This is a genomic window from Fulvimarina manganoxydans (genome assembly GCF_900176465.1).
In the GTDB taxonomy this organism is placed as follows: domain Bacteria; phylum Pseudomonadota; class Alphaproteobacteria; order Rhizobiales; family Rhizobiaceae; genus Fulvimarina; species Fulvimarina manganoxydans.
On record NZ_FWXR01000005.1, the window covers coordinates 113,267 to 170,937 of the forward strand.

The window sequence follows — 57,671 nt, forward strand, 5'->3', positions numbered from 1 at the left end:
GCCGGTTCTGTTTGCTCTTGACCGCCTTTTGGGCGGCTGTGGGACGCATCGTCCTCGGTTCGAACAGACGCCTTGCCGGCGGGCGGCCTGCGGCCATCCGCTCGGCGGCCGCCATCGCGCTGCCACCAATCCTTCGATTTCCACGGCGGAAGGCTCTTGGCCCCGCCTGGAGTCTCGGTTTTTGGTTTCGGGCTGCCCTTGGGCCCACCTTCGGCGTCTCTGCTCAGTTCCGGTGTATGACGAAGGGCCTCCCTTCCATCTTGGTCTTGCAAAAGGTCTCTCCGGCGCGCGAAACCCGGAACGGTCTCAGCGGCGCCTCACGGTTCTTGGTTGGCACCGAGTGTATCAAGAGAAGGGCGCGACACAAGAGCGGAAGCGGCCGGTTCATGGGCGCACGTTGGCTTTGGCAAGCCAGCACCTCACCCCCGGCGAGACCAGGACCAATCGAAAAGGCATCATTCGAAGACGATCGATCATCGCCAAGGCGATGCCCACATAATCAGCAAATGTTTGGAGAATGATCGTCAGATATCGCATTTTCGCACCCGCTTGTTCGATATCGAATCATCGCGGCGTGGCCATGCGAGGTCGGAGCAACGTGGACACGCTTGCTCCCGAGAAGGAAGGGTGAGTAGACAAATTGTCATCGGCGATGCTTAACCCCAATGACAGGCCCGTAACTAAGGCCGCGGAGAGAAGCGATGGCCCTCAGCGAAGAAGGCGATCAGATCGCAAGGGCGCGTTTGCTTGCCGTTGTCCTCGGCTCTTCGGCTGCAAGCGGATCATTCGCCATGTTCATGCGGATTCGCTGAAGCAGTCTCTCGACTTCGCCACGCTCGGCTTCGGAAAGCCCGTGCGTTGCACGCTCATAAACGTCGAGCGAGATCGGACGGGCATCCGCGAGGACCTTCTCGGCCTTTTCTGTGTTATGGATGACCTTGGCGCGGCGGTCGCTCGGATCGGTCGTGCGCTTGATCAAGCCACGCACTTCCAGGCGATCGAGATAGGCCGAGAGCGTCATCGGCTCGACGCCCATCCGCTCGGCCAGAACGGCCTGGCGCGAGCCCTGATAGCGAATTACGTGAGACAGAACCCTGATCTCGCCAGGCGTCAGTTCCAGTCCGGCCTCGAGCACGGCCTTCTCCAACATCTGTCGGAACAGTCGGGATACGTCCGTGATGAGAAAACCTAGTGAATTTCCGGGTTCCAGGTGGGGCATTGGACTCACATCCCTCAGGTTGCATTGCTGCACTGCGAAGCAAAACATCTCATCGGGGATTATCAACTTTCCTTGATCTTGGGAAGCGTATTTCCAACGCTTAGGTTCAAAAACACGATTCTCATCTCGAGCAGTTAACGTAAGAGGCACTTAGATGCGTTCATTTTTCTCATCCACGCCGTCGAACCGTCATCCGGAGTCCGGCTTATGCGATAATTCCGCACAGGCATTGATCGCTCTCGCGGGAAGCATGTCGCCATCAGCGTTTCGTGACCGCTTCCACGCCGCCATGGCACGTCATCGTTCGGAGATCGCGGCCATCCTGGCATCTAGCGAAACGCCGACTTTCGAGAACACGATCGCGGCGCTCGAAGCGGCAGGCCGCGATCTTGCCGAGACCACACGCCTCTTCGGCGTCGTGGCCGGCACGTCGACAACCAAGGACATCCAGGCGCTGGAGCGGGAAATCATGCCGGAGCTCTCGCGCCATGGCTCTGCGATCGCGTTGAACCCGCAGCTCTTTGCCCGTGTCGAAGCGGTCTATGACGGCGAGATGGCCTCGCCTGCCCTATCGCCGGAGGATCGCCGCCTTCTCGAGCGCACCTATCGCGGCCTCCTGCGCTCGGGCGCCCAACTCTCAGAAGCTGATCGCACGCGATTTGCTGATATCGGCGCCGAGCTTTCCGAACTCGGCACGGGCTTTTCGCAGAACATTCTGGCCGATGAGGCCGATTGGAGCCTCGACCTCGGGCCGGACGATCTGGGCGGCCTTCCCGGCTGGCTCGTCTCCTCGCTCGCCGCTGCGGCGCAAGACCGCGGAAAATCAGGTCATGTCCTGACCCTGTCGCGCTCGCTCGTCGTTCCCTTCCTCACCTATAGCGATCGGGCCGATCTGCGGGAAAAGGCGTTCGAGGCCTGGACGAAGCGCGGCGAGAATGACGGACCGAGCGACAATCGCGCCATCATGGCGAAGATCTTGAAACTGCGACAGGAAAAGGCGGCGCTTCTCGGCTTTGCGAGCTATGCTGCCTATAAGCTCGACGATCAGATGGCCAAGGAGCCGAAGAATGTCCGCGACCTCTTGATGCGGGTCTGGGAACCGGCGCGCGAACGAGCCAAGGCCGATGCGGCGGCTCTCGCCGATCTTGCGCGCGAGGCGGGCCAGAACGCTGACATCCTTGCCTCGGATTGGCGCTACTACGCCCAGAAGCGGCGCCTGCGCGATCTCGACGTCGACGAAAGCGCTCTCAAGCCCTATTTTGCGCTCGAGCGGATGATCGAGGCGGCCTTCGATGTCGCGGGGCGTCTCTTCGGCCTCAGCTTCAAGGAGGTGAGCGGCGTTGCCGCCTGGCATCCCGACGTTCGCTGCTTCGAAGTCTATGACCGGGACGGCGCGCTGAAGGGCATTTTTCTCGGCGACTATTTCGCCCGCTCCTCCAAGCGCTCGGGCGCCTGGATGAGCGCGCTTCGCTCTCAGCACAAGATGGGCGAGGGTCAGACCCCGATCATCTACAATGTCTGCAATTTCTCAAAGCCGCCCGCCGGCACGCCGGCCCTTCTCTCCCTCGACGACGCCCGCACGCTGTTCCACGAATTCGGCCACGCCCTGCACGGGCTCCTGTCCGACGTCACCTGGCCGTCCCTCTCCGGCACAGCGGTCGCGCGCGATTTCGTCGAACTCCCCTCCCAGCTCTACGAGCACTGGCTGATGGTGCCGGACATCCTGGAAGCCCACGCCCGGCATGTGGAGACAGGCGATCCGCTACCCAAGGCGCTTGTCGACAAGGTGATCGCCGCCCAGATGATCGATGCCGGCTTCGACACGGTCGAATACACCGCCTCGGCGATCGTCGATCTCGATCTTCACGAGCGGGCCGAGATCGAGCCGAAGCCCTTGGAGATCGAGCGCGAGACGTTGGAGCGGATCGGCATGCCGGACGCGATCGTCATGCGTCATCGCAGCCCGCATTTCGCCCACATCTTCTCGGGCGAAGGCTATTCGGCCGGCTATTACAGCTATATGTGGTCCGAAGTACTGGACGCCGACGCCTTCGAGGCGTTTCGCGAAGCGGGCGACCCCTTCGAGCCGGCAATCGCCGCCAAACTCCATGATCACATCTATTCGGCAGGCGACAGCGAGGACCCGGCCGTCCTTTATGAACGTTTCCGGGGTCGCGCGCCCAATCCGGAGGCGCTCATGCGCAAGCGGGGCTTTGCCGCCGGCTGACCTGGACAAAGCCATCATGCGACCGAGCCGGCTATGAATGCCGGCCAAACGCCTGCCCGGCAAGGCCCGGGCGGGCGACATGAAACTTTAAAATCCTTGTAAACTGTCGGCCATGGTCGAGGCGCAAACAGGAGATCCGCTTTCACATGAGGATCGTCCTTTCATGCGCATCGTCTCCCGCCTCGATCGTCGCCGCTTCCTGCAGTCGGCCGGCGCCACCGGCATCGTCGCCGCCTCCGGCCTCGCCATGCCCCGCCTCAGCCGCGCGGCGAGCCGGCCGAGCTTCACCCATGGCGTTCAGTCCGGCGATGTGGACGCAACCTCGGGCATGGCCTGGGTGCGCGCCGATCGCCCGGCCCGGATCGATTTCGAATGGGCAACGACCGAGAGCTTTACCGATCCGACCCGCCTTGCCGGCATTGATGCCACACCAGCCAGCGACCTCGCGGTCAAGCGTCTCCTGACCGACCTGCCGTCCGACCAGACGATCTTCTGGCGCGCCATGGCGACGGACCTCACCGATTCCAACGCCGGCTCGGACTGGATCGTCGGGCGCTTCCGCACCGCGCCAACGCAAAAGCGCGACATCTCCTTCGCCTGGTCGGGCGACACCGTCGGCCAGGGCTGGGGCATCGACGAAGACCGCGGCGGCATGAAGGCCTATGCCGCCATGAACAATCACGACGTCGATTTCTTCATCCATTCCGGCGACACGATCTATGCCGATGGCCCCTTGAAGGAGACCGTCGAGCTCGAAGACGGCACGGTCTGGAAGAACATCGTCACGCCCGAAAAATCCAAGGTCGCCGAGACGCTGGACGAGTTTCGCGGCCAGTGGAAATACAATCTCCTCGACAAGAACGTGCAGGCCTTCAACGCTGCCGCGCCCACCTTCTTCCAGTGGGACGATCATGAGGTTGTCAACAACTGGTCGTCCTCCAAGGACCTGTCCGAGGACGAGCGCTACAGCGTCAAGGACGTCATGCTGCTCGCCTCGCGGTCGGGCGTCGCCTTCCACGAGATGACGCCGATCCGCTATGTTCCCGAAGAGCCGGGCCGGATCTATCGAACCATCCATTACGGACCGCTCCTCGACATCTTCTTCCTCGATCTGAGGTCCTATCGCGGCCCCAACAGCGACAATCTCCAGACCGAGCCCACGCATGCCAGCGACATGATGGGCGCCCGCCAGATCGCATGGCTGAAGGACGCGCTTTCGAAGTCGAACGCCACCTGGAAGGTGATCGCCTCCGACATGCCGATCGGCCTTCTCGTGAAGGACGGCGATCGCTGGGAAGCCGTCGCCAATGGCGACAATGGCGACGCGAAAGGCCGCGAGATGGAGTTTGCCGAGGTGCTGCGCTTCATCAAGCAGGAGGGCATTCTCAACACGGTGTGGCTGACGGCCGACGTTCACTACACCGCCGCCCATCACTATTCGCCCGATCGCGCCGCCTTCCAGGATTTCGAACCCTTCTGGGAATTCGTCTCCGGCCCGATCCATGCCGGGACCTTCGGCCCGGGCGAGCTCGACATGACCTTCGGCCCGGAGGTTCGCTTCGTGAAGGCTCCGGAAGATGGCAAGGCGAACCTTCCGCCCTCGGCCGGCCTGCAATTCTTCGGCCTCGTGGAGATCGATGGCGCGAGCGAAGCGATGACCGTGCGCCTGATGGATGCCGACGATCAGGAACTCTGGTCGACGACCCTGGAGCCTCAGACCAGGGCGTAAGCTCAAAAGGCCGCCGCGATCCCTCGCGGCGGCCTCCATTTTACCAAAAATCCGGCCGGATCTCGCTCAGTCGGCCGCCGATGCGCAAGGGCGAGACCTTCTCCGCCAGCCCTGTACGGTCTGAGATTTCGACGGCCAGACCGCAGACGCTTGCCGGCCCTTGCGCCGCCTCGAAGCGCCCCTTGGGCACCTTGGTCAGGAACCGGTTCAGCGGCTCCTCCTTCTCCATGCCGAGCGAGGAATCATAGTCGCCGCACATGCCGGCATCGGACTGGAAAGCCGTGCCATGGGCGAGAATCTGATGGTCGGCTGTCGGCACATGGGTGTGGGTGCCGACGACGACACTCGCCCGCCCATCGAGGAAATGGGCCATGGACTGTTTCTCGCTCGTCGCCTCGGCGTGGAAATCCACGATGATGGCGTCGGCCTGTTCGTTGAGCGGGCAGGATTCGATGAGATCGCTCGCCGCGGCGAAAGGATCGTCCAGATCGGGCGTCATGAAAACCCGGCCCATGATGTTGGCGACGAGAACGCGCGCGCCGTTGCGCGCCTCGTAAAGGCCGGAACCGCGCCCTGGCGTGCCCTTCGGATAGTTCAGAGGACGCAGAAAGGCCGGCTCGTTGGGGGCGAAATGCAAAGCCTCCCGCTGATCCCAGACATGGTTGCCTGTCGTCACCACATCGGCGCCGGCTTCGAGGGTCGCCCGGAAGATATCCTCGGTGATGCCGAAACCGCCGGCGGCGTTCTCCCCGTTCACGACGACGAAATCGAGCCGGTAATCTGCGATCAGATCCGGCAAAGCCTCGAATACGGCATGGCGGCCCGTGCGGCCCACCATGTCGCCCAGAAACAGAAATCGCATTAGCCGCGTGCGTCTTTCGCCGTCTGCAGTTTCTCAAGGCCCAAGCGCACTGCCGGACGCGCGCCGATGGTCTCGGCCCAGCGGCGCAGGGACGGAAACTCGCCGTCCTCGGCAAGCTCTTTCAGGCCGATGCGCGCCCAGCTGTAATGCATCATGTCGGCGATCGTATAGTCGCCCGCCAGATAGGCATTGTTCGCCAGATGCCCGTCGAGCACCCCCAAGACTCTACGCGACTCCTTCCGATAGCGCTCGATCGCATAGTCGATCTTTTCCGGCGCCGCCGAATTGAAGTGATGATATTGACCAATCATCGGTCCCGTATGGCCGACCTGGAAAAAGACCCAGGAAAAGCATTGCGAGCGATGGCGCGTCGATTGCGGCAGGAATTTCCCGGTCAGTTCAGCGAGATAGATGAGGATCGCGCCCGACTCGAAGACGGGCTGCGAATAGCCGCCCATCGAGCGGTCGACCAACGCCGGGATCTTCTCGTTCGCATTGATCGCCTTGAAGCGGTCCGAATGCTGCTCGCCATTGCCGATATCCACGAGATGCATCTCGTAAGAGAGCTTGCACTCTTCGAGCATGATCACGGGCTTTTCACCGTTCGGCGTCGTCCAAGTATAGAGTTCGATCATAAGTGCTCCCTAAAAATGCCACCCGAGAGGCCTTGATCGATCCCGATGACGACGGGCCATGCCGATGAAACCAGGCCGAAGAACCGGAGACCGTCGGCAAGAACGGGTTCGATCAAGAAGGATAAGCCATGACGACACATCAAGCCACCAGGGCCAGCGCGCTTTTCGAGCGAAACACGGCGCTCGGCCATGCGATCAAGCTCGCCGCCCTTTTCCTCCTGACTCTTCTGACCGCCTGCGCCGGCGGCGCGCCGGGTTCGGTCGATATTTCCTCGACGCGACCGATCGGCACCGATCGTGGCTATGCTCTCTCCAGCGTCAATGCTTTCCGTGCCGCCAAAGGCCTTGGACCACTGACCTATTCCAGCCGGCTCGATCAGGCGGCCGAGCGCCAGGCGAGGGCCATGGCGGCGCGTGGATCGATGAGCCATTCGGTCGAAGGCGCCTTGTCGAAGCGCGTCGCCGTCTATGGCTATGACTGGGGCGCGGTCGCCGAGAACATCGCCTATGGCTATGCCGACACGCCCGCCGCCATGACAGGCTGGAAAGGCTCCTCCGGCCACGCCAAGAACATCTTGAACCCGCGCGTCACCGAGATGGGCTTTGCCGCCGCCACAGGCTCGGACGGCGTTCCCTATTGGGCGATGATCTTCGGGACAGAGGTGAAGCGGCGCCTGCGCTAGAACATCATACGGCGAAACAAACACTGAGTGCGAAATCGCGATTCCAATTCATCGCATTTCGCTCTAATCGCAGAGGCTTCAGACCTTCGCGCCGCTCGGCTCGGCTCCGCCACACATCCGCAACCCGTCCACGAACACGTCGACGAGCTTTAGGACACCACTCTGCCAGCCGGGCTGATTGCGCATATGGCACATGCCGATCAGCGCCCAGAGAACCTCTTCGGCCGAAATATCGGGCCGCATCGCCCCGCTCTCGACCGCCGCCGTGATCAGCCCGCCAACCGCCCGCGTCAGGCGCTCGAAGCTTTCGGCATAGAGCTCCGTTCGGCCATCGGCGGCGATCGCGAGGGCCGCGAGCATGCCCTTCTTGGTGGCGACCAAGCCGACATTGGCATGCAGCCAGAGCCGCACGGCTTCCACCGGTTCGTGAGATTCGGCCAGATGATCGGCGAGATCGGCCAGCTCGGCCACCTCGCGGCGGTAGACCGCCTCAAACAACGCGTCGCGCTTGGGAAAGTGGCGATAAAGTGTGCCGATCCCGACACCAGCCTTGCGCGCGACGGCCTCGAGGCTCGCCTCGCCGCCGCCCGTCCGGAAGACGTCCGCCGCCGCTTCGATGAGCCGTTCCCGGTTGCGGATCGAATCGGCCCGCATCTTCCGGCCTGGCCTCGATACGCGGCCCTCCTCGCCTTCTGTTTCCCGCCTATTCTTCATTCGATCTTTTCTAATCTCACCGCTTGAAAACGGAGGACCCCTCCGCATATCCTGTCGCAGGCGGCGACATCCATTCACGAAATGCCTGTCCCGCCCGGCCAATAGTGTGCCTCGATCAAAGACCGATTTTGAACAAGCCCGCCGACCGACCGCTCGTCGAGCCCTCGACCCCACGGCTTGTCCCTGCTCATATCATCGAACGGGTGAACGCATGGATTTTTCCATCAGCCTGACCATCAACGGCGTCGAGCGCCGGATCACATTCGACGATCCGCGTGTCACGCTCCTCGACCTCTTTCGCGAACGCCTCCATCTGACCGGCACCAAGAAGGGCTGCGATCGCGGCCAATGCGGCGCCTGCACCATTCTCGTCGACGGTCGCCGCATCAATTCCTGCCTCGCCCTCGCTTTGTCCCATGACGGCGCATCGATCACCACCATCGAGGGTCTGGCGAAGGACGACCAACTGCATCCTGTCCAGGCCGCCTTCATCGAGAATGACGGCTTCCAATGCGGCTTCTGCACGCCGGGCCAGATCATGAGCGCCGTCGGCCTCATCGCGGAAGGCCATGCCGGAACGGACCCCGAGCGCGTGCGCGAAGGGATGAGCGGCAATCTCTGCCGATGCGGCGCCTATGCCGGCATCACCAAGGCCGTCATCGAGGCTCAGAAGAGCGCGGGCGAAGCCCGAACGGGAGAGGCGGCATGAACCGGTTCGACTATATCCGCCCGACCTCGCTCGACGAGGCCATTGCCGCCGCAAGCCAACCCGGCTCGGCCTTTCTCGCCGCCGGCACCAATCTCCTCGATCTGATGAAGGGCAATATCACGCGGCCCGACCGGATCGTCGACATCACGAAGCTCCCGGACCTCGACCGGATCGAGACCCTGGAGGATGGCTCGACGCGGATCGGCGCCCTCGTCAAGAATGCCGATCTAGCCTATCATGAAGACTTCGCCGCCCGCTTCCCGGCCGTCGCCGAGGCGCTGCTCTCCGGAGCCTCGGCGCAGCTGCGCAACGCGGCGAGTGTCGGCGGCAATCTCCTCCAGCGCACTCGCTGCCGCTATTTCTACGACACGGCGAGCGCCTGCAACAAACGCGAGCCGGGGTCCGGCTGCGATTCCCTCGAAGGCGAAAATGCCGGCCAGGCCGTCCTCGGCTGGAGCCCGTCCTGCATCGCCACCCACCCGTCCGATTTCTGCGTTCCCCTCGCGGCACTCGGCGCCATCGTCGAGATCAAGGGGCCGGACGGGTCGCGGGACGTGGCGCTGACGGACTTCCACCGCCTGCCCGGCGACCGGCCGGACATCGAGACTGTGCTTGCCCCCGGCGAATTGGTCGTCGCGATCCGCCTGCCGGCGGAAGCAGCCGGCTTTGCCGCTCATTCGCGCTATCTGAAACTGCGCGAGCGCACCTCCTACGCCTTCGCGCTCGTCTCGGCCGCCGCTATGCTTCGCCTCGAAGACGGTGTGATCGCAGAAGCCCGCATTGCTATCGGCAGCGTCGCCGCCAAGCCTTGGCGGGCTAAATCGGCCGAAGCCGTTCTGAAAGGCATGAAAGCCGAGCCCGCCTTCTTTGAAAAGGCCGCGCGTGAAGCCTTCGCCGAGGCCAAGCCCTCAGGCGACAATGCCGACAAGATCGAGCTTGGACGACGTATCGTCGCCCGTGCGCTCACCCTTGCGAGCGCCGGCACGCCGACAGAGATGCCGGCCCTGCCCGCTTCCCCCTTCGCGCCCTTACCTGGCGCATCAGCCAACGGTGTCGCCCATGTCTGATATCCCGACCCTTTCCGCCGGTTCGCATCAGCGCCACGGCTCCAATATCGGCCAGCCGCTCACCCGGCGCGACGGCCTCCTCAAGGTGACCGGCGGCGCGCGCTATGCCGCCGATAACAATCCCGACGGCCTTCTCCATGCCGTCCTCGCCGTCGCCTCGATCGCGCGCGGCCGCGTCACCCATCTGGATGTGGAAGCCGCCAAGGCCCATCCGGGCGTCGTCGACGTGATGGTGCCGGGCAATCGCCCGGCGCTGGCGAGCGATCCGGACGAGAAGTCCAACCCCTTCATGTTCCGCCTGGACCTCCTGCAGAACGATCGGGTCCGCTATGCCGGCCAGCCGATCGCGGTGGTCATCGCAGAAACCTTCGAAGCGGCCACCGAGGGTGCCCGCCTGCTTGCCCCGACCTATGAGACGGAGCAGGCCCGCACCGGCCTCGAAGGCGAACCCTTCGCGCCCGAAAAGGTCGGCGCCGGCAATGCGGCCCGCGCCCAATCCGGCGATGTCGAGGCCGAGCTCGCCGGCTCCGCCAGGACACTCGAAGCGGTCTATGAGACCCCTGCCCAATATCACAATGCCATGGAGCCCCACGCCGTCGTCGCCCATTGGCAGGGCGATCGGCTGGTCATCGACACGCCCAGCCAAGGCCTCGCCATGGCGGTGATGCGTGTTGCCGGCCTCTTCGGCCTCACGCCCGACAAGATCCTCGTCCGCAGCCCCTTTCTCGGCGGCGGCTTCGGCTCCAAGGGCTTTCTGTCCAGCGCGCAGATCCTCGGCATCCTGGCGGCCAAGCTCGTCGACCGGCCGGTCAAGCTCGCCCTCACCCGGCCGCAGATGTTCGGTCCCGTCGGTCATCGTGCGCCGACCCGCCAGACCCTGCGTATCGGTCTTGGGCAAGACGGCAAGCTGACCGCCATCGACCATGCGACCCTCACCGCCTCGTCGACCTTCGACGACTTCTTCGAGCCGGCCTCGGACATCTCCCACACCCTCTATGCCGCGCCGGCGATCCGCACCTCCCACGAGGCGGTGCGCGTCGACACCGGCACGCCGCTCTTCATGCGGGCGCCGGGCGAGGCGACAGGCTCGATCGCGCTCGAAAGCGCCATCGACGAGGCGGCTGAAACGGCCGGCCTCGACCCGTTGGAATTTCGTCTGAAGAACTATGCCGAGGCCGAGCCGATCTCCGGCCTGCCTTTTTCGTCCAAAGCCTTGCGGGAATGCTATGAGCAAGGGGCGGCGCGCTTCGGTTGGGCGGATCGGCCGCGCGAACCCCGCACGATGCGCGACGAGAATGGCCTTCTCGTCGGCTGGGGCATGGGCACGGCAACCTTCCCGGCCCTGATGTTCGAGGCAGAGGCGCGGGCGGTGATCCGTGCGGACGGCTCAGGAGTCATGGAGACCGGCGCCCATGACATGGGCCAGGGCGCCTGGACGGCGCTCGCCCAGATCGCCGCCGACGCGATCGGTCTCGATCTGACCCGCGTCACCTTCAATGCCGGCTCCTCGGACCTTCCCAATGCGGGTATTGCCGGCGGTTCGGGCCATACGGCGACCGCCGGCATGGCGCTCCACAAGGCCGGCGAAGCGGTGATCGCCAAGCTCGCTGATCTTGCGACCGAGGACGAAGCCTCGCCGCTCTTTGGGGCCGACAATGTCGGTGTGATCGCACGCGACGGAAAGCTCCTGCGCCGCGACGACGAAAGCCGCGGCGAAGCCTTCGGCGACATCCTGAAGCGCGCCGGGCTTTCCAACATCGAGGCGCGCGGCAAGGCCGGCGGCGACAACGCGGCGCGGGAGCATTATGCCATGCATGCCCATGGCGCGGTCTTCGCCGAGGTAAAGATCGATCCCGATCTCTGCCAGATCCGCACGACACGCCTCGTCGGCGCCTTCGCCGCTGGCCGGATCATCAATCCGCGCCTCGTCGAAAGCCAGCTTTTCGGCGGCATGATCTGGGGCGTCTCCTTCGCCCTTCACGAAGAGGGCATCCAGGACAAGCGCTCGGGCCGCATCGTCAATGGCGATTTCGGCGAGTATCACGTGCCGGTCAATGCCGACGTGCCCTCCCTAGAGGCGATCCTCGTCCATGAGGAGGATCAGCTCGTCAATTTGCTGGGCATCAAGGGCGTCGGCGAGATCGGCATCACCGGCACCGGCGGGGCGATCGCCAACGCGATCTGGCATGCGACGGGCAAGCGCCTGCGCCGCTTCCCGATCCGCCCCGCCGATCTGTTGGGCTAGAGCATGATGCGGAAAAGTTGCATGACTTTTCCGATTACATCATGCGGCAAAACAAAGGTTTAGAGCGAAATGGCGATCCCAATTGATCGCATTTCGCTCTAGAGCGCCGGGCGAAAAAGTGGATACCGATTTTGCGAGAACCCGGCGCGTTATCAGAGAGTTATGGCGCGTCGGACGATGCTGATCAGAGTCCGCGACACTGTGCTCGATCATAGACCGCGACGTGATCGTAAAGCCGGCACCCGCGACGCTTCGTCATTCTCGGCCACCGTGCCGAGAATCCAGAAACGCCTGCAAGAGAAGCGGCTTCATTGGCGCACTGGATGCTCGGGACAGGCCCGAGCATGACGAACGAGATGAAGCGAACGCCTGGCACTCGCCCTTCGCCGTCCGAGGAAACTGTCATGCGCTCTGGATCCGGATTTGTCGCCCGACGCTCTCATCCTACTGCGTCAGATGGAAACGGCTGACGATTGGTCGAAGCTTTCATACCGGTCGTCATCCTCGGCCCGTCAGGGCCTCAGGACCCATGCCTCGAACGCTGCTCACATCCACAGACGATTGCGGTTTGCTTCGCTTGGTGCGTTTCGTCGGCCTGAGTGCCGCTCGGACGATCATGGCATGGTCCCCGCACTCTTCGAGTGCGAGGATGACGAAGCGTCGGGGGAGTCCGTCTCACCGTCGAACTCTGCAGACCCGACAATGGTTTATGAAATGACCCGATAGGACTGAGCTCAATCGCGACCGACAGGCCGGTGATCAAGCGCCCCGTTTCGGCAGGGCCGCCCGATCACCCGCTCGCCGCTTCCCGCACCTTGGCGCGTGTGGGCGTGGGCTTGGCCGTCAGGAACTGCTCGTCCAACGCATAGCCGGCGCCGCGCACCGTGCGGATGGGATCACGCTCGCGCGCCCGATTGATGGCCTTGCGAAGCCGGCCGATATGCACATCCACCGTTCGCTCGTCCACATAGATGTCCCGGCCCCAGACGCCATCGAGAAGCTGCTCGCGCGAGAAGACCCGGCCGGGGGATTCCATGAAGAATTCCAGGAGACGAAATTCCGTTGGCCCAAGCTTGATCTCCCGGCCCGAACGGCGAACCCTGTGCGTCTCGCGATCGAGTTCGATATCGCCGGCCGAAAGCTGGGTCGACAGCTTTTCGGGCCGCGCCCGCCGGAGCATGGCGCGAATACGAGCCATCAGTTCCGGCATCGAGAAGGGCTTGACCACATAGTCGTCTGCCCCGACCGAGAGGCCGCGCACGCGCTCGGCCTCTTCGCCTCGTGCCGTCAGCATCAGAATCGGAAGCCGCTCGGTCTCGGGCCTCTGGCGCAGGCGTCGACAGATCTCGACGCCTGACAGGCCTGGCAGCATCCAGTCAAGGAGGAGAAGATCAGGCATCTCCTCCTTCAATCGGATATCGGCCTCGTCACCATTCTCGATAACGTCGACCTGATAGCCTTCAGCTTCGAGGTTGTAGCGCAGGAGCACGCCCAGCGCTTCCTCGTCCTCGACGACGACGATGCGCGTTTTCATCATCCCGCCTGTCCGCTCGCTGCGTTTTCGACCGTCGACTGCGTCACGCTGGCGGTCGTGTCACCCTTGGGACGCTCCTCAGCAATCTCGCTGCCGGTGCGGATATAATAGACCGTCTCGGCGATGTTCGTCGCATGATCGCCGATGCGTTCGAGGTTCTTGGCCGAGAACAGAAGATGCGTGCAAGCGGTGATGTTGCGCGGATCTTCCATCATGTAGGTCAGAAGCTCGCGGAAGATCGAGGTGTAGACCGCGTCGATCTCCTCGTCGCCCTCGCGGATCGCCGCCGCACGCTGGGGATCGCGCATGGCATAGGCGTCGAGGACGTCCTTCACCTGCTCGACCGAGAGCTCCGAGAGATGCTCGATGCCGCGCACGAGCTGGGCCGGCTGGATATGGTCGTGAACCGCGATCACCCGCTTGGCGATGTTCTTGGCGAGATCGCCGATCCGCTCCAACTCGTTGGAGATGCGGATCGCGCCGACGATCTCACGCAGATCGATCGCCATGGGCTGGCGCTTGGCGATCGTCATGATAGCCCGCTCGTCGATCTCGCGCTGCTGGGCGTCGAGGATCGCGTCGTCGGCGACCACGGACTGGGCGAGCGCCGCATCGCTGCGGGTCAGGGCCGTCACGGCCTGCTCGACCATCCGTTCGGCCAGACCACCCATTTCAGAGATCCGACGGACGATGAATTTGAGTTCGTCCTCATAGGAGGAAACGATATGCTCGGCCATCTGAGGCCTCCCGTCTCTTGCGTCCGACCGCGCTCGACGCTGGTCTGCCGCGACGCCCGTTAAAGGTCTTTTCTCAAGGCTTCGATGCGTCGACCGGAGCCTCTCTCATGCGTTGGAGCGGGAGACGCCGATCGTTTTAGCACGTCCCCGCGTCCCAATGTCGCCCGCCTAGCGCAGGACGCGGCTGGGCGGGCCCTCACGCTCCACCGATCCCAACGCGGCGCGCAATCGGCTCAGCCGAAGCGGCCCGTAATGTAGTCCTGGGTGCGCTTGTCGTCGGGATTGGAGAACATCTTCTCCGTCGGTCCGACTTCGGCGAGGTCGCCCAGATGGAACATCGCCGTGACCTGGCTCACGCGCGCGGCCTGCTGCATGGAGTGGGTCACGATGACGATCGTGAAATTCTCCCTGAGCTCATCGATCAGTTCCTCGACCGTCGCCGTCGCGATCGGGTCGAGCGCCGAACAGGGCTCGTCCATCAGGATGACCTCCGGCGACACGGCGATGGCACGTGCGATGCACAGGCGCTGCTGCTGGCCACCCGAAAGACCGGTGCCCGGCTCGTCGAGCCGGTCCTTGACCTCTTTCAGAAGGCCCGCCCGCTCCAGGCTGCGGTGAACGATCTCGTCGAGCTCGTTCTTGTTGCGCGCAAGACCATGGATCTTCGGCCCATAGGCGACGTTCTCGAAGATCGACTTCGGAAACGGATTCGGCTTCTGGAACACCATGCCCACACGGGCGCGCAGCTCGACCACGTCGATCGACGGGTCGTAGATGTCCTCGTTGTCGAGGGTGATCTTGCCGCCGACCTTACAGCCGTCAATCGTGTCGTTCATGCGGTTGAGGCAGCGCAGATAAGTGGATTTGCCGCAGCCCGACGGGCCGATCAGCGCGGTCACCTGCCGCTCGGGCACGTCGAGATTGATACCGTTGAGCGCCTGTTTCGCGCCGTAATGGACGGTGACGTTCTCGGAGCGCATCTTGGTCGGCTTGGCAGCTTGCACGGCGGGGCCCTTGTTCAGCGTCGCTTGGATGTTTTCCATCTGCATATCCATAATCCTTACCACCGTCGTTCAAAGCGACGACGAAGGAAAATCGCCGTCAGGTTCATGAGCGCCAGAAATCCCAGAAGGATGATAATGGCGCCGGAGGTGCGCTCCACGAAGGCACGCTCGGCTTCGTTCGCCCACATATAGATCTGGACGGGCAAGGCCGTCGCCGGGTCCATGGGCGAGGCCGGATAGTCGGCCACGAAGGCGACCATGCCGATGAGGAGCAGCGGCGCCGTCTCGCCAAGCGCCTGGGCAAGGCCGATAATTGTGCCGGTCAGAATGCCCGGCGCTGCGAGCGGCAGGACGTGCTGGAACACGGTTTGGGTCTTTGAAGCGCCGAGGCCGAGGGCGGCCCAGCGGATCGAAGGCGGCACCGCCCGCAGAGCGGCGCGGGTGGCGATGATGATCGTCGGAAGCGTCATCAGCGTCAGAACGAGACCGCCGACCAGGGCGGCCGAACGCGGTAGACCGAACCAGTTGATGAAGACCGCGAGACCCAAGAGACCGAAGACGATCGAGGGCACCGCCGCCAGATTGTTGATGTTCACCTCGATGAGGTCGGTGAACTTGTTCTTCGGGGCGAACTCCTCGAGATAGATCGAGGCGGCGACACCGATCGGCAGCGCCAGAGCAAGCACGATCAGCATCATGTAGAGCGAACCGATGATCGCCACGCCCACACCCGCAGTCTCGGCGCGTGAGGAAGCGCCGAAGGTGAAGAGGCCCCAGTTGAAGCGCTGCTCCAGCGCGCCCATGCTCTTCAGCTTGTCGATATATTGGAGCTGCAGATCGCTGATCGGCCGGCGGTTCTCTGGCACGGTCAGGTCGTACTGCCCCTTCAGGGCGCTATCGAGCTCCGAACTTCCGAAGAGCCAGACATCCTGGGTCTGGCCGATCACCGAGAGATCGTTGAGGACGATGTCGCGCAGCTGGACGCGCACACCCGAGGAGATGAGTGCGCTTGCCGCGCTCACCGCCGCCTTGTCGTCCGGATCGATGCCCAGAAGCTGGACCAGACCCTCGCGCGCAAGCTGCGGGTAGTTCGCCATCATCAGCTTGGTCTGGCTTTCGGCCGCCTGCTGCGGCGTTCCGAGAACCTGTTCGGAGAAGGTGATCGGAACGTGGATTTCCGTCTGCCAGAAGGCTGTATAGCCTTTCGAGAACACGCTCCAGAGAAGCGCGATGAGAAAGAGGATGCCAATGGCGATCGCGGTGATGCCATAGGCCTTGAAGCGCCGCTCGGCGGCATAGCGCTTCTTGATCCCGATATCGCGGCGCGCAGGCGACGCGTCGGGAACTCCGGTGACCGTCGCGTCGCTCATTCGTACTGTTCCTTGTATTTGCGCACGATGTAGAGGGCGTAGATGTTGAGGCAGAGCGTCAGGAAGAAGAGCGTCATGCCGAGGGCGAAGGCGACGAGCGTCTGCGGCGAGTTGAATTCGAGATCGCCCGTCAGCTGCGCGACGATCTTCACCGTGATTGTGGTCATCGCCTCGAAGGGGTTGATGGTGAGGTTGGCCGCGACGCCGGCCGCCAGCACAACGATCATCGTCTCGCCGATGGCCCGCGAGGCCGTGAGCAGAAGAGCCGAGACGATGCCCGGCAGCGCCGCTGGCAGGATCACCTTCTTGATCGTCTCCGACCGCGTCGCCCCAAGCCCGAGCGAGCCGTCTCTGAGCGAACGCGGGACCGAGGTGATGATGTCGTCGGAGAGCGAGGAGACGAAGGGGATCAGCATGATCGCCATGACGAGACCCGCGGTCAGCACGCTTTGTGCCTGGATGAAGCTCGTATAGCTGCCTGTCGTGATCCCGGCGATCTGGGCCGACAGATCGCGCAGGAAGGGGCCGACCGTGATCAGGGCGAAGAAACCGTAGACGATGGTTGGGATGCCGGCGAGCACTTCGAGAAGCGGCTTGACGATCGAACGCGTCTTGTTGTCGGCATATTCGGCCATGTAGATCGCGGCGAAAAGCCCGATCGGCACGGCGATCAACATTGCCACGCCCGCGATGTAGAGCGTGCCGGCCAGAAGCGGGATGAAGCCGAAGCTGCCCGCGGAGCCGTCGGAGCCGGCGCCTGAGAAGCGTGGATTCCATTCGGTCCCGAAGAAGAATTCGGCCGGGGAGATTCGGGAGAAGAAGTCGATCGTCTCGAAGAGCATCGAGAAGACGATGCCGATGGTCGTCAGAATGGCGATCGAGGAGGCGACGATCAGGGCGCCGCGCACGACGCCTTCGACGCTGTTGCGGGCTCTGAGGCGCGGCTGGATGTGCCGATAGCCCCAGAATGCACCGGCCAGCGCCAATAGAATCACCGCGCCCGTCATCAGAAGCCGGCTCGTCGCCTGCATCGAATTGAGCTGCAGCGCCAGCGGCACCATCCAGTCGGCCGCGGCGGACGCGATCGGCACGCCGCGAGCGCGGAGCATGGACGAGACATCGGCGACCGGCGTCGAATCGGTGATCGTCGAGCGCTCCTCGGGCGGAAGCACCCGTAAGCCGTCCCCGATCGATTCGACGATGCCGTAGGCGAGATCTTCGGTCAGCGAGGTCTCGGCGAGAACGCCTTCCGGAAAACTGGTGCTCACGCTCGAATAGACGACGATCGGCGAGACGATCAGCCAAGCGCTCAACAGAAGAAGCGAAGGAATGACGGCCCAGGATGCGACATAGGAGGCGTGATATACCGGACGCGAATGAAGCTTCGGACCGTCCGCGAAGGCGAATGCCCGGCTTCGGCGATAGCCGAGAACGGCACCGACAAGCCCAATCGCCAGAACGGCAAGTATGATGGTGAAGGTCGACACGAAATGCCCTTTCGCCGACGGGAAAGCTGAATGAGGCGCGGACGACGCTAAGAGAATTCGCCCACTCAAAACCCTTGCGATCCAAGCCCGCCTGTCGCCCACTTGACGATGAGGGCGCGGACTTGGCTGACGACTCTGCCCGACTTAGGAAAGGGCGGCAGCCGCGCTGCCATCGGGTTCGATCCGACCCGAGGCAACATGCTTATTCGAGAGCGAGTCCACCCTCTCATGCCTGAACCCGCCGATCACCCGAAAGCGACCGGCGGCTCGGAATGAGCGGGCCTCCTAAGAAGACCCGCAATCAGCTCATTAGGAGCCGAGCGTCACGCCGTTCTCGAAGTTCGAGATCTGCTCCTGACGCTCTTCGTCCGACAGCGGCACCAGGCCGTATTCGACGGTCGGCGAACCTTCGCCGGTCATCTGGTCGGAGAGGAAGAACTGGACGTATTCGGACAGGCCCGGAACGACGCCGATGTGAGCCTTCTTCACATAGAAGTACAGCGGACGCGATACCGGATACTCGCCGGTAGCGATGGTTTGAGCCGACGGAACGACGTCGTTGATCGTCGCGACCTTCAGCTTGTCCTGGTTCTGCTCGTAGAAGGCGAGACCGAACACGCCGATGGCCTGCTGGTCGGCTTCGATGCGAGCGAGCGTCTCGGTGTAATCGCCGGAAATCTCGGAGACGACGCCATCGGTGCGGACCGTCTTGCACTGGTCCTCAGCGGCGTCCTCGTCCATGCCGGACTTCACATAAGCCTCGAGCGTACCGGACTCTTCGCAGCCCTTGATGAGGACCTTCTCTTCGAAGACTTCACGGGTGCCGTGGTTGGAAGCCGGGATGAAAGCAGTGATCTTCTGGTCCGGCAGCGAAGAGTCGACGGCGTTCCAATTGCTCGTGGAATTGTCGACGACTTCACCGTCCTTGACGACCTTGGCGGCGAGAGCCTGGAAGATACGAGCCGGGTTCAGCTTGAAGTCCGGGCCCGAAGCCGACGACGCGAAGACGATGCCGTCATAGCCGAACTTGACCTCTTGGATCTCGTTGACGCCGTTCGCCTTGCAGGCCTCGACCTCGGATTCCTTGATGGCGCGCGAAGCGTTGGCAACGTCGATCGTGTCCGGACCGACACCCTGGCAGAACTGCTTCAGGCCAGCCGAGGAACCGCCCGACTCGACGACCGGGGTCGGATAGTCCGGGAAGGTCTCGCCGAAGTTCTCGGCGACGATCTGAGCGTAAGGAAGAACGGTCGAGGAACCAGCGACCTGGATCTGATCATTGCTCTGGGCGAGGGCGAACGAGGACACGGACATGGTCGAGGCCAGCACGAGGCCGGCGAGGAGCGTCTTATTCACGTGGATCTCTCCTTATGGAGTTTCGTTTGTGAACCGAAGTGGTATGGACGCCACCCTGTTCTGGCGCCACCTGCTCGGCAGCGACGGTTCATCGCTGTCCTACCGAGCGTCCGCGAACGGTATATGACACGCCAGCTACGCTTTTATGACACTTCAAGCTTTTGTTTTTGATAGCTATTTTCGATTTCCACCGAACGAGCGTCACAAGCCGGAAAACGCGCTGTGAAAGTCGAGCCCTCGTCGACCGCCGAATGCACCAGGAGTCGCGCCTTGTGGCGCAGAAGAATGTTGCGCACGATGGAGAGGCCGAGGCCCGTTCCGCGCTTGGAGCGGGAGTTGGCGACATCCACGCGATAGAAGCGCTCGGTCAGGCGGGGCACATGCTCGGGCGCGATTCCCGGCCCATAGTCGGTGACGGAGCCGTCCACGACCGACCGTCCGCGCTCATCAGCTTGCGAGACGCGGAGCGTGACCCGCCCGCCCGACTGGCCGTATTTGCAGGCATTTTCGACGAGATTGGAAAAGACCTGGAGAAGTTCGTCTTCTTCGCCTGCGACGAAAACCGGCGTCTGCGGCAGGTCGAGCTCGATCGACACGCCGAGCTCTTCGGCGAGCGGGGTGATCTGGTCTTCAACTGTTCGGAAGATGTCCGTCAGATCGACCGGAGTCTTCACCGGCAGATGGCGCTTCATCTCGATTCGCGACAGGGACAGGAGATCGTCGATGAGGCGCGACATGCGCGCGGCCTGATCGCGCATAATGGCTAGGAATTTCTCGCGCGCCGCAGCATCGTCCCGTGCCGGGCCCTGCAGCGTCTCGATGAAGCCGGCAAGCGAGGCGAGCGGGGTGCGCAATTCATGGCTTGCATTGGCGACGAAGTCGGTGCGCATCTGTTCGGTCCGCCGCTCGGCGGTGCGATCGCGAAACAGCACCAGGAAGAATCGCGGCGACTCACCGGCCGGCGCCGGGATCGGCAGAACGGCGACGTCCCAGATGCGATCGACCGAGCGACGCTCCTCGAGAACGGCTTCGGTCGGAGTATTGCCATCGATCGCCCTTTCGAGCGCGGCAAGGACGGTTGGCGAGCGCAGGCGTAGCGAAACCGAATCGCCCAGCGCCATCGAGCCGAAGGCGATCGTGCAGGCTGGGTTGCGGTAGCGGAGATAGGTGGCGCGATCGACGATCATGGCCGGCTCGCCGATAGCTTCCACGACGGCTTTCATGCCGGCATCGGGCCATTCGGCCGCGCTTCGCGGCGCCTCCTTCTTCGCCGCCGCGCGATCGCCGCGCAAAGGCCAGAAGAGAAGGACGAGGAGCAGGGCGCCGAATGCCGCGAGCCAGGCCGTCGCCTCCGGAAACCGCCAGGCGAGCAGCCCAAGCCCAAGCACGATCAGGGCGAGAAGGCGCTGGCTCCGCGGATGGGCGCCGAACCGGCTCCAGCGCCCCTCCTGCGAAGCTTTGCGATCGTCCATGGTCCTCACCGTCTTCTCGGTCCCTATGAAGGGCAAGACCGCAGCGCGATCCCCCTCTCAATCCCGTGGACCGTTCATTCTTTCTCTTTGGCGATCCGACGCATCGAGCGCGCTCCGCGGGGCCTCGAAACGCCCGACCCCGCACGGTCTTCGATTCACCTTCGAAACCGATTCTAGCGTGCCGGTTTCGACAGGCGCATGACGGCAGATCGTCTTTGGCGTTCCTGATCAGTTAACGAAACCGTGAGCACGGATCGCCGACGACATCGCCGGGGCGGCCCACGCTCAGGCACCTTCGACCGGCTTGAGGCGAAGGGAATAGACGACGAGGTCGTTGCCCACGCCCAAGGACGGATCGATGGCGATCCGTCCGTCGCCTCCCTCGATCCCCGACAGATCGACCTCGAAGACGAAGGGCTGGCGTTCGGTGGAGACTGTAAAGCGTTGACGGCCGCAACGGGTCTCGCCATCGAAGAGGCAGCGTACGGAAAACTCCCGGCTGGCATCGGGATCGGTTCCGGCCGTCAGCTCGGCCCGCACGCTTTCGCCCTCCAGCCGCGAAACGACGCCAGGACCGACGAGCAGCGCGATTTCCGCCCCCGCCTCGGGCCCGCCCGTAATGCGTACGACAGGTGAGCCGTCGAGAGCCGTCTCGGCGACCACACGTCCGCCATCCGACGAGCTGATCGCGTCGAGCTGCGTGCCGTCGAAGACCGATATCCACCCCTCTCCTTCTTCGGCGGCCGCGATCGTTTCCTCGATCGTCGGGCCTTCCGTCGTCTTCGGGGGCGAAAAGGCGCCGGAGAGGAGCGGCAGAAGCAGCCAAAGCCCGGCCGCCAGAAGAAACAGGATCAGAAGAAGAATAAGGCTGGAGACCACGAGGCCACCGCCCCAGGGGCGCTTTCGGTTTGCGCCCGAACGCTCGCCGCCGGGCCGCCAAGTGCTGGAAAGACCGGATGCATCCTCCTCGCGCGCATCCTCACCGTTTGGCTCGCCGACGCCATTCTTACCGCCGATATCGATCCGATCCTCAGACGAGATCGCCTCGGACAGAACCGGATCCTCGCCTTTCGCCGAGCGCGGGTCGCGTTCGGAGAGACCGACCATCGCCGCCGCCGAACGAGATTCGCCGGCGGCAGGCTCGCCAGGATCCGTCGGTTCGACCGGTTCGTCGTGAACATCATGGCCATATTCGGCCTCGATCGCCTCGATCGCCTCGACGAGATCGGCGCGTTTGGCCTTGGCTTCGGCGTCGTCGCCATTCTTTTCCGCCATGCGCCCAATGGCGCGATCGGCGGCCTCATAGACTTTCAGGCGATAATCCGGGTCTTTGGAGTCGCCCTGGGCGAGAAACCCCCGGATGCTCGTCTCGATCTCGCTCGCCAAGGTCCACTCCGCCAACTCCACGGCCCGAAAGGTGGACCGGCCGTTCCAATATCGCCGATCGGCTCATTGGATCCCTCGAGGGCGCGCAGTCGCCGTCTCGAAGCACCGCTTGACGAATCCGAGCCGCACTCGCCCGAAGATTAGAAAAAGGCAAGCGCAGGAGCAATGTGTCACAGGAAGCGGAGCACCCTCACTCCCTCTTCGCCTTGTCTTTGGCCAGCTACGCGCAACTTTCCAATCCTTCGAAGCGATCGCACCCCTCAGGACGATTTTACCGGAATGGCCAAAGACGTCATGCATCCCGCGCCGCATCCGATCTCCCAGCATGGGGTGATCGGAGATATGCGCACCCTTGCCCTTGTCGCGGACGACGCGACGATCTCCTTTTTTTGCCATCCCAATATCGCCTCGCCGACCGTCTTCGGCTCGTTGCTCGATCCCGAAAAGGGCGGCTCCTTCAGCTTCGGCGCCAAAAGCCGAAGTGGCGAAATGAAGACCAAGCAGATGTACCTGCCCGACACCAACATTCTCATCACGCGCTTCCTGGAGAATGAAGGGATCGGCGAAGTCACAGATTTCATGCCGGTGGACGGAACGGGCCGGATCGTGCGCCGGGCCAAGGCGATCATGAACACGGTCGCCTTCGAGGTCGATCTCACGCCCCGGCCCGATTACGGCCGGAAGGCGCCGCGTCTCAGCCAGTTCGAAGACGGCATCAGGATCGACTGGGACGGGTGCGAGCGACCGATGGAGGTCCATTCCTCCTTTCCCCTGACCCTCACGGACGACGCCATCACCGCCCGCATCGAGCTGAAGGAGGGCGAGAGCGCCTATATCGTGCTCTGCCCCAATCATGACGATAGCCCCGAGATCGACGGGCAGTATGTGCGCAATGCCTTCACGCAAACACGCGATCATTGGCACAAATGGGTCAATGCCGGGCAATATCCGTCCTTCTGGCGCGAACTCGTCACCCGGTCTGCGCTGACGCTGAAGCTTCTGACATCGGCCGAGCACGGTTCGATCGCCGCGGCCGCGACCTTCGGCCTGCCGGAAGTGCTCGGCGGCGAGCGCAATTGGGACTACCGCTATTGCTGGGTCCGGGATGCCGCCTTCACGCTCTACAGTCTTTCGCGCCTTGGCTATTACGACGAGGCCGAATCCTTCATCCATTTTCTGATGGAGCGGGCCGTCGAGGACGGCGCCGAGGGCCTGCAGATCATGTACGGCATGGATGGTCGAAGTGAGTTGCCCGAATCGACGCTGGATCATCTGTCCGGCTATGCCGATTCCACGCCGGTGCGCGTGGGCAACGCGGCCTATAGCCAGCTTCAGCTCGACATCTATGGCGAGTTCATGGACGCGGTCTATATCGCCACCAAGGCGCGGGGAAAGCCGGCCTATTCGGTCTGGATCAAGCTATCCCGGATGATGGACTGGCTCTGCGAGAACTGGCGCCAGCCCGATCAAGGCATATGGGAAAGCCGCGGCGGGCCGAAGGAATATCTGTCCTCGCGCCTCATGTGCTGGGTCGCGCTCGACCGCGCCTTGCGCATCGCGATGGAACAGTCCCTACCCGCCAATATCGAACAATGGCGCCGCGAACGCGACCTGATCCAGCGCACGATCCTGGAGGAATTCTGGAACCCGGATATCGGCGCCTTCACCCAGTTCAAGGGATCCTCGACGCTCGATGCGGTCGTTCTCCTGATGCCGCTCGTCAAATTCATCAATCCGCGCGACGCCATGTGGACATCCACCCTGAAAGCCGTGCGGCGCGAACTCGTCCATGACTGTCTCGTCCACCGCTATCGCAACTGCGCCGAGAACGACGACGGGCTGGAGGGCCAGGAAGGCGCCTTCACGATCTGCTCCTTCTGGTATGTGGAAGCCCTTGCCCGCACCGGCTATGTGGCCGAGGCGCGGCTCCTGTTCGAAAAGCTTCACACCTATTCCAACCATCTGGGCCTTTATTCGGAGGAATTATCCTCAGCCGGCGACCATCTCGGCAACTTCCCCCAGGCTCTCACCCATCTATCTCTGATCTCGGCCGCGATCTGGCTCGACCGATCCTTGAACGGCGATGTCCGCGACCCCAGCCATTTCGAATTCAGCATGCTCGAGGACCCCGATGGCATCTTCTGATCTTCCCTCCTTGAAGGGCCAAACGGCGATCGTCACCGGCGCCTCGTCCGGGATTGGCGCTGGCACGGCGATCATCCTTGCCGAGGCGGGCGCAAGGGTCGTCGTCAATTATCGGTCGAAGGACGATGCGGCCGAAACCGTCATCGACACGATCCGCAAAGCCGGCGGCGAAGCCACCGAGGTTCAGGGCGATATCTCAAAGGAAGAGGACGTCATTGGCCTGTTCGACGAGGCCGAGCGGATCTACGGCCCCGTCGACATCGTCTTTTCCAATGCCGGCCTTCAGCGCGACAAGGCGATCGGGGAGATGACGCTCGATGAGTGGAATGCGGTCATATCCGTCAATCTCACCGGCGCGTTCCTGGTCGGGCGTGAAGCGATCCGCCGGTTCCGAAAGAAAGGTCTGCGCGAGGATGTCAGCGCAGCCATGGGCAAGCTCGTCTTCGATTCCTCCGTTCATCAACGCATCCCCTGGGCTTTCCGCGCCAATTACGCCGCGTCCAAGGGCGGGCTTCATCTCCTGATGGAGTCGATCGCCCAAGAGGTTGCGGAGGAGAAGATCCGCGTCAACGCCGTCGCGCCCGGCGCGATCGCCACCAATATCAACAAGGCGGAACGCGAGTCCCATCTGGACGAGATGTTGAAGCTCATCCCCTATGGCCGGGTCGGCGAGCCGGCCGATGTGGGGCGTGTGGTTGCTTGGCTGGTCTCCGATGCGTCGGATTACATCACCGGTCAGACGATCTATGTGGACGGCGGCATGACGCTTTACCCCGGCTTCCGGGGCAATGGCTGACATCATCCCCAAGACGCATCTTTGTGGCAGAATTTTTTCCTTTCCCCGCCGTAAGCCCTTCTTAAGCTTAAACGGAGCTTAACCAGACGCCCCCTAATCTCACGCCGAACGGAGGCGCAGGCTGCGCTGATTGCGCGCAAGCCGAGCGGCCCCTCCAGGCGCCCGGCCGGCCCTGAACGGGGCCGCCTGACGCCGAAGCACGAATCTGAAGGCGAGACGGAATCGAAGCGGGACACTGCGCCCGCTTCCCGTCTGCCCCAATGCAGCGGATGGCGAACCGATGGCGATGATGGCTGAAGAGGCGGGTGAGCGGCTCATGAACATCAAGCGACAGTTGGAGATCGGCGGGGGTCTCGCCCTCGTCGGGGTCTCCGCCTTCCTGGCGGTTTCGGCCGCGACTTGGAATGTGAACGATCCGTCCTGGAGCCAGTCGAACCGCAATCTCATCGAAAACGCGGCCGGCGGCTCCGGCGCCGTCGCTGCCGATCTGATGATGCAGATTCTCGGCCTTGGCGCGGCGCTGTTCATCGCCCTGCCGCTCATCTGGGGTATCCTCCTCATCAGCGGCAAAGGGCTCGACAAGGTCTCCCGTCGTGCCTGGCTTGCGCTGGGCGGCATCGCGCTCGGCTGCGCCGCCGTCGGCTGCATGCCGGCCACCGAGCATTGGCCGCTTCCGATCGGCCTTGGCGGCGTTCTCGGCGACATCGTCTTGAAATTCCCCGCGCTCGCGATCGGCGGCTATCCCTCCGGCTTCTTCGCGATCGTCTTCGGCCTTCTGCTGACTGTCCCGGCGGCTTGGCTCTATCTGAACGGCGCCGGCATTCTCGATCGTCGGTCGTCGGCAGAGGCCTATGACGCCTATGCCGACTCGCGCCATTATGCTGGCGCAAGGGCCGGCGATCTGGCCGAGGACGATGGCGAAAGCCGCTTCCAGCTGGTCGTCGGCGCTCTCGCCCATGCCGCCTTCTCGGTCCGCTCGGCCTTCGATCGCTTCCGGGCGGCCCGCGCCGAGCGCCGCCGCGAATTCGGCGACCGTTTCGACGACTGGAACGACCAGGCCGCGCCGGCACCCGTGGTGCGCGATCCCGCCCTGCTCGCCCCCGAAGACGGGTATCGCCGCGCGCCGGTCCGGGTTCATCCAGCCCATCGGCCCGAGCCTCACATGGCGCATGCCGCTATGCCGGAAGTGCCGTCACCGGACGCACCCTATGCCGACCCTCGCGCCCATCGGGAACCGGAATTTGCGCGGATGGAGCCCGAATTCGACCGGCGCACCGCTCAGCGCGGCGCGCCCATCCCGCCTGAAGTCCCGGCCGAGCCGGTCATGAGCGCGCCGGAGCGCACCATACGCGTCCAGATGCCGTCTCAGGCTCCGACGGCGAGCTATTACGACCCCTTCGCGGATACAGACGGCACCGAAGACGAGGCTTTCGGTCAGCCGGTAGCACAACCGATGGGGCATGCGATGCCTCGCCAAGCGGCGGCACAGCCAGCCATGACGCCGCCTGCGGCCAATCCCCACGCCCATCATCAGCAGCCGATCGTCACCGGCCGCTTCGATGCGCCCTTCGAGACCCCGGCAGAACCGGCAGAGGAACTCCTCCAAGACGACGACGGTTACGAAGATCAGGCTTGGGCCGCCTATGACGAAGGCCAGTATGGCGCAGAGCCTCAGGACCCTTATGCCAACGATGCCTGGTTCCGGGCTAATGCCGCTTCCGGCCATCGCGCCGAGGCGGCGCCGACCGCGCAAGCAGGTCAAGGATTCGAGCCCCAGGCCGATTACGGCATGGGGCCGTCCGGCGCGGAGATGATGATCGACGCAGACGACCGAGTGGCCCCGACCGCCGGCCCCGCACCGGCCGATGGCGGCTGGCGCGGTCTTTTGCCGGCCAATATCATCGCCTTTCCGGGCCGCCGCCCGAAGGAAGAATTCGAAAACCCACAGACGAGCGCGCCCGCGCCGCGCCAATCTGCGCCGCAGCAACCAGCCGCCGACGCGCGCCGCGCACCTCCGCCGATGCCGCGCGCCCATGGCCCCGCCGACCAGCAGGCGGCCGTGGCGCAAGGCATGGGAGCGGCCCAGGGTCAGGGCGGCAACGACGCCCGTCTCGTCCCTCAGAGCCAGGTCGTCACCGCCCAGCAACAGGCCTTGCGAACCGGCTCCGGCCGCGCCGTCGCCATGAAGCCGAAGCTCGAACTCACCGACCCGGCGACCTATGAGCTGCCCTCCATCGAATATCTGACGCCTGCCAAGGAACAGGATTTCGATGCCAGCCTCTCGGAAGCCGCTCTGGCCGAAAACGCCCGCCTTCTCGAAGGCGTCCTGAAGGACTTTGGCGTCAAAGGCGAGATCATGGAGGTTCGCCCCGGCCCCGTCGTCACGCTCTACGAGTTGGAGCCGGCCCCTGGCATCAAGTCCTCGCGCGTCATCGGTCTGGCCGACGACATCGCCCGGTCCATGTCGGCGATCGCGGCCCGCGTCGCGGTCATTCCCGGCAAGAACGCCATCGGCATCGAATTGCCGAATGTGCGGCGCGAGACGGTCTATTTCCGCGAGATGATCGGCTCGGAAAGCTTTGCCCAGCACCGGGGCAAGCTGCCGCTCGCCCTCGGCAAGACGATCGGCGGCGAGCCCGTCATCGCCGATCTCGCCAAGATGCCCCATCTTCTCGTCGCCGGTACCACCGGCTCTGGCAAGTCGGTGGCGATCAACACCATGATCGCCTCGCTGCTCTACCGGCACTCTCCGGCCGAGTGCCGCCTGATCATGATCGATCCGAAGATGCTGGAACTGTCGATCTATGACGGCATCCCCCATCTTCTCGCCCCCGTCGTCACCGATCCGAAGAAGGCGGTCGTCGCCCTCAAATGGACGGTCAAGGAGATGGAGGACCGCTACCGGAAGATGTCCAAGGTCGGTGTGCGCAACATCGACGGCTTCAACCAGCGCGTCCGCGCCGCCATGGAGCGCGGCGAGACCATGTCGCGCACGGTCCAGACCGGCTTCGACCGGGAGAGCGGCGAGCCGATCTTCGAGACGGAAGAGTTCGATCTGCGCCCATTGCCCTATATCGTCGTCATCATCGACGAGATGGCCGATCTGATGATGGTCGCCGGCAAGGAGATCGAAGGCGCCGTCCAACGCCTTGCCCAGATGGCCCGCGCCGCCGGCATCCATGTGATCATGGCGACCCAGCGCCCGTCCACCGACGTCATCACCGGCACGATCAAGGCGAACTTCCCGACCCGCATCTCCTTCCAAGTGACTTCGAAGATCGACAGCCGCGTCATGCTCGGCGAGAGCGGCGCCGAACAGCTCCTTGGCATGGGCGACATGCTCTTCATGACCGGCGGCGGGCGCATCCAGCGCGTCCACGGGCCCTTCGTCGACGACGGCGAGGTCGAGCGCATCGTCACCCACCTCAAGGCACAAGGCGTGCCCGACTATCTCGACGCCGTCCTCGAGGACGACGACGAGGACGATGGCGGCTCGTCGGGCGGCTCGTCCGGCAAGGGCAACGCCAACGCCCCCGAGCCGGACGAGAACGCCGATCTCTACGACCAGGCGGTCGCGGTCGTCCTGCGCGACGGCAAGGCGTCCACCTCCTACATCCAGCGCCGCCTCGGTATCGGCTACAACCGCGCCGCCTCGATCATCGAGCGCATGGAGAAGGAAGGCGTCGTCGGCCCGGCCAATCACGCCGGCAAGCGGGAGATCCTCGTGCCGACGGAAGAGGACACGATGTAAGGCGAGCGGAAACGACTCGCTCTCCTTCACCGAGATCAATGCGGGCGCAGCAGGACGCGCCCGCAGGCGGAAGAAGCGGCCGATCGCGTTGAATGCTCCCATCTGGCTTGGGATCAGTCGCCCTTTGCGATATCGCTATTTACGATAGTGATTATGCGCGGGGTCTTGTCGGCATGCTCCCCTTGAGGAACCAAAAGACCGCCCCGACGGAGCGGGAAAAGCTACAGGCCTCCTATGTGAACGGCTTGGCGATCGGTGTCGGCGTCGTCGCCGGTGTCGGACCGCTTGTCAACGCAGCGGTTACGGGCACGCTGGGCTTCGCGATACCGATGATCAGTCTGGCGGGTTTCGGCATCAGCTACTATCTTCATCGCACGGCGACGAAGTTTCTCAAGGTGACCGAAGATGACCGCTGACCTTCTCGACATCGTGTGGATCGTGCTCGGATTTTCGGGTTTCGTCGTGATCGCTCATCTCGTCGCCCGAGACGTCGCTCGCGAGCGAGACAAACGGCATTGATCGAGATCGCACGATGTCCCGACGAATTCAGGTGGTAGCCGGCGTTGGGCTTTGGGTTAGTTTGAGTCAAGCATCGCCTGCAGCGTCTCCAGCCGGTCGGCCTCGGCGGCCGGCTTGTCCCAGCGCAATCGGCTGACCCTTGGAAAGCGCATGGCAACGCCCGATTTGTGCCGCGCCGAACGCTGCAGCCCCTCGAAGGCGACCTCGATGACGAGGCCATGATCGGGCTCGGCCCGCACCGAGCGCACCGGCCCGAAGCGCTCGATCGTGTTGTCGCGGATATATTTGTCGAGCTGCTTCAGCTCTTCGTCCGTGAAGCCGAAATAGGCCTTGCCGACAGGCACGAGTTCCGGCGCATCCTCAGCGCCCGTCCAGACGCCAAACGTATAGTCCGAATAGAAGCTGGACCGTTTGCCATGACCGCGCTGGGCATACATGAGCACGGCGTCCACGAGATACGGATCCTGCTTCCATTTGAACCAGGGTCCCTTGGGCCGGCCCGGCACATAGGCCGAATCCCAGCGCTTCAGCATGACGCCCTCGATCACCGCATGGGGCGGGTTGGCGCGGGCCTTGGCGAGATCGGCAATGCTCTCGAATGGCACGAAGGGCGAGACATCGAAGCGCGTCGGCTCCAGATGGTCTGCAAACCGGTCGAGCCGCTTGCGACGCTCGGCGAAGGGCAGCGTGCGGAGATCCTCCCCGCCTTCGATAAGAAGATCATAGGCTCTCAAGAAGACAGGATATGTCTTGAGCATCGCCGCCGAGACGCTCTTGCGGTTGAGGCGTTGCTGAAGATCGGAGAAGGTGCCGACGACGATGTCGTCGCCTCGCGCACCTTTATGGGCGTCGACCTTCGGCCGCCCGGATCGCGCCTCCGTAGGCACGGCGACGAGAAGCTCTCCGTCGAGCGTTCCTTCGAAGGTCATGAAATCCATGAGATCGGGAAAGGCGCCGGAAATATCGTCACCCGTGCGGGAATAGAGCCGGGCCACACCACCCTCCGCGCTCGCCTGAACCCGGATGCCGTCCCATTTCCATTCGGCCGCGTAAGTTTGCGGGTCGATCAGCCCATGATCGGGCTCCTCCAGCGGCTGAGATAGCATAACGGGTCGGAACGGCGCCTTGGCGGCCGAAACCGGCTTATCGGCCCGTCCCTCCAGCCAGGCGAAAAGCTCTTCATAGGGCGGAGTGAGCCCGTGCCAGAGCTCCTCGATCTCGCTCACATCCTTCTCGCCGAAATCGGCCAGCGCCTGTTTGGCAAGACGCGCCGAAACGCCGATGCGCATCGCTCCGGTCACGAGCTTCAAGAGTGCGTAGCGCCCGGAGGCATCCAACCGATCGAGCCAGGCTTCGACGAGCCGCGGCCCCTCCTGCCGGCTCGCCCCATTCAGCCGCAAGACGACCTCGGACAAGGTTGGCTCCGCCTCCTGCGATCGCGAAGCTTCATCATGAGGCCCCGGCCAGACCAGCGAGATCGTCTCGGCAAGATCGCCCACATAGTCATAGGAATAGCCGAAGAGCACGGGGTCCATCCGCGCCGTCGCGAGTTCGCGCAGCATGGCGGGCTTCACCGATCGGATATCGAGATCGCCGGTGATCGCCGCCAAGGCGATGCCCCGCTCAGGGTCCGGCTCGCCGCGAAAATGCTCCACCATCAGCCGCAGCTTGCCATTGCGCGACGGCGTCAGTGTCAAGGCGTCGATGAGATCGGCAAAGGGTTTCATCGCGCCTCACGGCCCAGAATGCGAGTTGGCAAGTTCATGAGCGCAAACTTAGAGCGACGCCGGCCGCCTTGCAGACCAGACCATCTGACGCGCAGGAGGAGGCCTCACGCCGTCGGCAGCTTCCGCGCTCCGCGAATGCCGCGCGAGGCAAGGTGATGGCGCGCGGTGAAGACGGCGTCGGCATTCATACCGGGCTCGGCCAAAAGCCATTCGAGATAATCGCTCGGCACCTCGGCGAGGGGCACGCCCTTGTGCCGGCCGAAACGCAGCTTGGCGAGAAGCGCCGGCTCGGCCGAGACCTTTTCCGCCCGCTCCAGAAAATCCTCGATGTCTTGGCATCGCGGCATCAAGGCCTCGGTGATCGCCTTGAGGAGAACGGCCGTGCAGAGCGCATCGTAAAGCGCGCGGTGCGCATGAAGCCCGGCGAGATGCGGCTCGACCTCGGACAGGTTCAGCGGCAGATATTTGACGAGGCTCTGCAACCCATGCGCCCGCACTTTCGGAAAGGCGCGCAAGGCAAGCTTGTGCGTACAGAGCCAGCGACCCGTCAACCTCAAGCGCGAGCGGTCGAACTCGGCGCGCTGGGCCGCATAGATGGGGGCGTGGAAAGGCGCGACGGCTTCGGCGAAGGGCGGAGCGCCGGCCAACATCTCGTCGCTGATCTGGTGGATACGCCGCGCCTTCGGATTGATGGCGACACCACCCGGATCGCAGAAGGTCTGCATGGGATTGAAGATGCGCCCCGTCGCAAGATCGAGATCGACTGACCCGATCTCGAGGACGGCATCGTCTTCCAGGCGCTGGCCGGCGGTTTCCGTATCGATAACGCGCACGACGGCCGGTCCCGCCTCGGCAAAAAGCGACGGCGTCTTTTGAGCAGGCGGAAACAAGCCGTCGGACATTCGCGAAGGACCGCGCAGGTCGGCCGGTGGCGGGGCCACCGACGCAACGTCGATCATATGGGACGAACCGGGCACCCGGTCTTCGGCATCTGTCATCGTTTCATAGTTCGGCTCTCCGATCGCATCTGACAAGCTCTGAGAGCGCTTATCACCTGAGACAGACCGGCGCATGATGGAGCTCCGCGCCGATCATTGCAGCGTGAAGCTGTCAGACCGACAGCTCGGCCTCTACATCAACTGAACAAGGCAAACGAATGGAGGACGGCCATGCAAGGTGATGAAAGCAAAAAGGACGACGGTTTCGACAATGCGATCGAGCGTACTGACAAGCGCTATCACGGCGAGAGGCTGGGCGAGGATCTGATCGGCAAGGACATTCCGAAAGAGGTGCAGGATTGGGAGGCGATGAGCGAGGACGAGCGTGAGGACGCGATCAAGGCCGGCAAGACGCCGCCCGCCGGCGCGCGCGTCTAAACCGCCTCCTGCAATCAGGCCGCGAGCGCAAGTTCGGGGATCGTCTGCAAGACAAGCCCCATATCGGCTTCGAACGCGGCCTGCTCGCGCACCCTCGCCGCCTCGTCCGGCAGGCGCAGGATATAGGATGGATGGACGGTGACGAGGAGCTTCGTCGCCCCGTCGAGATCGATCAACTTCGAGCGCGTGTCGCGGATCGTCACCGACTTGCCGAGAACGCCCTGGGCCGCGGTCGCGCCGAGGGCGACGATCAGTTTCGGCTTGACCAGCTCGCGCTCCAGATCGAGCCACCAGCGGCAGGCCCGGATTTCCCCGACATTCGGCTTGGCATGAATGCGCCGCTTGCCGCGCGGGGTGAATTTGAAATGTTTGACCGCATTGGTGACATAGGCCTGTGACCGGTCGATGCCGGCGGCGAGCAACGCCTTGTCGAAAACCTGTCCTGCGGGCCCAACAAAGGGCTCGCCGGCAATATCCTCCTGATCGCCCGGCTGCTCCCCGACGAAAATGACCGGCGCATCGCTCGGCCCCTTGCCGAACACGGTCTGTGTCGCCGGCTCCCAAAGCGGGCAGGCCTGGCAGCGGCTCGCCTGATCCCGCGCTTCGGCAAGATCGTCCGGCACCTTGTTGAAGCCGGGCGCCGGGGTCTTCTCCATTTGGGGTAGTGTCATCGCCTGCCGCTCCTGCAATCTCTCGTGACGCAAACTCGGCAGGGTCGGGAGGGTTTCGATCATGCGGCGCTGCGCCGCCTCCGCGCCGGCGACAAGCGGTTTGACGAGGGCGGTCTCCGGCATGTTCGCCCAATATTTCTTGGGCATCTCCGCCGTCATCGCCTTTACCTTGAGGCGGGCCGGGTTGAAGATCGAAGCGTAATAGGTCAGCCAGAGCGCCTCCATGTCGTCGCCATCCGGGCGCATTTCTTTCGACGCGCCGGGCAGGAATGTGAGGTCCGCCCCGTCCCAATGGGCCGTCCTCTCCGGCGTCAAAATCGTCCAGACCATGCCGGCGAAGCGCCGCGCGAAGAAGGGTGCGGTCGCCTCCACGATATGGTGGAAAGGCTCGAACCAGGCCACGTAATGTCGGGCGCCATCCTCGGCCTCGATCTCTCGAAAGCGGACGAAGGCTTTCATCTTGTGCGCGTCGCGCCGCACCGCCTTTTCCATTTCGGTGGCTCTGAGAACATCGGGATCCGACGCAATGTCGAGGAGGCGCTTTTCGCTCTGCAGGCGCCACAACAGGCGATAGGCGAAGACCAAACGGTCCTGATCGGCATGGCAGACGAGCTTTCGCGCCAGATCGATGAAAGCCTTGGGCACACTTGGCTGCGGCCCATCGGGATCGTGAGGGCCGAGCGGTTCGGCAAAGAGCGTCTCACCGGCCCCGGCGATGGTGAAAGCGAGATCCTCGGGTCTCACGCTCCGCGAATAGGCGGCGCGAGCAGCCTGCCGCCAACCATCGAAATCGGCTTCGAAAGCGAGGTCGGCGGTGAACATGGTTGGTGCCTCTGGATATTGGGCGGTTTGACCCTCGATCTCATTCAGAAGCCCTTCCGGAGAGCACGGCGATGGGCTTTAGACTCGGAAAATGGAGCACCTCGCGCCATGGCAATGCTAACGACGCGCGGCAAATTGGTTCATGGTTATTGTCGCGGGCCAAGGGATGAAAGGTTTTCTAGGCTCAGGACTCATTGATCAAAGCCAGAAGATGACGGCGGCAGCGATGCAGATGGCCGAGAAGAAGGTGTGAGCGCACCGGTCCTAGCGTGTGGCGATGCGCCGCCAGTCCTTGAGCTTGGCGAACAGGTTCTCGGCCTTGTGGCCTTGGCGGTAGAGCGTCGTGTCGTATGCGTAGGGGGTTTTACGGCTTCGGCTCGATGGGATGCACGGCTCGATGCCGCTGGATTCCAGTTCCGCATGGAACCATGCGCTGTCATAGCCGCGATCCGCAATGGGCCTTCAGATGGGTGGTGTCGATCATGATGCGCTCGGGTTCCGGCCCTTCACCGGCAAGCCGGGCGAAGATGCGGGATTGTCGGCTGGAGGGCATAGAGACAGTCATCGAGCGGCAATAACGTATGGCGGCGGAAGGCGACGACGACGGCCTCGTCCCCGACGGACAGAATTGTGGCATGAGGCTTCTTCGGCCCGGTTCGGCGATCGCCTGTGGAGGTCCGCTTCACTATTTTGGCGACGGTCTTCGGGTTGAACCCGTAGCGTATGGAAAGCGTCCTCAGGCTCGCTTGACCATGCTGTATCGCTCGACGGACTGCCGCAGTCGTCGTGGCGCTCCCATGCTGAACCTGGCCCATAGTGCTTCCTTCCATTCGTGTGAATAGATTGCACCATCAAAGCCTGGGATCAAACATCTAATCAGTCGAAAGCCGTTTGAGACGAACGGGCTGCGTCACGCTCACCTGCCAAGGAAACGGCTTGCGAAAGCGTTTTTCGCGCATCACCTTCAATAGCCGACGCTCTTTCGTAATTTAGTAACCTTATTCAACAAATTATTTCAACTTAACGATTTAATCTATTCTTAGGAGACGAGCCATGCCTCGGGCCACCATGTCGCTTTCGTCCAAAGTTGCCGCAATAGTCGTCGTCAGCCTTCTCACGCTTACGGTCGCCTTGATGGCGGTGACCGCCTTCTCTTTGGAGAACAGCGCGGAGCAACAAGCCACGGAGCGTCAGGAAGCCAATATGCGCGTCGCCTGGGACGTGTTGCGCCAATATGGGTCCGACTTCTCGGTGACGGATGGCCGATTCCTCGCCGATGGTCAGACGCTCAATGATTTCTACGAGGCAGTGGATCGAGTGAAGGATCTCGTGGGCGGCACCGCGACCATCTTCATGGGCGACACGCGCGTGACAACCAATGTCATGAAGCCGGACGGCAGCCGGGCGGTTGGAACGAAGCTCGCCAAGGGGCCCGTCTATGACGCGGTTCTCGGTCGCGGCGAGCCGTTCCGCGGCGAGGCCGATATTCTGGGTACGGCCTATTACACCGCCTATGACCCGATCAAAAACGCGGCGGGTGAGACGGTCGGCATCCTCTATGTGGGCGTCAAGAAGAGCGAGTTCTTCGCTCACGTCAACGCGCTCGAATGGAAGATCTTCCTGGTCTCGGTCGTTCTTCTCACACTCATCGTCCTGACTTCGCTCTTCGTCTCACGCCGCATGTTCGCCTCGCTCAAAGGACTTGCCGGCGCGATGGACCGGCTCGGCGAGGGCGACACCTCGGTCGATGTCCCCGGCACGCGGCGCGGGGACGACATCGGCGCAATGGCCCGCTCGGTCGAAGCTCTGCGCCAGGCAGCCCTGCGCAAGGAGCAGGCCGAGGCGGAAGCCCGCACCGCTCAAGGGGCCGTCGACGCCGAACGCACAACGGCAAGCGAGCGGCAATCCCAGGCGATGGCGGCTCAAGACCTGGTGGTCGGCGAAATCGGACGCGGGCTCACACGTCTTGCCAATGGCGATCTCACCACCTCGATCGAGACGACGTTCCCGGGCGCCTATGAAAGCCTGAGACTGGACTTCAACCGGGCCGTCACCTCCCTGAACCAAGCCATGAGCGCCATTTCGTCGGTCACCGGATCGATCCAGACCGGCACGCTCGAAATCCGCGCCTCTTCAGATGATCTCGCGCGGCGCACGGAGCAGCAAGCGGCGAGCTTGGAGGAAACGGCCGCCGCGCTCAGCGAAATCAACGAGGCCGTGACGCGCTCGTCGGGCGGGGCGGAGCACGCCCGCAATCTTGCCGGCAATGCCAAGAGCCGTGCCGAGAAGTCGTCCGAAGTGGTCGCCGAAGCGGTGGCCGCGATGGGCGAGATCGAAAACTCCTCCGGCCAGATCTCGCAGATCATCACGGTGATCGACGAGATCGCCTTCCAGACCAATCTTCTCGCACTCAATGCCGGCGTCGAGGCCGCGCGGGCGGGCGAGTCCGGTCGAGGTTTTGCCGTGGTCGCCCAGGAAGTGCGGGCGCTCGCGCAACGCTCGGCGGAAGCGGCCAAGGAGATCAAGGACCTCATCAACACCTCCACCGAGCAGGTCGACAGGGGCGTCGAACTCGTTGGTCGCACCGGCTCGGCCCTTGACGAGATCATGCGGGAAGTCGTCGCCATCAACGACGCGATCCAGACGATTTCGGCATCGGCCGCCGAACAAGCGACAAGCATCGGTGAGGTGAATGTGGCGGTCTCCAGCATGGATCAGGTCACCCAGCAGAATGCCGCGATGGTCGAGCAGGCGACGGCCGCGTCTCACCGGCTCGGCGACGAAGCCAACCGGCTGTCGGACTTGGTCTCGACCTTCGAGATGGGCGCGGCAGGAAGCGGAGCGAAAAAGGATGCCGCACGCAAAGCGGCCATGGCGGCCTGACCGAGCGCCAAACACCGCATGAAGACAGGAAAGGCTGCCGTGGGAAGCATGCTCCCGGCGGCGTTTCGTCAGGGCGCGGCGGCTTTCGCCTGCAAATGCGAAGATGCGCGCATTGGGCGAACGATACGAAACCCGACTGGGTCAGGCGGATACCGTATTATCAGTTCACACGGCCAGCCCGGCAGCGCTGATAGGCGCGGGCGCCGTCCCGCCGGGCAAACTCCTCGGTGATCTGGCGAACGCCGAAGCCATCCTCGGATCGGTCGATCCGGCCTTCATAGGCGTTGGCCGCCGTCTGGCGCGCATAGGTCCGGCAATAGGCATCGGATCCAGGGGGATAGGGATTGGCCGACACCCGCGCGCCTCGGATCGGATTGTCCGGGTTGGGAAAGGGCGTTGCCGCATTGCAGCCGGCGAGGAGAGCGACAAGAAGCGGGGCGGCCAGAACGCCGGGCATCCGGCGTCCGTCGGGGAAGAGAATCATCGGCGCGTCTTTCCAATGGCTCGGCCGCGATGCGCGGCTGATCGACGAACAATCGTCGCATCGAAAGCCGGTTCCACGCGCCACACTTGGACACGCGGCCGAAAGCGCCTATCACTGGGCGCACAAGGCTCTTGCACAGCCTGAACCGGCTCGCCGCGGCGTCTTCATTGGGCTTGGCGCTTGCGCCCGGCAAAGCGGTCCGAGGAGATCCACAGGACGAGCCGAATTGACGAAATCGCGCGCTCCGTTCATTGCCGAACCATGATCACGACCGAGATCGACTGGCTGGATCCCTTCGAGGCTGCGAGGCGCCTCAAACCTCTTGGCCGTCTCGCCTTTCTTGACAGCGCCATGGCCCATGCCGAACTCGGGCGCTATTCCTTTCTGGCGGTCGATCCCTTCGCGACCTTTTGCGTCGATGCTAAGGGCGCACAGCTTTCCGGGGAAAGGCTCGCCGGCCATCCGATCGAAGCGCTGCGCGACGTGCTCGCCCGCTTTCGGATCGAGGCGATCGAGGGCCTGCCACCCTTTCAAGGCGGTGCGATCGGCTATATCGCCTATGAATTCGCCCATCATCTGGAGGCGCTCGCAGCGCCCCCCGATCTCGATCCGGCGCGGCCGAGCCTCGTCTTCGACCTCCATGACGTCGTCGTCGCTTTCGACCACCAGACGAAAACCGCAAGGTTGATCTCGAGCGGCCTGCCCGAGCGCAATGCGCCCGCGAAGGACCGTGCGCGTGACCGGGCCGACCGGGTTCTCGAAGCCCTGAAGGCGCAAGCCCCGGCCGTCGCCCCGCTTACCGGGGGCCTCGACTGGCGCTCCAACTTCTTTGCGAAGGATTACGAGGCGGCGATCGAGAAGACCCGCGATTACATCCTCGCCGGCGACATCTTCCAGGCCAATATCGCTCAGACCTTCACCAGCACGCTACCGATCGGCTTCGACCCGTTCTCGCTTTATGGACAGCTACGGCGGACCAATGCCGCGCCCTTTGCCGCATTTCTCGATTTCGGCGACACGGTCGTTGCATCCTCTTCGCCCGAGCGCTTTTTGAAGCTTTCTGCCGACGGGGCCGTGGAGACACGCCCCATCAAGGGCACGATCCGCCGTTCTGGCGAGGCGGAAGAGGACGCACAGCTCGCCGCCGAGCTCCTCGCCTCGGATAAGGATCGGGCCGAGAATGTCATGATCGTCGATCTGATGCGCAACGATCTCGCCCGCGTCTGCGACCCGCATTCCGTCGACGTGCCGGTGCTGTGCGGCCTCGAGACCTATGCGGCGGTCCATCATCTCGTCTCGGTGGTGACCGGCCAGTTGCGGCCGGGCCTTGGCATTGCAGATCTTCTGGCCGCGACCTTTCCGGGCGGCTCGATCACGGGAGCGCCGAAGATCCGGGCGATGGACATCATCACCGAGATCGAGAAGACGCGGCGCGGCCCTTATTGCGGTGCGATCGGCTATATCGGCTTCGATGGCGCGGCCGACCTCAATATCGCGATCCGCACCGTCACCTTCGAGGATGGGCGGGCGCGGCTTGCGGCCGGCGGCGGCATCACGGTCCTCTCCGACCCCAAAGCCGAATATGAAGAGACCTTCACCAAGGCCGAACGCGTCTTCAAGGCTTTCGAGGCGGAGAGATGAAGCTTGTCGTCCTCGACAATTACGACAGCTTCGTTTTCAACGTCGCGCGCTATCTGACGCGGCTCGGCGCCAAGACGATAGTCCTTCGCAACGACCGAACGAGCCTCGCCGAGATCGAAGCTCTGGACCCGGAGGCGATCGTCGTCTCACCGGGCCCCTGCTCGCCCCGCGAAGCCGGCATTTCGTGCGATCTCGTTCGCGCCTTCTCGGGCCGCACGCCGATCCTCGGCATCTGCCTCGGTCATCAGGTGATCGGCGACGTCTTTTCGGGCCGTGTCACGCGAGCGTTGAGGCCCATGCATGGCCGCGCCTCGCCGATGTTGCATGAAGGCGCGAACCTCTTTGCCGGCCTTAGACCTAAGACCAAGGCCGGGCGCTATCATTCCCTGATCGTGGAAGAGACGCCGACCATGCTGGAGGTGCTGTCGGTGGATGCCCGCTCGCCCGACGGCGAGATCATGGCTCTCAGCCACCGCACCGATCCGACCTTCGGCGTTCAGTTCCATCCCGAATCCATCCTGACCGAGGATGGCGAAGCGCTGTTGGCCAACTTCATCGCCCGCGCCCGCGCCTTTCATAGCGACCGCGAAACGGAGCCCAATTCGTGACCCGCGTCTGGCTCGATGATCGCCTGGTGGAAGCAGACGACGCGGCGATCGCTCCGACCGATCGCGGCTTCACCCTGGGCGACGGCGTCTTCGACACCGCGCTCGTCGTCAATTCCCGGGTCTTCCGGCAAGAGGCCCATCTCGATCGCCTTGCGGCCTCCTGCGAGGCGCTGTCCCTGCCGATCGCCCGAACCCGATTGGAAGCGGCTTATGCAGCCCTTGCGCAGGAGATCGGCGCGGGCTCGATCCGGCTAACGGTCACGCGGGGAACCGGGGCGCGCGGCCTAGCCTTTCCCGACGATCCGCGGCCGACGCTTTTCGGAAGCGCCAGCCCGCTCGCCACGTCGCTTTTCTTCAAACCCTTGCGGCTGACCCTCGCCGCGATACGCCGCAACGAGACCTCGCTCACCGCTCGCCACAAAACGCTCTCCTATCTCGACGCAATCATCGAGACGGACCGCGCCAAACGAGTGGGCGCCGACGAACCGCTTTTCCTCAACACCCAAGGTCGGATCGCCTGCAGCGCGCTGGCCAATGTCTTTCGCATAGATGGCAATCGACTGATCACGCCGCCGCTGAGCGACGGCGTCCTGAACGGCATTATGCGCGGCTGGGTCTTGGACAATGCGCCGGCAAGCGGCTTTGCGGTCTTCGAAGAGAGCCTCGACCGCGCGGCCGCATGGAACGCGCATTATATCTTGACCAACTCACTCCGGCTTTTGGCTCCGGCCGCAATCGGCGGCGAGCCGCCTCCGGGCCTTGCCGATCGCCTCGCCCCCCTGAGGGCAGCCCTCCTGGACGCGATCCGCGCCGAATGCGGCGCCGACTTACGCGATCAGCTTCCAGGTCCTGGAGAATAAGCTCGACGAGCCTATGAGACCTTCGGTGTCATGGGCGCGCCGCCAGCCTCAGCGGCGTTCGAGCAAATCGCCGGACGTGGATTACCCCTTTGGATCAAGCCATCCGACCCGCTGTATAAAGAGAATAGGCCCTCAGTCTCGCCGTTTCGCCCCGCCGGCGATCAGCCAGGCCGGGTTGAACCAGGTATCGGCTTCCCCGTCATAGGGCAGCGTGTTGATGTCCCAATGGCGCACGAAAGGCGCGTAGACATCCCAAACCGCCGGCCCGCCGCCCACATAGACGACGCGATCGGAAAAGCGCGCAAGCACGTCTTCGGGCTTGTCGGAGGAGCGGATCGTCACGATCGTGCGGTCGTCATGGGCGAAATCGGGGAAGGAGGCGACCGTCTTCGGACCGCAGATCAGAACATGGCCACGCGTGATCTCGAAGAAGCGCTCCACATCCTCGATGAAGGGCCGCGCGGCACTCCCCTCCCAGGGCATTCCACCGTCCAGGCCAAGCTGGCCGCTTCGTCCGATCGCGCAGATCACGCGCACATCCGCCATGTGTCACTCCCTATGCTGACCTTGTCCAATCCCTCGAGCCTCTAAACCGCTGGACGGGTGAAGTGACCCTTAGGGTCGATCCTTCTCCGTCAAAGGACTCCAACGCCGCCCGGGCTGCCAGCGGACCGGAATCGATTGCGGGAAGCAATGATATGGAGTCCCTCGGCCGCGTGCCGGGTTGGCGAAAAACCGGCATCCACCTTTTCACTCTGTGCATCAGAGGCGTCCAGTGTGCGTCCTATAGGTCGCATGCCATGCGAACAGTTAAATTCCGGTACGAATTATATCCGAAAACTATCCTATTATAATGCGCGGTTCTCCGGTTTTCCGCTCTCAAGGGGTATGAGACCGACACCCGACGAGACCACCGCATTGCGCGACGAGACCCCACCGCCCGGATTGATGGCCTCAAACGGAAACGATGACGTTCAGACCGTCACCTCGCTTCTGTCGATCGCCAAGTCGACGCGCGCCTTCATCGCCCTGCTCCTGGCCGAGATCGGTCTTCATCCGGGCCAGGACCAGCTCCTCGACCGGCTGACGCCGGGCACGCCGATCAGCGTATCGGTGCTGGCGAGCGAGCTCAGCGTGCGCCCCTCCACTGTGTCCAAAATGCTGGACCGGTTGATCGATCGCGGACTTGTGATCCGCACCGCCAATAAGAGCGATCAACGCCGGACCATGGTGGAAATCACGCCGAAGGGAGAGACGATTCGAAGCGAAGTGCGCGAGATTTGGCGCCGGCTCGAAACCGAGCTGGTCAGCGCCCTCGACCAGGAGCAGCGGCGGAGCCTGACCTTCAAGCTTTCGCAAATCGACGAGATTTTGGCGCAGAAGCTGCGGCGTTTACGCTGACCGCAATTGCGAAGAGTGAAGGGCGAATGCCGGCGCGTTCAGCTATTGTTTAGCCAAGATTTCGCATATGCTAAGAGAAATCCCTATTCCGCGTAGCTATGCAAAGGCATTCAGTGGGCCCCTCAATCGACGCGACGCGCCGCCTGGCGCTGAAGGGCGGCGCATCCGCTCTCGTTCTTTCCCTCTTCTCCCTTCCGACCCGCGCGCAAGACGCCCCTGCCGGCGACGCAGCGCCGGCGGCGACCTCTCCTGATGCAGCGCAGCAATCGACGCCGCTGACCTATGATGCGCTCAGCGAGCGCATGCGTCAGCGGGCCGCCGAGCCTTATACGGCACCGGAAAACATGCTGCCCGATGTGGTCGCCAATCTCGACTATGACAGCCACCGGGCGATCCGCTATCGGCCCGATCATGCTCTTTGGCGCGCCGAGCCGGTCGATTTCCATCTCCAGGCCTTCTATCCGGGCTGGGTCTTCACCGACACGACCAGCATCTTCATCGGCCGCGACGGCGAGTATCAGCGCAAGGTTTTCGAATCGTCCGACTTCGAATACCGACCGCCGCTCGATCCGACCGAATTCCGCAATGTCGATCTGCCGGGCGTCGCGGGTTTCCGAATCCACGCGCCTTTGGAGCGACCGGACTATTTCGACGAACTGGTGACTTTCCTGGGCGCGAGCTATTTCCGCGCCCTCGGCATGGGAACGCGCTACGGCCTGTCAGCTCGTGGCCTTGCCCTCAACACGGCGACGGACGCCGAAGAGGAATTCCCGCGCTTCACGGCCTTTTATATCGACGAGCCGCGGCCGGGCGACGAGTCGATCCGGTTGATGGCTGAGATGGATAGTCCCAGCGTGACCGGCGCTTATGAATTCATCATCACGCCGGGTCCGCGCACCGAGATGGTTTGCTCGGCGCGGCTCTATTTCCGCAACGAGGTCGCGCGGCTCGGCATCGCGCCGCTCACGTCGATGTACACCTTCGGCGAGAACGATCATCCGAACCACGAGGATTTTCGGCCCGAGGTGCACGACAGCGACGGCCTGCTCATCGTGCGGGCCAATGGCGAGCGTCTCTGGCGCCCGCTCAAGAATCCCGACACTCTCGCTTTATCCTTCTTCTCCGAAAACAGTCCGCGCGCTTTTGGGCTTCTGCAGCGCGACCGCGACTTCGACAGCTATCAGGATATCGAGGCCCGCTACGATCTGCGCCCCTCGCTCCTCGTCGAGCCCATCGGCGAATGGGGCGCGGGGGTAGTCGAGCTCGTCGAGATTCCTTCGCGCTCGGAAGCTAACGACAATATCGTCGCCTTCTGGGTGCCCGAGGAAAAGCCGACAGCCGGCACGGCGATGGAGTTCCGCTACCGCATGCTATGGGGGCTCGACGTCGAGCAGATCCAGCGCGATGCGCGGGTGACGGCGACATTGGCGGGCATTGGCGGAAACGCGGCCGACACTGACCAGCCCCAGACGACGCGCCGAATCGCCATCAATTTCTCCGGCGGCACGGTCGCCAATCTGCCGGAAGGCGCCGAAGTCGAACCGCTGATCGACGTCTCCTCGGCCGCCCGACTCGTCAATAGCAGCATCTCGCGTCTTCCGGACGGCGGATGGCGCGTGTCGATCGAGCTGGAACGACTCGAAGACAGGCCCGTTGAACTTCGCGTGAAACTTTCCATGTTGCAGCGCATTGTAAGTGAGACATGGCTCTACCAGTGGTCCAGCGCATCATGACTCCGACTTCGACTTCAGCGACACCGGCTCGGGAAACCGCGCTCACCTTCGTTCAGCGGCTTTTCTCTCGCCCCGACCTCACCGATGTGGAAGTGCATCGCGCGGTGGGCGCACGGCTGGCGGCTGAAAGGCGCGACTGCGCGGTGGATAAGATTATCAGTGACGCCCAGAGCGGGAATGGCGAGGCCCTCGCCTTCTTGCGGACGATCGACCTGCCCGCCCCGACGGCACGGCTGGTCATGCCGGTCCAGGAACTTGGCGGCGGCGTGCTTCGCCACGCCTTCTGCCTCGCCTTCGGCCGCTCGGTGATTGGGCGCGGCTGACGGCCTTTGAAGGCCGAGCCGCCTGTGAGCGCAGCGCGTATCGATCCGGTCTCGCGGTGCGATCGGCCGGATTTCGTATAAGATCATCGGTCCTTTGGGAGCATCGCTTGCAAAGGACCGCTGGCAGCCCGAGCGGCGTTTGAGCAAATGGCCGGACGAGAATTGGCCTGAAGGGTCAATTCATTTGGTCGAACTTATGTGACCTTACGGTTGATGGATATCCACCGGCCGCGAAGTCATGTAGATTGCGTGGCGAACGGTCATGCAGTGGCGCCGCAGGGCAAGACGACGAAAGATCGTCGATGTCTCGCCCCTTGAAAGGCGGCAATTGGAAAACCTGCAGCATTGAACGACGACGATCCGCCGCTCGATGCCGTAATCTTATTCGAGAGGCGGTCTGCCCGTTGATCTCTCTGTATCGCTTCGTCTTCGTCGCCAGCGTCATCGTGCTGGCCGTGATCGCCACTTCGCTGTTCTTCATCATCGTGACGGCGAACGGCATCACCAATCTGCATGTCATCCAGATCACGCTGCTCCTCTTGTGCTGCAGCTGGCTGTCCTGGGGCTTCATCACAGCGGTCTTCGGCATGATCTCGCGCCTGCGCGACAAGCCGCGTCCTTTGCGACCCGACTATGTCCCCGCTGACAAGACCGCGATCCTGGTGCCGGTCTATAATGAAGACGCCGAGGCGGTTTATGCGCGCGTCGCCGCCATGATCGAAGGGCTCACCTCGATCGATCGGCTGGACCATTTCCACATCCATGTCTTGAGCGATTCCACCAAGGCCGAATGCGTGGCCGAGGAGCGCCGGGGCCATAGCGCGCTTCTCACCCGCCTGTCGCTTGCCGGCCGCCTGTTCTATCGGCATCGCGAGAAGAACACTGGTCGCAAGGCCGGCAATATCGCCGATTTCGTCACACGGAACGGCGGCGCCTATGCCTATATGCTCGTCCTCGATGCCGACAGCCTGATGGCGCCGGATACCATTTTGGAAATGGTCGCCCGCATGGACGACGATCCGGAACTCGCCCTCCTCCAGACCCAGCCGCTCATCATCAACCGGCGCACCATCTTCGGCCGCGCCCTGCAATTTTCGGCAGCGCTCTTCTCACCGGTCTTCTCGCGCGGCATCGCTGCGCTTCAGGGCCGCGAGGGGCCGTTCTGGGGTCACAACGCCATCATCCGCGTGCGCGCCTTCGCCGCCCATTGCGGCCTGCCGAGCCTTCCGGGCAAGCCACCGCTTGGCGGCCATATCCTCAGCCACGACTATGTGGAGGCCGCCCTTCTCGCCAGGGCCGGACTCAAGGTGCGCGTCGATCCTGATCTCGGTGGCTCCTTCGAGGAAGCGCCGGCCAACATCATCGAATATGCCAAGCGTGATCGACGCTGGTGCCAGGGCAATCTCCAGCATAGCCGCCTGCTCTTTGCGAGCGGGCTGAAATGGTGGAGCCGCGTCTCTCTCGTCAATGGCATTATGGCCTATGTGGCCTCGCCGATCTGGCTGATGTTCCTCGTCGTCAGCCTGCTCGATCCGGTTCTGGCGCCCGAGCCGAACTATTTTCCCTCGGACTCGCTCTTTCCGGTCTTTCCGAAGCCGGAAACCCAGAAGGCGCTCCTCTTGCTCTTCGGCATCGTGGTCCTTCTGCTTCTGCCCAAGACGATCATCACCTTCTCCAGCGCTCTGACCGCGCGCCGGAAGCGCTTCGGCGGCGCGATAGCCGTGATTGCTGGGGCGACGAGCGAATTGGTCCTAACCTCGATGCTCGCCCCGATCATGATGATGCTTCAGTCGAAGGCGATCGCGGAGATTCTGGTCGGTGCCGATTCCGGCTGGCCGGCCACCGATCGCGACGACGAAGGCTTGAGCCTGTCGACGGCCTTTGCCGCGAGCTGGTGGATGGTGCTCGCCGGAACGCTCGTCCTGGTCGCGACCCTGTCTTATGCGCCTGACGTCATCTGGTGGACGCTTCCGATCGCCGGGCCCCTGATCATCGCGCCCTTCCTCATCTCCTTCACTGCCAGCCCGTCGGTGGGAGACTGGGTGCGGGCGAATGGGCTCTTCGAAACGCCCTTCGAAAGCCAGCCCGATCCGGTGATCGTCAACGCGGCCGAGTGGCGGAGCCGATTGAATCTGTCCGCCGACGCCGCCTCTGGAACGACCGAAGCTCGCAACGCGCCGGAGCGGTTGGATCAGCCGCCTTTGCCGGCCTGACCTTTTATACGAAATCCGTTCGATCGCTTCGCGATGACGGATTTCAACACGCTCAGGCGCCGCACGGGCTTGGATACGGCATCGGCCTGGTCAGCCGGATGCCGTATTATTCGGGGCGCTTCCGCTCACGCTATCGCTTATGCAACGGAACGAGGCGCATCTTTTGTCGGGATGCGCCTTTCTTCATGACCGGTTCATGTTGAATGGCGTCATATGGTATTGAAATGCCACGACTGAGAATGGCGGCGGCATGTCTCGGACGGCTTGTCCGCCGCTCGTTCCGGCTTCCCGCCGCCCGAGCCTTTCGCCATTTGCCGGGCTTGCCAGCGCCCTTGATTTTCTCCATCGAACCCACGCCGCGCAGATCTTCGAGCCCCAGGCCCCATGACCATCATAGCACCCAAGGCGGCCACCAGCCGCGATCATCGCATCGACTTCTGGCGCGGGGTCGCCTTGGTCATGATCTTCTTCAATCATGTGCCGGGCACGCTTTGGGAAAATTTCACCTCGCGCAATTTCGGCTTCTCGGACGCGGCCGAGCTCTTCGTCTTTCTCGCCGGCTTCGCCGCGGCCTTCGCCTATGGCCGCCCGTTTCTGGCGGGCAACCGCCTCATCGCCTCGGTCAAGGCGTTTCGGCGCGCGGGCGTCCTCTATCTCGTCCAGATGATGCTAACCATGCTCGCCGTCGGGCTCTTCTCCTGGGCCGCGATGGTCTATGGCGATGGCGGCTTCTTCCAGCGCATCAATCTGGAGAGCATCCTTCTCAAGCCCCTCGACACGATGTTCGGCTTCGCCGTGCTCGGCCATCAGCTTGGCTATGTGAATATCCTGCCCATGTATTCGGCGCTTCTGATCATGGTGCCGGCCTTGTTGTGGCTCGCTTCCAAAAGCCTCAATCTCATGCTCGGCGCCTCCATCGCCCTCTGGATGGCGGCCTGGACCTTCCGGCTCGACCTGCCGAACTACCCCAATCCCGGCGGCTGGTTCTTCAATCCGATCGCCTGGCAGCTCATCTTCGCCGTGGGTCTCTACTGCGGTCTGCGGAAAGCGTCTGGCCGGCCCTCGGTGCCCTATCGGCCGTGGCTCTTCTGGAGCGCGCTCGCCTTTCTGATCGGCTCATTCATAGTCACCGAATATGGCCTCTGGTCCTATATCACCGCGCAGCAGAGCTGGCTGCCTGGCTTCGTCGCCGCCTTCGACAAGACCTATGCCACCGCGCCGCGACTCCTCCATGTGCTGGCCCTCGCCTATGTCTTCGCAAACGCCGCGCCGACTTCCGTTTTCGCCTCGATCTCCAAGTCTAATCCTTTGGCCCGTCTCGGCCGACATTCCCTGCCCGTCTTCGCGCTCGGCACCATGCTGTCGCTCATTTGCCAAGTCATCCTGTGGGAGCGCGACGCATCTTTTGTCTTGGACACGCTTCTTCTCGGCGCATGCCTGTCCCTGCAATTCGCACTGGCTTGGTGGCTGGAATGGTGGGGCGACTATCAAAAGCGCGTCTCGACGCCGAAGAAGTCTGTCGAACTGGTTCGCTCCGACGAGCCGGTTCCAGGTCCAGGGACAACCGCTGGGTTCCCGCCCGCCAAGAGCGCGATCGGCGCTCCGGTCGCCGTGAATGCGGGCGAACGGCCTCCGCTCGCAGCCGCGCGGACGCTCAAGCAACGTCTCTGACGGCACGGCGACAACGGGTGTGACAAGCCCGCACGGATGACGGATCGAACTGGTTTCGAACGGAACCGTTCCGCCGCTCCGCCATTACCCGCTTCGAAGCCGATAAGGCGATGCCACCGGATTGACCTGAGAGAGGTCAGTCATGCGAGCTTGTTGGGCAATAATCCCGAACCGAGCCCGTGAGCCGTCGCCAGGCAAGACATCGAAGGAGACGGATATGGCCAAGAACGGCAAGGCGAAGCTGCACCCGACGAAGCATCCTCTGAATGCCAATCTCAGAGGCTCGATGGTGGAGCTTCTGCAGAAGCATCTCGGAACGGCGATCGACATCACCTACCAGACCAAGCAGGCCCATTGGAACGTCAAGGGCATGAACTTCATCGCCGTTCACAAGCTCTTCGACGAGCTTCATGAGACGACCGAAGACTATGTGGATAATATTGCCGAGCGCCTCACCGCTCTTGGCGGTCAGGCTCATGGAACGGTCCAGGCCTCGAGCGAGAACACGGTTCTCGATCCCTATCCGCTCGATCTCGTCAAGAGCGAGGATCACCTGAAGCGTCTGGCCGATTCCTATGCCAAATGGTCGAGCGAGCTGATCAAGGGCATCGAGGAAGCCTCCGAAGCCGGCGACGATCTGACAGAGGATCTTCTGACTGAGGTTGGTCGCGGAATCGACGAGTCCCTCTACTTCCTCGAAAGCCACTTCCAATCGGCCTGACATTCATGGGTGCCGGCTGCACCTCCTCCCTCAAGGTCGGCCCACGAATGCCATAGGCTGCAAGCGAAAGGGCGCCTTTCCCGACCGGGAAAGGCGCCCTTTCGTGTTTCTGGGTTTGCTCGCGCCGATGACGCGATTGATTGAGCCGGATCAGCTGATCGTCTGGCCGGTCTTCTGCCAATCGGCCAGGAACTGCTCCAGACCCTTGTCGGTCAGCGGATGCTTGACCAGCGCCTTGAGGGTTGCCGGCGGAACCGTCGCGACGTCGGCGCCGATCAGCGCGGCTTCGCGCACATGATTGATGGTGCGAACGGAGGCCGCGAGGATCTCGGTGTCGAACTCGTAATTGTCGTAGATGCGCCGGATGTCGGCGATCAGCGCCATGCCGTCGAGATTGATGTCGTCGAGCCGGCCGATGAAGGGCGAGATGAAGGTCGCACCCGCCTTGGCGGCGAGCAGAGCCTGTGTCGCCGAGAAGCAGAGCGTCACATTGACCATATGGCCTTCGTCGGAGAGATGCCGGCAGGCCTTGAGACCGTCCAGCGTGAGCGGCACCTTGATGCAGACATTGTCGGCGATCTCGGCGAGGATCTTGCCCTCGCGGATCATCTCGTCGGCATCGGTCGCGGTCACTTCGGCCGAAACCGGCCCCTCGGTCACCTCGCAGATATCGGCGATGACCTCCTTCATCGGGCGGTTCGCCTTCATGATGAGCGAGGGATTGGTGGTGACGCCGTCGATGAGACCGGCGTCCTGCAACTCGCGGATATCGTTGACATCGGCGGTGTCGACAAAGAATTTCATGGGCGTGCCCCCTTCAGCGTTTCGATTTTTCCGGCCGGTCTTAACAGGAGATCGGGTTGATGCGCCATATCGGCAAGGCCGAAGGCCCTCCAAGCCGATCGCGCCCCGGCTATCGAGGTCAGACCGATCGCGTGATGCCGCCGTCGATGCGGATGTTCTGGCCGGTGATATAGGCCGAGCGGTCCGAGGCCAGGAAGGCGATGAGCTCGGCGACCTCCTCCGACGTGCCATAGCGCCCCATCGGAATGCGTTCCCGTCTCTCTTCCTTTTCCGGCAGGCTGTCGATGAAGCCCGGCAGGACGTTGTTCATCCGAATGCCGACCCCCGCATAGCGATCGGTGAAGAGTTTGGTGAAGCTCGCGAGCCCGGCCCGAAAGACGCCCGAGGTCGGAAAGGTCGCCTCCGGCTCGAAGGTCGCATAGGTCGAGATGTTGACGATGGAGCCGCTACCGGCCTTTTCCATGACGGGCGTGACCAGCCGGGCGATGCGCACGACGTTCAGGAGGTAGAATTCCATGCCCAGATGCCAGTCCTCGTCGGAGATGGCGAGGAGATCGCCCTTCGGCCCGTGGCCGGCGCTGTTGACCACGGCATGGATTTCGCCGTAGCGCGACACCACCTGATCGACGAAGCTGGAAAGATCCTCGATGGACCGGTTCGATCCGGTGACGCCGATTCCGCCGAGTTCCTTGGCGAGCGCTTCGCCCTTGCCGCTGGAGGAGAGGATCGACACGATGAAGCCCTCCTCCGCCAGTTTCCGTGCCGCCGCCGCACCCATGCCGCTGCCCCCGCCGATCACCAGAGCCGTCTTTGCGTCCGCCATGATGGAATCTCTCTCTTCTCTCTCTTTCAGCCTGCATCTCGGCCGCTCATGGTGAAGGCCTCAAAGACCAAGAACCAGCCGAGCCTTGGATTCACCGACCAGCTCTTCGAGCAGACCGTCGTGCCGGTGCTTGTACCTTTGCCGGTCGACCGTGCCTATTCCTATGCTCTGCCGGAAGGCGCCGAGGCGCCGCCGGGCTCGATCGTGCAGGTGCCGTTGGGCCCCCGGCAGGTGGCGGGCGTCGTCTGGGACGGGCCGAGCGACGGGGTGGACGCCAAGAAGCTGCGCGAAGTCACACATGTCTTCGATTGTCCGCCCTTGAAGCCGGAACTTCGGCGCTTCATCGACTGGGTCGCCGAGTACACGCTCTCGCCGCCCGGCCTCGTCGCGCGCATGGCGTTGAGGGCGCCCACAGCCTTCGAGCCCGAACCGCTGATCGAGGGCCTGGAGGCGACCGGCGCCGAGCCGCCACGCCTCACCGATGCGAGGCGCCGCGTTCTTGCGACCGCCGAAGACGCGCCGGTCTGGACGCGTTCCGGCCTCGCCCATGCGGCGGGCGTCACGCCCTCCGTCATCGATGGGCTGATGAAGGCCGGCTGTTTCCGCACCATCCACCTGCCGCCGCCGCCCGTCGTCGCCGAGCCGGACACTGCCTATGGTCGCGCGTCCTTGAGCGCAGAACAGGCTGAAGCCGCCGAGGCCTTGGCCAAGCGGGCCGCAAAGCCGGACTTTTCCGTGACGCTTCTCGAAGGCGTCACCGGCTCGGGCAAGACCGAGGTCTATTTCGAGGCCGTGGCAAAGGCTTTGGACGCGGGGCGACAGGTGCTGATCCTCTTGCCCGAAATCGCGCTGACCCAGAGCTTTCTCGACCGTTTCCATGCCCGCTTCGGCTCGCCCCCGGCCGAGTGGCATTCTGACGTTCCACCGAAGATGCGCGAGCGCGTCTGGCGTCAGGTCGCCGAAGGCCAGGTGCGGATCGTCGCCGGCGCCCGCTCGGCGCTGTTCTTGCCCTTTGCCGATCTCGGTCTCATCGTCGTCGATGAGGAGCACGACCCGGCCTATAAGCAGGAGGATCGCACCTTCTACCATGCCCGCGACATGGCGGTGGTGCGCGGCTCGATCGGACGCTTCCCCGTCATTCTCGCCTCCGCGACGCCGTCGGTGGAAAGCCGGGTGAATGCCGAGGCCGGGCGCTATGGCCATATCCGCCTGGCCGGGCGCTTCGAGGCGGCGGATCTACCGGATCTGTCGCTCATCGACATGCGCCGGGCCCCGCCGAAGCGCGGACGCTTCGTCTCGCCCCTCCTCCTCACCGCCATCAAGGAGACGATCGCCAAGGGCGAACAGGCCCTCCTCTTCCTCAACCGACGCGGCTATGCGCCTTTGACCCTCTGCCGCGTCTGCGGCCATCGCTTCCAATGCGCCTCCTGCTCGGCCTGGCTGGTCGACCACCGGTTGCGCGGCGAGCTCCAATGCCATCATTGTGGCTTCTCCACGCCGCGCCCTGAAGCCTGCCCCGAATGCGGAACGCTGGATCATCTCGTCGCCTGCGGGCCGGGGGTCGAGCGCATTGCCGAGGAAATGCTCACCGATCTGCCGGAGGCCCGCACCATTCTCCTCTCCTCGGATCTGCCGGGCGGTTCACGGCGCCTGCGCCGGGAGCTCGATGCGATCGCGGAAGGTGAGGCCGACATCGTCATCGGCACCCAGCTCGTTGCCAAAGGCCACCATTTCCCGCTCATGACCCTGGTCGGCGCGATCGACGCCGATCTCGGCCTTGCCAATGGCGACCCGCGCGCCGCCGAGCGCACCTTTCAACTGCTTCATCAGGTCACCGGCCGGGCCGGGCGCACGGGCCGGGCGAGCCGTGGCCTCATTCAGACCTTCCAGCCGGACCATCCGGTAATGCGCGCCATCGCCGGCGGTGATGCGGAGACCTTCTATCGCCGCGAGATCGACGAGAGGGAACGCTATCATCTGCCGCCCTTCGGCCGGCTGGCGGCGATCATCGTCTCCGCCAATTCGCGAAAAGAGGCCGAGGACCATGCAAGGGCCCTGCGGCGGGCCGCGCCCGAAGACGCCGAGATCGAGATTCTCGGCCCCGCCGAAGCCCCGCTCGCGGTCCTGCGCGGCCGCCACCGCTATCGCCTGCTCGTCCAGGGGCCCCGCCGCGCCGCGATTCAGGCCTATTTGCGTGCGACCCTTCAGCACGGTCCGCCTGCGCGCGGATCGGTACAAGTGCAGGTCGATATCGATCCCCAGAGCTTCCTATAGGATAGAGAGCTTTCTATAGGGGGGTCGGCGAAGACGGCGAGCGGAGGATGGCATGATTCGCAAGGCTATCGCGGGAGGACTTGGATCGGCGCTCGGGGTGCTGATTCTGAGCTATGCCTTGAGCGCAAGCGCGCAAGCCCCGGACCCTGCCGCACAGGCGAGCCCCGCCGAGACGGCCACGCCTGGCATCGCGTCGCCAAGCGATGCGGCTGCACCCGAGACCACGGACGCCGCCTCGTCACAGGACGAGACGACAACCCCGATCGGCGAGCTGCCAGCGGAAGTCCAACCCTTCGCGCCGCCCAAGCCCGGCCAGAGCCCGGAAGCCAATGTGGGCGCAGCGCCGCAAGCCTTGCAGCTCGGCCTCCTCCATTGGTCGCCGATCGCCAGCCAATGCGGTTTCGCGGGCCCGAAATCCGATGCGCCCGACATGGACGAGAAACAGCCCCAGCCGCTCGTCTTCGTCACGCAGGTGGCCGACCCGAGCGCTGGCGCCGTCGGTCTGGAACGGGGCTACATCATGGCCAACGGGCTCGTGCGCGAGCTCGAAAAGGGCAAGTCCGCCCCCAACAAGGACGGCGTCCTCGTCACCGTCTGGCGCTCGGCCGGCGAGCCCCGCATCAACGTCAACATCGCCGTGTCGGCGGCGAAAAAGACCTCGGAAGGTCTCGAATATATCGGGACGATGACCGTGCATTGGGGCGACAAGAAAGAGGAAGTCCCGGTGGAAGGGCGCTGCGCCAGCGGCTCCGGCCGATAGAAGAGGCGGGGTGGCCGGCGCCTTTCGAACGCGTCATCGAGGGACTATAAGCCGGCCTCGAAGCGCCGGGCGCATGGCCCGGCCAGTGCAAAGGCCCGACACCCATCATGCCCTTTCCCCTCCCCATCGACCTCGTCGGTTGGCTGTCCTTCGCCGCCGCCTGTCTGACGCTCCTCTTCGGCCTGATCGCCCTCTTCGCGCCCCGAATCATCTTCGCGGTCCTCCGTCTGCAGCCGCGCCAAAGCTACCCGCAGGCGATCGGCGAGGCACGCTCGACCCTGGCCGGCTTCTGGCTCGGCGTCGGCCTCGTCGGAATTTTCCTCTTCGATCAGCCCTTCGTGCAGTTCTGTCTCGGCGCCGGATGGCTCATGAGCGCCTTCGGTCGCCTCGTCTCGATCCTGTCCGACCAGGGCGCCAATCTTGCCAACTGGTTGTTTTTCCTTCTGATGCTGGCGCTGGCAGGCGCAGCCCTTCTTCCTGCCTTCGGACTGATCGGCTGAAGGCGGCGGCCCGACGAGCCTTCGGACAAGGCTGAAGTCCGACGGCCCGTTTCAGACGTTCGTTCAACACCCAAGGCGGCCTTGTGCATGTTGTCGTGCGAAAACCCCTATGCTAGAGGGACCTCAATCTTCGGAGGGGCACGGGAGGTCTGTCCCATGCCTTCCGTTCTTCATGCAACGGTTTCAACGGGTTGCGTCGTGTGTCCTTCACCGGATGCCGGCAGGCTCCAAGAACGCAGAACGTGAAAGAGAAACGGTCGCCCGTGGCAACATCATCGTCTCCTGTTTCAGAGGTCGCTGACCGCTACGCCCAATCGCTCTTCGATCTTGCGCGCGACGATGGCGCCATCGAGACCGTCGAGGGAGAGCTGGCGTCCTTCCGCACGCTCATCGAGGAGAACGGCGATTTTCGGCGCCTGATCGAGAGCCCGGCCTTCTCGGCGGACGATCAGTTGACGGCGATCACCGCGATCGTCGACAATGTTCAGCCGAGCCCGCTCACCGGCAACTTCCTGAAGGTCGTGGCGCGCAATCGCCGCCTCTTCGTGCTGCCGGGCATGATTCGCCGTTTCGGCGAACTCGCAACCGCCCATCGCGGCGAAGTCGAGGCCGAAGTCACGACGGCTCAGCCGCTCGGTGACGAGGATCGCGAGGCGCTCCGCCAGGCGATCGGCTCCTATGCCGGCAAGACCGTCACCATGCGTGAGCGTGTCGACCCCGCAATTCTCGGCGGTCTCATCGTCAAGATCGGTTCGCGGCAGATCGACACCTCGATCCGCACCAAACTCAATTCGCTCAAGCTTGCACTCAAAGAGGTCGGCTGATGGACATCCGCCCCGCGGAAATTTCCGATATTCTCAAAAACCAGATCCGAAACTTCGGCTCCGAGGCGGAAGTCTCCGAGGTCGGACAGGTTCTGTCGGTGGGTGACGGCATTGCCCGCGTCTACGGTCTCGACAATTGCCAGGCTGGCGAAATGGTCGAGTTTCCAGGCGGCATCCAAGGCATGGCCCTGAACCTCGAAGCCGACAATGTCGGCGTCGTGGTGTTCGGTTCGGACCGTGACATCAAGGAAGGCGACACGGTCAAGCGCACCGGCGCCATCGTAGAAGTGCCGGTCGGCAAGGGCCTTCTCGGCCGCGTCGTCGACGGTCTCGGCAATCCGATCGACGGCAAGGGCCCGATCGAGGGTGCCGAGCGTCGCCGCGTCGACGTCAAGGCGCCGGGCATCATCCCGCGCAAGTCGGTTCACGAGCCGATGTCGACGGGTCTGAAGTCCATCGACGCGCTGATCCCGATCGGCCGCGGCCAGCGCGAGCTGGTCATCGGCGATCGCCAGACCGGCAAGACCGCCATCCTTCTGGACACCTTCCTGAACCAGAAGCCGGCTCACGATGAGAACCGCGACAACGACAAGCTCTACTGCATCTATGTGGCGGTCGGGCAGAAGCGTTCGACGGTCGCGCAGTTCGTGCGCACGCTCGAGGAGCGCGGCGCGATGGAATATTCCATCGTCGTGGCCGCCACCGCCTCGGACCCGGCTCCGATGCAGTATATCGCCCCCTTTGCCGGCTGCGCGATGGGCGAGTATTTCCGCGACAACGGCATGCATGCCGTGATCGGCTATGACGATCTGTCCAAGCAGGCCGTCTCCTATCGCCAGATGTCGCTGCTGCTGCGCCGTCCGCCAGGACGCGAAGCTTATCCGGGCGACGTCTTCTATCTTCATTCGCGGCTTCTGGAGCGCGCCGCGAAGATGGGTGACGATCACGGCGCCGGCTCGCTGACGGCTCTGCCGGTCATCGAGACCCAGGCGGGCGACGTCTCGGCCTACATTCCGACCAATGTGATCTCGATCACCGACGGCCAGATCTTCCTGGAGACGAACCTGTTCTATCAGGGTATCCGCCCTGCCGTGAACGTCGGTCTCTCGGTCTCGCGCGTCGGCTCCTCGGCCCAGATCAAGGCGATGAAGCAGGTCGCCGGCTCGATCAAGGGCGAGCTTGCCCAGTATCGCGAGATGGCCGCCTTCGCCCAGTTCGGCTCCGACCTCGATGCGGCGACCCAGCGTCTCCTCAATCGCGGTGCGCGCCTGACCGAGCTTCTGAAGCAGCCGCAGTTCTCGCCGCTGAAGACCGAAGAGCAGGTCTGCGTGATCTTCGCCGGCACGCAGGGCTATCTCGACAAGCTCAAGGTCGACCAGGTCGGTGACTTCGAAGAGGGTCTCCTGACCGCGCTTCGCACCGAGCACAAGGACATTCTCGACCAGATCGCGACCGAGAAGGCGCTGTCGGACGAGATCCGCACGAAGCTGAAGTCGGCGATCGACTCGTTCGCCAAGTCCTTCGCGTAACATTCGAACGACGCCAAAGTCGAAAAGCGCCCGGCGGCCCTCGCCGTCGGGCCATGGCCACCCTGGAGACCCGACTTAAGCCATGGCATCACTGAAGGACCTGCGAAACCGGATCTCTTCGGTCAAATCCACGCAGAAGATCACCAAGGCCATGCAGATGGTCGCGGCGGCGAAGCTGCGTCGCGCGGAGGAAGCGGCCCAGGCCGCTCGCCCCTATGCGGACCGGATGGCATCGGTGCTCGCCAATATCAGCGGCGCCGCCGGAACGGATGCGCCCAAGCTCATGACCGGCACCGGCAAGGAGGACACTCATCTCCTCGTCGTCTTCACCGCCGATCGTGGCCTGTGCGGCGGCTTCAACGCCTCGATCGTCAAGCTCGCCCGTCAGCGCCAGCGCCAGCTGGAAGCCGACGGCAAAACGGTGAAATTCTTCGTCGTCGGCAAGAAGGGCTATGACCTGATGCGCCGCGATCTGTCGTCCAAGATCGTCGCGCGCGACGATTTTCGTGATGTCAAATCGGTTGGCTTCGACGAGGCGGACCGGATCGGCTCCAGCGTCATCGACATGTTCAATGCCGGCGATTTCGACGTCTGCACGATCTTCTATGCCGCCTTCGAAAACGTCATCACCCAGACCCCGACGGCCCGCCGCATCATTCCGGCGACGATCGAGAGCGAGGGTGGCGAGGACGAGGCGTCGGGTGCGGATGTCGGCGACACCTATGAATACGAGCCGGAACCGGCTTCGATCCTGCAGGCGCTGATCCCCCGCAACATCAAGGTCCAGATCCTTTCGGCGCTTCTGGAAAACGCGGCGTCCGAACAGGGCGCCCGCATGAGCGCCATGGACAATGCGACCCGCAACGCCGGCGACATGATCGACAAGCTGTCGATCAGCTATAACCGCCAGCGCCAGGCACAGATCACGACCGAACTGGTCGAAATCATTTCGGGCGCCGAGGCGCTCTAAGAAGTCTCTAACATGGAGGCCACGATGGCTGACACCGACAATCAAGGCCGTAATGTCGGCCGCGTCGCCCAGGTTATCGGCGCCGTCGTCGACGTCGAGTTCGACGAGCACCTGCCTGCGATTTTGAACGCGCTGGAATGCGATAATAACGGCAATCGCCTCGTTCTCGAGGTCGCGCAGCATCTCGGCGAGAACACCGTGCGCACGATCGCCATGGACCTCACCGAAGGTCTGGTGCGCGGTCAGGAAGTTGCCGACACCGGCGCGCCCATCGAGGTGCCGGTCGGCGACGAGACCCTTGGCCGCATCATGAACGTGATCGGCGAGCCGATCGACGAAGTGGGTCCGATTTCCACCTCGCAGAAGCGCGCCATTCACCAGTCGGCACCGCCCTATATCGAGCAGT

General features: G+C 63.5%; 47 protein-coding genes and 1 pseudogene (1 of these 48 cut by a window edge). 28 read left to right on the forward strand and 20 right to left on the reverse strand.

The features are described 5' to 3' along the window. Positions 1-724: 724 nt before the first annotated feature. Positions 725-1,219: a MarR family winged helix-turn-helix transcriptional regulator gene (locus tag B9A15_RS08110; protein WP_084409538.1), complete on the reverse strand. Its 495-nt coding sequence runs from the start codon at positions 1,217-1,219 to the stop codon at positions 725-727. A gap of 154 nt (positions 1,220-1,373) precedes the next feature. On the opposite strand from B9A15_RS08110, the gene B9A15_RS08115 reads away from it, so the two are divergent. Then, on the forward strand, positions 1,374-3,446 hold the full coding sequence (locus B9A15_RS08115; protein ID WP_084409539.1) for a M3 family metallopeptidase: 2,073 nt from the start codon (positions 1,374-1,376) through the stop codon (positions 3,444-3,446). A 163-nt stretch (positions 3,447-3,609) separates the two neighbouring features. Beyond that, entirely contained in the window at positions 3,610-5,175 is a 1,566-nt protein-coding gene (locus tag B9A15_RS08120) for an alkaline phosphatase D family protein (RefSeq protein ID WP_084409656.1), read from the forward strand. Between the two features lie 40 nt (positions 5,176-5,215). On the opposite strand, the gene B9A15_RS08125 is transcribed toward B9A15_RS08120, so the two are convergent. Beyond that, positions 5,216-6,037 (reverse strand): TIGR00282 family metallophosphoesterase, encoded by an 822-nt coding sequence (locus B9A15_RS08125; RefSeq protein WP_084409540.1) that lies wholly within the window; start codon positions 6,035-6,037, stop codon positions 5,216-5,218. Beyond that, positions 6,037-6,672 (reverse strand): glutathione binding-like protein, encoded by a 636-nt coding sequence (locus B9A15_RS08130; RefSeq protein ID WP_084409541.1) that lies wholly within the window; start codon positions 6,670-6,672, stop codon positions 6,037-6,039. Before B9A15_RS08130 ends, B9A15_RS08125 begins: the two co-directional genes overlap by 1 nt. Positions 6,673-6,800: 128 nt before the next feature. Here B9A15_RS08130 and B9A15_RS08135 point away from each other — a divergent pair, with 128 nt between their 5' ends. Next, entirely contained in the window at positions 6,801-7,355 is a 555-nt protein-coding gene (locus B9A15_RS08135) for a CAP domain-containing protein (RefSeq protein WP_084409542.1), read from the forward strand. 78 nt (positions 7,356-7,433) lie between these two features. On the opposite strand, the gene B9A15_RS08140 is transcribed toward B9A15_RS08135, so the two are convergent. Further along, positions 7,434-8,069: a TetR/AcrR family transcriptional regulator gene (locus B9A15_RS08140; protein WP_084409543.1), complete on the reverse strand. Its 636-nt coding sequence runs from the start codon at positions 8,067-8,069 to the stop codon at positions 7,434-7,436. 211 nt (positions 8,070-8,280) lie between these two features. Here B9A15_RS08140 and B9A15_RS08145 point away from each other — a divergent pair, with 211 nt between their 5' ends. The 3 genes from B9A15_RS08145 to B9A15_RS08155 are packed head-to-tail and all read left to right on the forward strand — an operon-like array spanning position 8,281 to position 12,090. Further along, complete coding sequence (locus B9A15_RS08145) at positions 8,281-8,778, forward strand: (2Fe-2S)-binding protein (RefSeq protein ID WP_084409544.1); 498 nt, start codon at positions 8,281-8,283, stop codon at positions 8,776-8,778. Continuing rightward, entirely contained in the window at positions 8,775-9,845 is a 1,071-nt protein-coding gene (locus B9A15_RS08150) for an FAD binding domain-containing protein (protein WP_084409545.1), read from the forward strand. The genes B9A15_RS08145 and B9A15_RS08150 overlap by 4 nt, the downstream gene beginning before the upstream one ends. Beyond that, entirely contained in the window at positions 9,838-12,090 is a 2,253-nt protein-coding gene (locus B9A15_RS08155) for a xanthine dehydrogenase family protein molybdopterin-binding subunit (protein ID WP_084409546.1), read from the forward strand. Before B9A15_RS08150 ends, B9A15_RS08155 begins: the two co-directional genes overlap by 8 nt. A 790-nt stretch (positions 12,091-12,880) precedes the next feature. Here the strand turns inward: B9A15_RS08155 and phoB are convergent. From phoB to B9A15_RS08195, 8 genes are all read right to left on the reverse strand, one after another. Next, a complete protein-coding gene (phoB, locus tag B9A15_RS08160) occupies positions 12,881-13,624 on the reverse strand; it encodes a phosphate regulon transcriptional regulator PhoB (protein ID WP_084409657.1) in 744 nt (247 codons plus the stop codon). After that, positions 13,624-14,361, reverse strand: a complete 738-nt coding sequence (gene phoU / locus B9A15_RS08165) for a phosphate signaling complex protein PhoU (RefSeq protein WP_084409547.1) — start codon at positions 14,359-14,361, stop codon at positions 13,624-13,626. Before phoU ends, phoB begins: the two co-directional genes overlap by 1 nt. A 233-nt stretch (positions 14,362-14,594) precedes the next feature. After that, the gene (pstB, locus tag B9A15_RS08170) at positions 14,595-15,404 is read right to left on the reverse strand and encodes a phosphate ABC transporter ATP-binding protein PstB (protein ID WP_084409658.1); all 810 of its coding nucleotides are present in this window, start codon (positions 15,402-15,404) and stop codon (positions 14,595-14,597) included. A 17-nt stretch (positions 15,405-15,421) separates the two neighbouring features. Then, a complete protein-coding gene (pstA, locus tag B9A15_RS08175; protein ID WP_084409548.1) occupies positions 15,422-16,735 on the reverse strand; it encodes a phosphate ABC transporter permease PstA in 1,314 nt (437 codons plus the stop codon). Then, positions 16,732-18,222, reverse strand: coding sequence for a phosphate ABC transporter permease subunit PstC (pstC, locus tag B9A15_RS08180; protein WP_084409549.1), 1,491 nt, complete (start codon positions 18,220-18,222; stop codon positions 16,732-16,734). The genes pstA and pstC overlap by 4 nt, the downstream gene beginning before the upstream one ends. A gap of 309 nt (positions 18,223-18,531) precedes the next feature. Further along, the gene (locus tag B9A15_RS08185; protein WP_084409550.1) at positions 18,532-19,578 is read right to left on the reverse strand and encodes a PstS family phosphate ABC transporter substrate-binding protein; all 1,047 of its coding nucleotides are present in this window, start codon (positions 19,576-19,578) and stop codon (positions 18,532-18,534) included. A 143-nt stretch (positions 19,579-19,721) separates the two neighbouring features. Beyond that, positions 19,722-21,050: an ATP-binding protein gene (locus B9A15_RS08190; protein ID WP_084409551.1), complete on the reverse strand. Its 1,329-nt coding sequence runs from the start codon at positions 21,048-21,050 to the stop codon at positions 19,722-19,724. A 285-nt stretch (positions 21,051-21,335) separates the two neighbouring features. Beyond that, a complete protein-coding gene (locus B9A15_RS08195) occupies positions 21,336-22,436 on the reverse strand; it encodes a hypothetical protein (RefSeq protein WP_139798274.1) in 1,101 nt (366 codons plus the stop codon). A gap of 279 nt (positions 22,437-22,715) precedes the next feature. Here B9A15_RS08195 and B9A15_RS08200 point away from each other — a divergent pair, with 279 nt between their 5' ends. From B9A15_RS08200 to B9A15_RS08215, 4 genes are all read left to right on the forward strand, one after another. Next, on the forward strand, positions 22,716-24,581 hold the full coding sequence (locus B9A15_RS08200) for a glycoside hydrolase family 15 protein (protein ID WP_244556849.1): 1,866 nt from the start codon (positions 22,716-22,718) through the stop codon (positions 24,579-24,581). Beyond that, positions 24,568-25,377 carry an SDR family oxidoreductase gene (locus B9A15_RS08205; protein WP_084409553.1) on the forward strand — a complete coding sequence of 270 codons (810 nt, stop codon included), beginning with the start codon at positions 24,568-24,570 and terminating at the stop codon, positions 25,375-25,377. Before B9A15_RS08200 ends, B9A15_RS08205 begins: the two co-directional genes overlap by 14 nt. 280 nt (positions 25,378-25,657) lie before the next feature. Continuing rightward, on the forward strand, positions 25,658-29,128 hold the full coding sequence (locus B9A15_RS08210) for a DNA translocase FtsK (protein WP_084409554.1): 3,471 nt from the start codon (positions 25,658-25,660) through the stop codon (positions 29,126-29,128). Positions 29,129-29,301: 173 nt separating this feature from the next. Beyond that, positions 29,302-29,544, forward strand: coding sequence for a hypothetical protein (locus B9A15_RS08215; protein WP_139798275.1), 243 nt, complete (start codon positions 29,302-29,304; stop codon positions 29,542-29,544). Positions 29,545-29,703: 159 nt separating this feature from the next. Here the strand turns inward: B9A15_RS08215 and B9A15_RS08220 are convergent, their stop codons facing one another. Both B9A15_RS08220 and B9A15_RS08225 read right to left on the reverse strand, forming a co-directional pair. Next, a complete protein-coding gene (locus B9A15_RS08220; RefSeq protein ID WP_084409556.1) occupies positions 29,704-31,374 on the reverse strand; it encodes a cisplatin damage response ATP-dependent DNA ligase in 1,671 nt (556 codons plus the stop codon). A gap of 104 nt (positions 31,375-31,478) precedes the next feature. Then, entirely contained in the window at positions 31,479-32,372 is an 894-nt protein-coding gene (locus B9A15_RS08225) for an exonuclease domain-containing protein (protein ID WP_244556850.1), read from the reverse strand. 171 nt (positions 32,373-32,543) lie between these two features. Here B9A15_RS08225 and B9A15_RS08230 point away from each other — a divergent pair, with 171 nt between their 5' ends. Next, positions 32,544-32,750 (forward strand): hypothetical protein, encoded by a 207-nt coding sequence (locus tag B9A15_RS08230; RefSeq protein WP_084409557.1) that lies wholly within the window; start codon positions 32,544-32,546, stop codon positions 32,748-32,750. Between the two features lie 14 nt (positions 32,751-32,764). Here the strand turns inward: B9A15_RS08230 and B9A15_RS08235 are convergent, their stop codons facing one another. Both B9A15_RS08235 and B9A15_RS08240 read right to left on the reverse strand, forming a co-directional pair. Beyond that, positions 32,765-34,243 carry a UdgX family uracil-DNA binding protein gene (locus B9A15_RS08235; protein WP_084409558.1) on the reverse strand — a complete coding sequence of 493 codons (1,479 nt, stop codon included), beginning with the start codon at positions 34,241-34,243 and terminating at the stop codon, positions 32,765-32,767. A 524-nt stretch (positions 34,244-34,767) separates the two neighbouring features. After that, positions 34,768-35,058, reverse strand: a pseudogene (locus tag B9A15_RS08240) (IS481 family transposase); the annotation flags it as partial. Between the two features lie 238 nt (positions 35,059-35,296). Here B9A15_RS08240 and B9A15_RS08245 point away from each other — a divergent pair. Beyond that, the gene (locus B9A15_RS08245) at positions 35,297-37,126 is read left to right on the forward strand and encodes a methyl-accepting chemotaxis protein (protein WP_210190487.1); all 1,830 of its coding nucleotides are present in this window, start codon (positions 35,297-35,299) and stop codon (positions 37,124-37,126) included. Between the two features lie 160 nt (positions 37,127-37,286). Here B9A15_RS08245 and B9A15_RS08250 read toward each other — a convergent pair whose 3' ends face one another. Next, positions 37,287-37,610, reverse strand: a complete 324-nt coding sequence (locus tag B9A15_RS08250) for a hypothetical protein (RefSeq protein ID WP_084409560.1) — start codon at positions 37,608-37,610, stop codon at positions 37,287-37,289. Positions 37,611-37,871: 261 nt separating this feature from the next. On the opposite strand from B9A15_RS08250, the gene pabB reads away from it, so the two are divergent. The 3 genes from pabB to B9A15_RS08265 are packed head-to-tail and all read left to right on the forward strand — an operon-like array spanning position 37,872 to position 40,719. Next, the gene (gene pabB / locus B9A15_RS08255) at positions 37,872-39,251 is read left to right on the forward strand and encodes an aminodeoxychorismate synthase component I (RefSeq protein WP_084409561.1); all 1,380 of its coding nucleotides are present in this window, start codon (positions 37,872-37,874) and stop codon (positions 39,249-39,251) included. Then, positions 39,248-39,859, forward strand: a complete 612-nt coding sequence (locus B9A15_RS08260; RefSeq protein ID WP_084409562.1) for an anthranilate synthase component II — start codon at positions 39,248-39,250, stop codon at positions 39,857-39,859. The genes pabB and B9A15_RS08260 overlap by 4 nt, the downstream gene beginning before the upstream one ends. After that, positions 39,856-40,719: an aminotransferase class IV gene (locus tag B9A15_RS08265; protein ID WP_084409563.1), complete on the forward strand. Its 864-nt coding sequence runs from the start codon at positions 39,856-39,858 to the stop codon at positions 40,717-40,719. Before B9A15_RS08260 ends, B9A15_RS08265 begins: the two co-directional genes overlap by 4 nt. 132 nt (positions 40,720-40,851) lie before the next feature. Here the strand turns inward: B9A15_RS08265 and B9A15_RS08270 are convergent, their stop codons facing one another. Continuing rightward, entirely contained in the window at positions 40,852-41,265 is a 414-nt protein-coding gene (locus tag B9A15_RS08270) for a dihydrofolate reductase (protein ID WP_084409564.1), read from the reverse strand. Positions 41,266-41,607: 342 nt separating this feature from the next. Between B9A15_RS08270 and B9A15_RS08275 the strand changes: the two genes are divergently transcribed. The 6 genes from B9A15_RS08275 to dps all read left to right on the forward strand — a co-directional run bounded on the left by B9A15_RS08275 (position 41,608) and on the right by dps (position 48,781). Continuing rightward, positions 41,608-42,120 carry a MarR family winged helix-turn-helix transcriptional regulator gene (locus tag B9A15_RS08275; RefSeq protein ID WP_084409565.1) on the forward strand — a complete coding sequence of 171 codons (513 nt, stop codon included), beginning with the start codon at positions 41,608-41,610 and terminating at the stop codon, positions 42,118-42,120. A gap of 113 nt (positions 42,121-42,233) precedes the next feature. Continuing rightward, the gene (locus B9A15_RS08280) at positions 42,234-43,853 is read left to right on the forward strand and encodes an OpgD/OpgG family glucan biosynthesis protein (protein ID WP_244556851.1); all 1,620 of its coding nucleotides are present in this window, start codon (positions 42,234-42,236) and stop codon (positions 43,851-43,853) included. After that, the gene (locus B9A15_RS08285) at positions 43,850-44,176 is read left to right on the forward strand and encodes a hypothetical protein (protein ID WP_139798276.1); all 327 of its coding nucleotides are present in this window, start codon (positions 43,850-43,852) and stop codon (positions 44,174-44,176) included. The genes B9A15_RS08280 and B9A15_RS08285 overlap by 4 nt, the downstream gene beginning before the upstream one ends. Before the next feature lie 404 nt (positions 44,177-44,580). Next, a complete protein-coding gene (gene mdoH, locus B9A15_RS08290; protein WP_244556852.1) occupies positions 44,581-46,389 on the forward strand; it encodes a glucans biosynthesis glucosyltransferase MdoH in 1,809 nt (602 codons plus the stop codon). 384 nt (positions 46,390-46,773) lie between these two features. Continuing rightward, the gene (locus B9A15_RS08295; protein WP_084409569.1) at positions 46,774-48,060 is read left to right on the forward strand and encodes an OpgC family protein; all 1,287 of its coding nucleotides are present in this window, start codon (positions 46,774-46,776) and stop codon (positions 48,058-48,060) included. 217 nt (positions 48,061-48,277) lie between these two features. Further along, a complete protein-coding gene (dps, locus tag B9A15_RS08300; RefSeq protein WP_084409570.1) occupies positions 48,278-48,781 on the forward strand; it encodes a DNA starvation/stationary phase protection protein Dps in 504 nt (167 codons plus the stop codon). A 150-nt stretch (positions 48,782-48,931) separates the two neighbouring features. Here the strand turns inward: dps and fsa are convergent, their stop codons facing one another. Together fsa and B9A15_RS08310 are read right to left on the reverse strand one after the other, a co-directional pair. Further along, positions 48,932-49,585, reverse strand: a complete 654-nt coding sequence (gene fsa, locus B9A15_RS08305; protein WP_084409571.1) for a fructose-6-phosphate aldolase — start codon at positions 49,583-49,585, stop codon at positions 48,932-48,934. Between the two features lie 118 nt (positions 49,586-49,703). Next, positions 49,704-50,408 carry an SDR family oxidoreductase gene (locus tag B9A15_RS08310; protein ID WP_084409572.1) on the reverse strand — a complete coding sequence of 235 codons (705 nt, stop codon included), beginning with the start codon at positions 50,406-50,408 and terminating at the stop codon, positions 49,704-49,706. A 48-nt stretch (positions 50,409-50,456) separates the two neighbouring features. Between B9A15_RS08310 and B9A15_RS08315 the strand changes: the two genes are divergently transcribed. The 7 genes from B9A15_RS08315 to atpD form a co-directional block, all read left to right on the forward strand. Next, a complete protein-coding gene (locus B9A15_RS08315) occupies positions 50,457-52,682 on the forward strand; it encodes a primosomal protein N' (protein WP_084409573.1) in 2,226 nt (741 codons plus the stop codon). A 52-nt stretch (positions 52,683-52,734) separates the two neighbouring features. Next, entirely contained in the window at positions 52,735-53,442 is a 708-nt protein-coding gene (locus tag B9A15_RS08320; protein ID WP_084409574.1) for a hypothetical protein, read from the forward strand. A 107-nt stretch (positions 53,443-53,549) separates the two neighbouring features. Further along, positions 53,550-53,942 (forward strand): AGROH133_08824 family phage infection protein, encoded by a 393-nt coding sequence (locus B9A15_RS08325; protein ID WP_084409575.1) that lies wholly within the window; start codon positions 53,550-53,552, stop codon positions 53,940-53,942. A gap of 263 nt (positions 53,943-54,205) precedes the next feature. Further along, on the forward strand, positions 54,206-54,766 hold the full coding sequence (locus tag B9A15_RS08330) for a F0F1 ATP synthase subunit delta (protein ID WP_084409576.1): 561 nt from the start codon (positions 54,206-54,208) through the stop codon (positions 54,764-54,766). Beyond that, positions 54,766-56,295 carry a F0F1 ATP synthase subunit alpha gene (atpA, locus tag B9A15_RS08335; RefSeq protein ID WP_084409577.1) on the forward strand — a complete coding sequence of 510 codons (1,530 nt, stop codon included), beginning with the start codon at positions 54,766-54,768 and terminating at the stop codon, positions 56,293-56,295. Before B9A15_RS08330 ends, atpA begins: the two co-directional genes overlap by 1 nt. Before the next feature lie 82 nt (positions 56,296-56,377). After that, positions 56,378-57,265: a F0F1 ATP synthase subunit gamma gene (locus B9A15_RS08340; RefSeq protein ID WP_084409578.1), complete on the forward strand. Its 888-nt coding sequence runs from the start codon at positions 56,378-56,380 to the stop codon at positions 57,263-57,265. A 24-nt stretch (positions 57,266-57,289) separates the two neighbouring features. After that, positions 57,290-57,671 carry the 5' portion of a F0F1 ATP synthase subunit beta gene (gene atpD / locus B9A15_RS08345; RefSeq protein ID WP_084409661.1) on the forward strand. It continues 1,073 nt past the right edge of the window, so the window shows 382 of its 1,455 coding nt (coding positions 1-382); it begins with the start codon at positions 57,290-57,292; its stop codon lies beyond the right edge, outside the window.

Coding starts and splice junctions, on each gene's coding strand:
- pabB (WP_084409561.1), top strand. CDS start 37,872: ATGATCACGACCGAGATCGACTGGCTGGATCCCTTCGAGGCTGCGAGG.
- B9A15_RS08120 (WP_084409656.1), top strand. CDS start 3,610: ATGCGCATCGTCTCCCGCCTCGATCGTCGCCGCTTCCTGCAGTCGGCC.
- pstB (WP_084409658.1), bottom strand. CDS start 15,404: ATGGAAAACATCCAAGCGACGCTGAACAAGGGCCCCGCCGTGCAAGCT.
- B9A15_RS08145 (WP_084409544.1), top strand. CDS start 8,281: ATGGATTTTTCCATCAGCCTGACCATCAACGGCGTCGAGCGCCGGATC.
- B9A15_RS08340 (WP_084409578.1), top strand. CDS start 56,378: ATGGCATCACTGAAGGACCTGCGAAACCGGATCTCTTCGGTCAAATCC.
- phoB (WP_084409657.1), bottom strand. CDS start 13,624: ATGAAAACGCGCATCGTCGTCGTCGAGGACGAGGAAGCGCTGGGCGTG.
- B9A15_RS08135 (WP_084409542.1), top strand. CDS start 6,801: ATGACGACACATCAAGCCACCAGGGCCAGCGCGCTTTTCGAGCGAAAC.
- B9A15_RS08320 (WP_084409574.1), top strand. CDS start 52,735: ATGATTCGCAAGGCTATCGCGGGAGGACTTGGATCGGCGCTCGGGGTG.
- phoU (WP_084409547.1), bottom strand. CDS start 14,361: ATGGCCGAGCATATCGTTTCCTCCTATGAGGACGAACTCAAATTCATC.
- B9A15_RS08245 (WP_210190487.1), top strand. CDS start 35,297: ATGCCTCGGGCCACCATGTCGCTTTCGTCCAAAGTTGCCGCAATAGTC.
- B9A15_RS08215 (WP_139798275.1), top strand. CDS start 29,302: ATGCTCCCCTTGAGGAACCAAAAGACCGCCCCGACGGAGCGGGAAAAG.
- fsa (WP_084409571.1), bottom strand. CDS start 49,585: ATGAAATTCTTTGTCGACACCGCCGATGTCAACGATATCCGCGAGTTG.
- B9A15_RS08155 (WP_084409546.1), top strand. CDS start 9,838: ATGTCTGATATCCCGACCCTTTCCGCCGGTTCGCATCAGCGCCACGGC.
- B9A15_RS08125 (WP_084409540.1), bottom strand. CDS start 6,037: ATGCGATTTCTGTTTCTGGGCGACATGGTGGGCCGCACGGGCCGCCAT.
- B9A15_RS08295 (WP_084409569.1), top strand. CDS start 46,774: ATGACCATCATAGCACCCAAGGCGGCCACCAGCCGCGATCATCGCATC.
- B9A15_RS08150 (WP_084409545.1), top strand. CDS start 8,775: ATGAACCGGTTCGACTATATCCGCCCGACCTCGCTCGACGAGGCCATT.
- B9A15_RS08260 (WP_084409562.1), top strand. CDS start 39,248: ATGAAGCTTGTCGTCCTCGACAATTACGACAGCTTCGTTTTCAACGTC.
- B9A15_RS08210 (WP_084409554.1), top strand. CDS start 25,658: ATGGCGATGATGGCTGAAGAGGCGGGTGAGCGGCTCATGAACATCAAG.
- B9A15_RS08325 (WP_084409575.1), top strand. CDS start 53,550: ATGCCCTTTCCCCTCCCCATCGACCTCGTCGGTTGGCTGTCCTTCGCC.
- B9A15_RS08310 (WP_084409572.1), bottom strand. CDS start 50,408: ATGGCGGACGCAAAGACGGCTCTGGTGATCGGCGGGGGCAGCGGCATG.
- B9A15_RS08110 (WP_084409538.1), bottom strand. CDS start 1,219: ATGCCCCACCTGGAACCCGGAAATTCACTAGGTTTTCTCATCACGGAC.
- B9A15_RS08250 (WP_084409560.1), bottom strand. CDS start 37,610: ATGATTCTCTTCCCCGACGGACGCCGGATGCCCGGCGTTCTGGCCGCC.
- B9A15_RS08235 (WP_084409558.1), bottom strand. CDS start 34,243: ATGTTCACCGCCGACCTCGCTTTCGAAGCCGATTTCGATGGTTGGCGG.
- B9A15_RS08275 (WP_084409565.1), top strand. CDS start 41,608: ATGAGACCGACACCCGACGAGACCACCGCATTGCGCGACGAGACCCCA.
- B9A15_RS08115 (WP_084409539.1), top strand. CDS start 1,374: ATGCGTTCATTTTTCTCATCCACGCCGTCGAACCGTCATCCGGAGTCC.
- B9A15_RS08140 (WP_084409543.1), bottom strand. CDS start 8,069: ATGAAGAATAGGCGGGAAACAGAAGGCGAGGAGGGCCGCGTATCGAGG.
- B9A15_RS08270 (WP_084409564.1), bottom strand. CDS start 41,265: ATGGCGGATGTGCGCGTGATCTGCGCGATCGGACGAAGCGGCCAGCTT.
- atpA (WP_084409577.1), top strand. CDS start 54,766: ATGGACATCCGCCCCGCGGAAATTTCCGATATTCTCAAAAACCAGATC.
- B9A15_RS08205 (WP_084409553.1), top strand. CDS start 24,568: ATGGCATCTTCTGATCTTCCCTCCTTGAAGGGCCAAACGGCGATCGTC.
- B9A15_RS08220 (WP_084409556.1), bottom strand. CDS start 31,374: ATGAAACCCTTTGCCGATCTCATCGACGCCTTGACACTGACGCCGTCG.
- B9A15_RS08200 (WP_244556849.1), top strand. CDS start 22,716: ATGGCCAAAGACGTCATGCATCCCGCGCCGCATCCGATCTCCCAGCAT.
- B9A15_RS08315 (WP_084409573.1), top strand. CDS start 50,457: ATGGTGAAGGCCTCAAAGACCAAGAACCAGCCGAGCCTTGGATTCACC.
- B9A15_RS08130 (WP_084409541.1), bottom strand. CDS start 6,672: ATGATCGAACTCTATACTTGGACGACGCCGAACGGTGAAAAGCCCGTG.
- B9A15_RS08225 (WP_244556850.1), bottom strand. CDS start 32,372: ATGACAGATGCCGAAGACCGGGTGCCCGGTTCGTCCCATATGATCGAC.
- pstA (WP_084409548.1), bottom strand. CDS start 16,735: ATGAGCGACGCGACGGTCACCGGAGTTCCCGACGCGTCGCCTGCGCGC.
- B9A15_RS08285 (WP_139798276.1), top strand. CDS start 43,850: ATGACTCCGACTTCGACTTCAGCGACACCGGCTCGGGAAACCGCGCTC.
- B9A15_RS08230 (WP_084409557.1), top strand. CDS start 32,544: ATGCAAGGTGATGAAAGCAAAAAGGACGACGGTTTCGACAATGCGATC.
- dps (WP_084409570.1), top strand. CDS start 48,278: ATGGCCAAGAACGGCAAGGCGAAGCTGCACCCGACGAAGCATCCTCTG.
- B9A15_RS08190 (WP_084409551.1), bottom strand. CDS start 21,050: ATGGACGATCGCAAAGCTTCGCAGGAGGGGCGCTGGAGCCGGTTCGGC.